The organism is Sinomonas mesophila, from assembly GCF_001999765.1.
Classification (GTDB): Bacteria; Actinomycetota; Actinomycetes; order Actinomycetales; family Micrococcaceae; genus Sinomonas; species Sinomonas mesophila.
This window is the reverse complement of the sequence record NZ_MTIC01000013.1, coordinates 112987-169795: the sequence shown is the minus strand read 5'-3', so window position 1 is coordinate 169795 and position 56809 is coordinate 112987. Positions and strand designations below refer to the sequence as shown.

General features: G+C 71.0%; 53 protein-coding genes, 2 tRNA genes and 1 pseudogene (1 of these 56 cut by a window edge). 22 read left to right on the top strand and 34 right to left on the bottom strand.

Features of this window, described 5'->3' with window-relative positions; all coding sequences use genetic code 11:
- The 3 genes from ygfZ to BV907_RS15350 form a co-directional block, all read right to left on the bottom strand.
- Positions 1-93: the beginning of a CAF17-like 4Fe-4S cluster assembly/insertion protein YgfZ gene (gene ygfZ, locus BV907_RS15360; protein WP_077490608.1), read on the bottom strand. 1059 nt of this gene lie to the left of the window's left edge; the window shows 93 of its 1152 coding nt (coding positions 1-93); the start codon lies at positions 91-93; its stop codon lies off the left edge, out of view.
- A 48-nt stretch (positions 94-141) separates the two neighbouring features.
- Positions 142-786: a nitrobindin family protein gene (locus BV907_RS15355; RefSeq protein ID WP_077490607.1), complete on the bottom strand. Its 645-nt coding sequence runs from the start codon at positions 784-786 to the stop codon at positions 142-144.
- Between the two features lie 246 nt (positions 787-1032).
- Positions 1033-1824, bottom strand: a complete 792-nt coding sequence (locus BV907_RS15350) for a permease (protein WP_245828016.1) — start codon at positions 1822-1824, stop codon at positions 1033-1035.
- A 158-nt stretch (positions 1825-1982) separates the two neighbouring features.
- On the opposite strand from BV907_RS15350, the gene BV907_RS15345 reads away from it, so the two are divergent.
- Entirely contained in the window at positions 1983-2678 is a 696-nt protein-coding gene (locus tag BV907_RS15345; protein ID WP_077490606.1) for a winged helix-turn-helix transcriptional regulator, read from the top strand.
- A 5-nt stretch (positions 2679-2683) separates the two neighbouring features.
- Here BV907_RS15345 and BV907_RS15340 read toward each other — a convergent pair whose 3' ends face one another.
- Positions 2684-3445 (bottom strand): GntR family transcriptional regulator, encoded by a 762-nt coding sequence (locus BV907_RS15340; RefSeq protein WP_077490605.1) that lies wholly within the window; start codon positions 3443-3445, stop codon positions 2684-2686.
- 389 nt (positions 3446-3834) lie between these two features.
- Here BV907_RS15340 and mshD point away from each other — a divergent pair, with 389 nt between their 5' ends.
- From mshD to asd, 9 genes are all read left to right on the top strand, one after another.
- Positions 3835-4815, top strand: coding sequence for a mycothiol synthase (gene mshD, locus BV907_RS15335; RefSeq protein ID WP_077490604.1), 981 nt, complete (start codon positions 3835-3837; stop codon positions 4813-4815).
- Positions 4816-4854: 39 nt separating this feature from the next.
- Positions 4855-7251 carry an RNA degradosome polyphosphate kinase gene (locus BV907_RS15330; protein ID WP_245828015.1) on the top strand — a complete coding sequence of 799 codons (2397 nt, stop codon included), beginning with the start codon at positions 4855-4857 and terminating at the stop codon, positions 7249-7251.
- Entirely contained in the window at positions 7248-8225 is a 978-nt protein-coding gene (locus BV907_RS15325; protein WP_077490662.1) for an NUDIX hydrolase, read from the top strand. Before BV907_RS15330 ends, BV907_RS15325 begins: the two co-directional genes overlap by 4 nt.
- Before the next feature lie 13 nt (positions 8226-8238).
- Complete coding sequence (locus BV907_RS15320; RefSeq protein ID WP_077490603.1) at positions 8239-9057, top strand: thymidylate synthase; 819 nt, start codon at positions 8239-8241, stop codon at positions 9055-9057.
- Positions 9058-9065: 8 nt separating this feature from the next.
- Positions 9066-9611 (top strand): dihydrofolate reductase, encoded by a 546-nt coding sequence (locus tag BV907_RS15315; protein ID WP_175637487.1) that lies wholly within the window; start codon positions 9066-9068, stop codon positions 9609-9611.
- Positions 9612-9797: 186 nt separating this feature from the next.
- Positions 9798-10799, top strand: coding sequence for a WXG100 family type VII secretion target (locus BV907_RS15310; protein ID WP_077490601.1), 1002 nt, complete (start codon positions 9798-9800; stop codon positions 10797-10799).
- Positions 10800-10817: 18 nt separating this feature from the next.
- Positions 10818-11468, top strand: coding sequence for a hypothetical protein (locus tag BV907_RS15305; RefSeq protein ID WP_077490600.1), 651 nt, complete (start codon positions 10818-10820; stop codon positions 11466-11468).
- Between the two features lie 2 nt (positions 11469-11470).
- A complete protein-coding gene (locus tag BV907_RS15300) occupies positions 11471-11872 on the top strand; it encodes a hypothetical protein (protein ID WP_077490599.1) in 402 nt (133 codons plus the stop codon).
- A gap of 92 nt (positions 11873-11964) precedes the next feature.
- Positions 11965-13092, top strand: a complete 1128-nt coding sequence (asd, locus tag BV907_RS15295; RefSeq protein ID WP_077490598.1) for an aspartate-semialdehyde dehydrogenase — start codon at positions 11965-11967, stop codon at positions 13090-13092.
- A 196-nt stretch (positions 13093-13288) separates the two neighbouring features.
- Here asd and BV907_RS19390 read toward each other — a convergent pair whose 3' ends face one another.
- From BV907_RS19390 to BV907_RS15270, 6 genes and pseudogenes are all read right to left on the bottom strand, one after another.
- A complete protein-coding gene (locus tag BV907_RS19390; RefSeq protein WP_245828014.1) occupies positions 13289-13750 on the bottom strand; it encodes a hypothetical protein in 462 nt (153 codons plus the stop codon).
- A gap of 360 nt (positions 13751-14110) precedes the next feature.
- Positions 14111-14263, bottom strand: a pseudogene (locus BV907_RS19825) (type IV toxin-antitoxin system AbiEi family antitoxin domain-containing protein); the annotation flags it as partial.
- Between the two features lie 289 nt (positions 14264-14552).
- Positions 14553-15680, bottom strand: a complete 1128-nt coding sequence (locus tag BV907_RS15285) for a winged helix DNA-binding domain-containing protein (RefSeq protein WP_077490596.1) — start codon at positions 15678-15680, stop codon at positions 14553-14555.
- A gap of 46 nt (positions 15681-15726) precedes the next feature.
- A complete protein-coding gene (locus tag BV907_RS15280) occupies positions 15727-16791 on the bottom strand; it encodes a UDP-N-acetylmuramate dehydrogenase (RefSeq protein WP_077490595.1) in 1065 nt (354 codons plus the stop codon).
- A complete protein-coding gene (locus BV907_RS15275) occupies positions 16788-17234 on the bottom strand; it encodes a MaoC/PaaZ C-terminal domain-containing protein (protein WP_425441649.1) in 447 nt (148 codons plus the stop codon). The genes BV907_RS15280 and BV907_RS15275 overlap by 4 nt, the downstream gene beginning before the upstream one ends.
- A gap of 5 nt (positions 17235-17239) precedes the next feature.
- Positions 17240-17689, bottom strand: a complete 450-nt coding sequence (locus BV907_RS15270) for an FAS1-like dehydratase domain-containing protein (RefSeq protein ID WP_077490593.1) — start codon at positions 17687-17689, stop codon at positions 17240-17242.
- Between the two features lie 72 nt (positions 17690-17761).
- Here BV907_RS15270 and BV907_RS15265 point away from each other — a divergent pair, with 72 nt between their 5' ends.
- The gene (locus BV907_RS15265; RefSeq protein ID WP_077490592.1) at positions 17762-18175 is read left to right on the top strand and encodes an ArsR/SmtB family transcription factor; all 414 of its coding nucleotides are present in this window, start codon (positions 17762-17764) and stop codon (positions 18173-18175) included.
- On the top strand, positions 18172-19875 hold the full coding sequence (locus tag BV907_RS15260) for a SulP family inorganic anion transporter (protein ID WP_139346812.1): 1704 nt from the start codon (positions 18172-18174) through the stop codon (positions 19873-19875). The genes BV907_RS15265 and BV907_RS15260 overlap by 4 nt, the downstream gene beginning before the upstream one ends.
- Positions 19876-19968: 93 nt before the next feature.
- Here the strand turns inward: BV907_RS15260 and BV907_RS15255 are convergent, their stop codons facing one another.
- From BV907_RS15255 to BV907_RS15235, 5 genes are all read right to left on the bottom strand, one after another.
- Positions 19969-20193 (bottom strand): hypothetical protein, encoded by a 225-nt coding sequence (locus BV907_RS15255; protein WP_077490591.1) that lies wholly within the window; start codon positions 20191-20193, stop codon positions 19969-19971.
- A 10-nt stretch (positions 20194-20203) separates the two neighbouring features.
- Positions 20204-21085: an HpcH/HpaI aldolase/citrate lyase family protein gene (locus BV907_RS15250; protein ID WP_077490590.1), complete on the bottom strand. Its 882-nt coding sequence runs from the start codon at positions 21083-21085 to the stop codon at positions 20204-20206.
- An 80-nt stretch (positions 21086-21165) separates the two neighbouring features.
- Positions 21166-21381, bottom strand: coding sequence for a hypothetical protein (locus BV907_RS15245; RefSeq protein ID WP_139346811.1), 216 nt, complete (start codon positions 21379-21381; stop codon positions 21166-21168).
- A gap of 103 nt (positions 21382-21484) precedes the next feature.
- Positions 21485-21925 carry a pyridoxamine 5'-phosphate oxidase family protein gene (locus tag BV907_RS15240; RefSeq protein WP_077490588.1) on the bottom strand — a complete coding sequence of 147 codons (441 nt, stop codon included), beginning with the start codon at positions 21923-21925 and terminating at the stop codon, positions 21485-21487.
- A 124-nt stretch (positions 21926-22049) separates the two neighbouring features.
- Positions 22050-23732, bottom strand: a complete 1683-nt coding sequence (locus tag BV907_RS15235) for a glycoside hydrolase family 13 protein (RefSeq protein ID WP_077490587.1) — start codon at positions 23730-23732, stop codon at positions 22050-22052.
- 124 nt (positions 23733-23856) lie between these two features.
- On the opposite strand from BV907_RS15235, the gene BV907_RS15230 reads away from it, so the two are divergent.
- The gene (locus BV907_RS15230) at positions 23857-25035 is read left to right on the top strand and encodes an ROK family protein (RefSeq protein ID WP_077490586.1); all 1179 of its coding nucleotides are present in this window, start codon (positions 23857-23859) and stop codon (positions 25033-25035) included.
- A gap of 280 nt (positions 25036-25315) precedes the next feature.
- Here the strand turns inward: BV907_RS15230 and BV907_RS15225 are convergent, their stop codons facing one another.
- From BV907_RS15225 to BV907_RS15215, 3 genes are all read right to left on the bottom strand, one after another.
- Entirely contained in the window at positions 25316-26671 is a 1356-nt protein-coding gene (locus BV907_RS15225; protein ID WP_245828013.1) for an aspartate aminotransferase family protein, read from the bottom strand.
- Positions 26616-27749, bottom strand: coding sequence for a phosphotransferase (locus tag BV907_RS15220; RefSeq protein ID WP_077490584.1), 1134 nt, complete (start codon positions 27747-27749; stop codon positions 26616-26618). The genes BV907_RS15225 and BV907_RS15220 overlap by 56 nt, the downstream gene beginning before the upstream one ends.
- A 115-nt stretch (positions 27750-27864) precedes the next feature.
- On the bottom strand, positions 27865-28536 hold the full coding sequence (locus BV907_RS15215) for a haloacid dehalogenase type II (RefSeq protein WP_077490583.1): 672 nt from the start codon (positions 28534-28536) through the stop codon (positions 27865-27867).
- Positions 28537-28833: 297 nt separating this feature from the next.
- Between BV907_RS15215 and BV907_RS15210 the strand changes: the two genes are divergently transcribed.
- On the top strand, positions 28834-29760 hold the full coding sequence (locus tag BV907_RS15210) for an ABC transporter substrate-binding protein (protein ID WP_077490582.1): 927 nt from the start codon (positions 28834-28836) through the stop codon (positions 29758-29760).
- Positions 29761-29877: 117 nt separating this feature from the next.
- Positions 29878-31017: an ROK family protein gene (locus BV907_RS15205; RefSeq protein WP_077490581.1), complete on the top strand. Its 1140-nt coding sequence runs from the start codon at positions 29878-29880 to the stop codon at positions 31015-31017.
- 129 nt (positions 31018-31146) lie between these two features.
- Here the strand turns inward: BV907_RS15205 and BV907_RS15200 are convergent, their stop codons facing one another.
- The 8 genes from BV907_RS15200 to BV907_RS15165 form a co-directional block, all read right to left on the bottom strand.
- The gene (locus BV907_RS15200) at positions 31147-31659 is read right to left on the bottom strand and encodes a hypothetical protein (protein WP_139346810.1); all 513 of its coding nucleotides are present in this window, start codon (positions 31657-31659) and stop codon (positions 31147-31149) included.
- Between the two features lie 161 nt (positions 31660-31820).
- On the bottom strand, positions 31821-32828 hold the full coding sequence (locus BV907_RS15195; RefSeq protein ID WP_245828012.1) for an aldo/keto reductase: 1008 nt from the start codon (positions 32826-32828) through the stop codon (positions 31821-31823).
- Positions 32829-32891: 63 nt separating this feature from the next.
- Positions 32892-32965: transfer RNA gene (locus BV907_RS15190), tRNA-Met, on the bottom strand.
- 64 nt (positions 32966-33029) lie between these two features.
- Positions 33030-33101 (bottom strand) — tRNA-Thr (locus BV907_RS15185).
- Positions 33102-33254: 153 nt separating this feature from the next.
- A complete protein-coding gene (locus tag BV907_RS15180) occupies positions 33255-35414 on the bottom strand; it encodes a DEAD/DEAH box helicase (RefSeq protein ID WP_077490579.1) in 2160 nt (719 codons plus the stop codon).
- A 317-nt stretch (positions 35415-35731) separates the two neighbouring features.
- On the bottom strand, positions 35732-36379 hold the full coding sequence (locus tag BV907_RS15175) for an MOSC domain-containing protein (RefSeq protein WP_077490578.1): 648 nt from the start codon (positions 36377-36379) through the stop codon (positions 35732-35734).
- A 44-nt stretch (positions 36380-36423) separates the two neighbouring features.
- Positions 36424-37125, bottom strand: coding sequence for a response regulator (locus BV907_RS15170; RefSeq protein ID WP_077490577.1), 702 nt, complete (start codon positions 37123-37125; stop codon positions 36424-36426).
- The gene (locus BV907_RS15165; RefSeq protein ID WP_077490576.1) at positions 37109-38668 is read right to left on the bottom strand and encodes a sensor histidine kinase; all 1560 of its coding nucleotides are present in this window, start codon (positions 38666-38668) and stop codon (positions 37109-37111) included. The genes BV907_RS15170 and BV907_RS15165 overlap by 17 nt, the downstream gene beginning before the upstream one ends.
- Positions 38669-38747: 79 nt before the next feature.
- Here BV907_RS15165 and BV907_RS15160 point away from each other — a divergent pair, with 79 nt between their 5' ends.
- On the top strand, positions 38748-39143 hold the full coding sequence (locus BV907_RS15160; RefSeq protein WP_077490575.1) for a YybH family protein: 396 nt from the start codon (positions 38748-38750) through the stop codon (positions 39141-39143).
- Between the two features lie 36 nt (positions 39144-39179).
- Here BV907_RS15160 and BV907_RS15155 read toward each other — a convergent pair whose 3' ends face one another.
- Genes BV907_RS15155 through BV907_RS15135 form a run of 5 tightly spaced genes read right to left on the bottom strand, consistent with a single transcriptional unit; the run spans position 39180 to position 44408 of the window.
- Positions 39180-40115, bottom strand: a complete 936-nt coding sequence (locus BV907_RS15155; RefSeq protein ID WP_077490574.1) for a cytochrome b/b6 domain-containing protein — start codon at positions 40113-40115, stop codon at positions 39180-39182.
- A 26-nt stretch (positions 40116-40141) separates the two neighbouring features.
- Positions 40142-41314, bottom strand: a complete 1173-nt coding sequence (locus tag BV907_RS15150; protein ID WP_077490573.1) for a cystathionine gamma-synthase — start codon at positions 41312-41314, stop codon at positions 40142-40144.
- A 29-nt stretch (positions 41315-41343) separates the two neighbouring features.
- Positions 41344-42729 carry a cystathionine beta-synthase gene (locus tag BV907_RS15145; protein WP_077490572.1) on the bottom strand — a complete coding sequence of 462 codons (1386 nt, stop codon included), beginning with the start codon at positions 42727-42729 and terminating at the stop codon, positions 41344-41346.
- Positions 42726-43946 (bottom strand): phage tail sheath family protein, encoded by a 1221-nt coding sequence (locus BV907_RS15140; protein ID WP_077490571.1) that lies wholly within the window; start codon positions 43944-43946, stop codon positions 42726-42728. Before BV907_RS15140 ends, BV907_RS15145 begins: the two co-directional genes overlap by 4 nt.
- Positions 43947-43985: 39 nt before the next feature.
- A complete protein-coding gene (locus tag BV907_RS15135; RefSeq protein ID WP_077490570.1) occupies positions 43986-44408 on the bottom strand; it encodes a VOC family protein in 423 nt (140 codons plus the stop codon).
- Positions 44409-44621: 213 nt separating this feature from the next.
- Here BV907_RS15135 and BV907_RS15130 point away from each other — a divergent pair, with 213 nt between their 5' ends.
- Positions 44622-45587, top strand: a complete 966-nt coding sequence (locus BV907_RS15130; RefSeq protein WP_425441647.1) for a DNA-3-methyladenine glycosylase family protein — start codon at positions 44622-44624, stop codon at positions 45585-45587.
- On the opposite strand, the gene BV907_RS15125 is transcribed toward BV907_RS15130, so the two are convergent.
- Positions 45588-49010, bottom strand: coding sequence for a hybrid sensor histidine kinase/response regulator (locus tag BV907_RS15125; RefSeq protein ID WP_077490569.1), 3423 nt, complete (start codon positions 49008-49010; stop codon positions 45588-45590).
- Between the two features lie 167 nt (positions 49011-49177).
- Here BV907_RS15125 and BV907_RS15120 point away from each other — a divergent pair, with 167 nt between their 5' ends.
- Positions 49178-49456 carry a putative quinol monooxygenase gene (locus BV907_RS15120; RefSeq protein ID WP_077490568.1) on the top strand — a complete coding sequence of 93 codons (279 nt, stop codon included), beginning with the start codon at positions 49178-49180 and terminating at the stop codon, positions 49454-49456.
- Between the two features lie 394 nt (positions 49457-49850).
- Here the strand turns inward: BV907_RS15120 and trxA are convergent, their stop codons facing one another.
- Positions 49851-50228: a thioredoxin gene (gene trxA, locus BV907_RS15115; protein ID WP_077490567.1), complete on the bottom strand. Its 378-nt coding sequence runs from the start codon at positions 50226-50228 to the stop codon at positions 49851-49853.
- Between the two features lie 120 nt (positions 50229-50348).
- Between trxA and BV907_RS15110 the strand changes: the two genes are divergently transcribed.
- The 4 genes from BV907_RS15110 to BV907_RS15095 all read left to right on the top strand — a co-directional run bounded on the left by BV907_RS15110 (position 50349) and on the right by BV907_RS15095 (position 56349).
- The gene (locus BV907_RS15110) at positions 50349-50960 is read left to right on the top strand and encodes a histidine phosphatase family protein (protein WP_077490566.1); all 612 of its coding nucleotides are present in this window, start codon (positions 50349-50351) and stop codon (positions 50958-50960) included.
- Between the two features lie 249 nt (positions 50961-51209).
- Complete coding sequence (locus BV907_RS15105) at positions 51210-51548, top strand: hypothetical protein (RefSeq protein ID WP_077490565.1); 339 nt, start codon at positions 51210-51212, stop codon at positions 51546-51548.
- Between the two features lie 22 nt (positions 51549-51570).
- Positions 51571-56007, top strand: a complete 4437-nt coding sequence (locus tag BV907_RS15100) for a cation-translocating P-type ATPase (protein WP_077490564.1) — start codon at positions 51571-51573, stop codon at positions 56005-56007.
- Positions 56008-56109: 102 nt separating this feature from the next.
- Positions 56110-56349, top strand: a complete 240-nt coding sequence (locus BV907_RS15095) for a hypothetical protein (RefSeq protein ID WP_077490563.1) — start codon at positions 56110-56112, stop codon at positions 56347-56349.
- 134 nt (positions 56350-56483) lie between these two features.
- On the opposite strand, the gene BV907_RS15090 is transcribed toward BV907_RS15095, so the two are convergent.
- Complete coding sequence (locus BV907_RS15090) at positions 56484-56777, bottom strand: hypothetical protein (RefSeq protein WP_077490562.1); 294 nt, start codon at positions 56775-56777, stop codon at positions 56484-56486.
- Positions 56778-56809 lie beyond the last annotated feature (32 nt).

The following is a 56809-nucleotide window of genomic DNA, read 5'->3' as shown; positions in this document are numbered from 1 at the left end:
CACGGGATCGCCGTAGTGCGCGGCGACGCCCGCGTCGGGCCCGCCGTCCGCGACGGCGCCGAGGCGGCTGAGCAGTGGGGATGCGTAGGTCATATCTGTGTCAACGCGCGCGGGCGTCGGTTCACTCCCTCGGTGATTCCCTCAGTGGGAGTCCCCGCCCTCGGCGGGCGGCTGGTCCGCGGCCGGGGCTGAGACACGGCGCAGGATCGCCGAGGCGTGCGGGGCGAGGGCGTTGCCGCCGAGGGCCGCGTCCCAGCGCCAGAAGAGGTCGCCGTTGACGAGGCCGAAGATCCGGGTCGCCGCCTTGTAGTCGCGCGAGTGGGCGCCGCGGAGCACGGCGTCGGTCGAGAGCTCGATCTGCGGGCCCTTGATCTGGCCGTAGTAGAGCTCGGCGATGCTGCCCGGGTGCAGGATCGTGACGGCGAGGTCGAAGGCGTCCTGGACGTTGCGCAGGGACTCGACCTGCTCGGCCGACGTGTACGCCGGGACGATATCCGCGGGGACGAGGCCCGGGCCGCCGTCAGCGTCGGTGAGCGGGCGGTCGAGCTGCCAGAAGCCGGTCTCGGTCGAGAGCGGGCGGATCCTGTTGCCCTGCTCGTCGGCGAGCCAGCTCTCCGCGGTGTAGGTCAGGTAGGGGAAGCCGCTGTGGGCGAACACGGCCCGCTGGACGAAATGCTCGTCGCCGGCCTCGCCGGCGCCGAGGCGGCCCCGCCCTTCCCACTCCCCGATCAGCCACGACAGCGGGACGAGCTCGGGGGTCAGACCGGACGGGATCTCAATCGGCACAGTGCTTCCTTCAGGCCTCGCTCACGTGGTGGGTGGGAACCAGCCTCAGCGCTGGCCCTTGAACAGCTTCCAGACGACGAGGCCGGCGAACCACGCCATGGAGATGCCGGCGACGGCGAGGAGGACAAGGAAGAAGATCTCGAAGGCAACAACGCTCATAGCGTCATCGTAGCGCCTCGCCCCCCGCGCCTGTCCGTGACGGCTGCCACAGGGACGCCTATGAGGCCCGGGTCGGCAGGCCCGGCCTCAGGGGACGAGCATCCGGTCCAGGAAGTAGGCGAGCGCGCCCACGGCGAACGCCGGCGCGAGGCCCAGGGCCACGAGGCCCGGCGGCGCGAGCCGCGAGGGGCGCATGCTGTTGAGCCGGCGGAAGGCGGCGAGCACCGCGCCGATGGCCAGTCCCGCGACGGCGGCGGGGACGACGGCGACGTCCCCGAGGACGAGCCCCGCGAGGGGCGCCGCGAGGCCCGCGAACGCGATCGCGAGCGGCGCGACGAGCGTGTCCGGCCAGCGGATCATGCCCACGAGGAGGGCGACCACGGTGCTGATGCCCGCCACGAGGAGCATGGACCCCGCGCCGGTGAGCCGGGCCGTCGCGATCCAGCCGGCGCCGAGGCTGCACAGGAACACGCCCGCGCCCGCCCCGAAGACCGACTCGAGCCGGTGGCTCTGGCCCGTCCCGCGAATCAGCTGCACGACCGTGACCGCCATGACGCCCACCCCGACCGCGAGGGGCGTCCACACGAGATACTCGGGCCCGGGGACGAGCGCCGCGGCGGCGGCCGAGGCGATGCCGGCGCCGGCGATCACCGCGCTGTTCGTCTTCTTTGCGGGGATGCCGAGGAAGTGCGGCCAGCCGAAGCCGACGGCGACGGCCACGACGGCGACGGCCACGAGCTGGACGAGCGGGCCGCCCCAGCTCGCCGCGACGACGGCGGACGTGCCGGCGACGGCGATGGCCCCCGATGAGACCGACCCGACCCAGGGCTTCACCCGGTGGCCGCCCCCGTCGTGGTCGGCGTTGCGTCCCCCAGTCACCGTGCCGTCTCCATCACAGTGCCATCCTGCCTCATGGGAGCTGGGGCTGCGACTCGATGGGCGTGACACATCCGACGGCTTCGGGCTGGCGCCGCCTATAATCGGCTTTCAAAGGTACCTCTGCCCGACGTCGTGCAGCCAGATCCTCGGGAGGAACCGTGTCGCACATCCTGCTGCTGACGAACGCCCAGGGCTCGTCGGTCGACGTCCTCCCTGCGCTCGAGCTGCTCAATCACCGTGTCCACATCCTGCCGGCGGAGCCGACGGCCCTGCTCGACGCCGAGCCGTGCGACGTCATCTTCCTCGACGCGCGCAAGGACCTCGTCGGCTCCCGGTCCCTCACGCAGCTCCTGAGGGCCACCGGCCTGGGCGCGCCGCTCATCCTCATCCTGACCGAGGGCGGCATGGCCGCCGTCTCGTCCGCGTGGAGCGTGGACGACATCATCCTCGACTCGGCGGGGCCTGCCGAAGTCGAGGCGCGCGTCCGGCTCGCGATCTCCCGGACCGCGGCGGCGGAGGAGCCCGAGACGGAGATCCGGGCGGCCGGCGTCGTGATCGACGAGGCGAGCTACACGGCCAAGGTCAACGGCGAGGCCCTGAACCTGACGTTCAAGGAGTTCGAGCTGCTCAAGTACCTCGCTCAGCACCCCGGCCGGGTGTTCACCCGCCAGCAGCTGCTCACGGAGGTGTGGGGCTACGACTACTACGGCGGCACGCGGACCGTCGACGTGCACGTCCGCCGCCTCCGGGCCAAGCTCGGCCCGGACCACGAGGGACTCATCGGCACGGTGCGGAACGTCGGCTACCGGCTCACGCTGACACGGCTGAGCGAGGATGAGCTCAGCGACGTCTGACGAGCTCAGCTCGGCCTGTGCCGCACGAGCGGCGCGGCCCGGCCGACGCGGTTCTCGATGCTGAAGTTGGTCAGCGTCGGAAGGTAGCGGTCATCGGAGTACTCGACGGGGCGCCCGCTCGTGTCGTACGTCGTCCTCCGCTCGCGCAGGAGCGGCGAGCCGCCCTGGATCCCGAGCAGCTGCGCGTCCGCGGTCGAGGCCGCCACTGCGTCGATCGTGTGATGGGCCCTGTCGAGGGCCACGCCGCGACGGCCGAGGAACTCGAAGATGGACCCGGACTCCGCGTCGAAGTCGAAGATGAGCCTCCCGACGTCGAGCACGAACGAGCTGCGCTCGAGCATGGCCGGCTCGCCGTCGAGCAGGCGCAGCCGGAGGATGTCCACGACCTGCGTTCCGTCGGAGAGCCCGAGGGCGCAGCACGCCTCCGCGCCCGCCTCCCGGCGCGCGACCTCGAGGGTGCGCTGTCCGGGGTTGAGCCCCTGGCTGCGGGCCCATTCGGTGAAGGACAGGAAGGTCGAGAACGGCTGGCTCTTGGCCCCCGAGCGCACGATCGGGCGCCGGCCCCGCCCGCCGAAGAGGAGCCCCTCGTCGCGCAGGCCCGTGAGCGCCTGCCGCACGGTGCCGCGGGACACGCCGAACTCCGTGCTCAGCGACGCCTCGCTCGGAAGGCTCGTCCCGGGGCGCCACCGACCCGAGGCGATCCGGGCGCGGATCTCCGCCTCGAGCTGGCGGTGCAGGGGAGGCGGCGCACCGGTCTCAGAGGTCATGGCCCTGAGCGTACAAGTGCGGATCCGCCCTATTGCTGGCCTCGGGGCCGATCGCGGGTGAACTTACGGGAAACACTTGGCAACAGATGGCGTCCGGGGCTCGTCCTGTCTGTACAGGCGGCGCGGGATGCCCGGTGGGGCGCCGTCGAGAGGGGCGCGGACGACGGCGAGGGCCCCGCACGCGCTGTACTGGTCGCCGTGCGGGGCCCTCGCAAAGGGTGGAGGACATACGGGTCGAACGTATCGAAGCCACCCCACTGGTGGATCCCCCTCGTGCCGCGCTGCCGCGGCAGGACCATGACATTACAGGAGGTCGCCGCGGGGGTCAAAAACGACATCTCGGCACCGCGCCCGCTCCAATCCCACCGTCATTCGCTAGCCTTGCGTTCATGACGAGCGCATACCCGCAGGACTGGCCCGCCACCGTCGTCGAGGGCCGCGTCCCGCAGGCCCTCTGGTCCGAGATCCGCGACCTCCTCGCGGCCGCCGAGGACTCTGACGGCAACCCCTCCCTCTCGGAGCAGACCACTGTCCTCATGCGCTCGCCGCAGACCCGCTCCGAGGAGCTGCTCACGGTCGCCGTCCACGCGCTCGACGACACCGCGGGGTCCTCCGCACCGGAGGACCTCGCGGGGCTCGCCGCGATCGCCTTCGCCCCCGACGGCTCCGGGGTGGCCGAGCTGGCCGTGCACCCGAACTACCGCAACCAGGGCGTGGGCATGCGGCTCGTCGAGGCGGTCCGCGAGCTGCGCGGCGCGGCGGGCTTCACGGGCCTCAAGGCCTGGTCCCACGGCAACCATGAGGCGGCCGCCGAGCTGGCCGCCACCTACGGCTTCGTCGCGGAGCGCCAGCTGTGGAAGATGGTGCTCGTCCGCCACCCGCACGAGGCCGAGGGGCCGCTGCCCGACGGCGTGACGATCCGCCCCTTCCGGCCCGGCCAGGACGAGGATGCGTGGCTCGAGGCCAACCGGGCCGCCTTCGCGAACCACCCCGAGCAGGGGGCGCTGCGCCGCAGCGACCTCGAGGCCCGCATGGCGGAGGACTGGTTCGACCCCGCGGGGTTCTTCCTCGCCGTCGACCCCGAGGACAGGATCCTCGGCTTCCACTGGACCAAGGTCCACCCGGCCCACGGCGAGCACCGGGCCATCGGCGAGGTCTACGCCGTCGGCGTCGTGCCCGAGGCGCAGGGCCGCGGCCTCGGGCGCGCCCTGACCCTCCACGGCATCGACCACCTGCACGGGCAGGGCCTCGCGACGGTCATGCTCTACACGGATGCGGACAACCGGGCCGCGGTGGCCCTGTACCGCCGCCTCGGCTTCACGCTGTGGGACCAGGACATCCTGTATGCCCCCGCGGGCGCCGCGCGCTAGTAGGGTTGTCTGCAAGAGACCAGCTCCTGCGGAGGAACCATGACTGAAGCCGCCCAGAACGAGAGCAGTGCAGCAACGGCGCCGCAGACTGACACGACCCTCACCGCCTTCGGCGGCAGCCTCGCCGCGACCGACGGCGCCTCCGCCCAGGCGGCCGAAGAGCTCACCACAGCGCTCGGCGACGCCCCGGCGGTGGGCGTCGAGGCGGCGTCGTCCGCGGCGGCCGCACCGCGCACCCAGCCCGTCTTCGGCTCGTCGGAGGTCCCGCCCTCCCGCGCGACCCAGGACCGGATCGACATCCCGGAGTTCGCCCCGCGGCTCGAGCCCGAGGGCGAGGTCGTCGGGCCGGACCGCTTCCTCGACCGCGAGCTGAGCTGGCTCGCGTTCAACGCGCGCGTGCTCGAGCTCGCCGAGGACCCCTCGCTGTACCTCCTCGAGCGGGTCAACTTCCTCTCGATCTTCGCCTCGAACCTCGACGAGTTCTTCATGGTCCGCGTCGCGGGGCTCAAGCGCCGCATCGCGACCGGCCTCGCCGTCCCCTCCCCCGCGGGCCTGAGCCCCATCGAGGTGCTCGACCAGATCTCGGAGGCGGCCCACGAGCTCCAGGAGCGGCACGCCCGCGTCTTCGCCGAGCAGATCCGCCCCGCGCTCGAGCAGGAACGCATCCACCTCGTGCACTGGTCCGAGCTGGACGACGAGGCCAGGGGCCGCCTGAGCCAGATGTTCGCGGAGCAGGTCTTCCCGATCCTGACCCCGCTCGCCGTGGACCCCGCCCACCCGTTCCCGTACATCTCGGGGCTCTCGCTCAACCTCGCCGTCGTGGTCCGCAACCCGATCAGCGACAAGGAGCTCTTCGCGCGCCTCAAGGTCCCGGACCAGCTTCCCCGCCTCATCTCGATCGACGGCCCCCGCGCCGGGACCGTCTCGGGCCGGAGGGCGCGCTTCATCGCACTCGAGGAGCTCATCGCCGTCCACCTCGACCAGCTCTTCCCGGGCATGGAAGTGCTCGAGCACCACACGTTCCGCGTGACGCGCAACGAGGACCTCGAGGTCGAGGAGGACGACGCCGAGAACCTCCTCCAGGCCCTCGAGAAGGAGCTCCTGCGCCGGCGCTTCGGGCCCCCGGTGCGGCTCGAGGTCACGGACGACATCAACCCGAACATCCTCGCCCTGCTCGTGCGCGAGCTCGGGGTCGAGGAGAGCGAGGTGTACCAGCTGCCGACCCCGCTGGACCTGCGCGGGCTCAGCGTCATCGCCGGGATCGACCGCGCCGACCTGCACTACCCCAAGCACCTCGCGCACACGTCGCGGTTCCTCAACGAGTCCGAGACGTCCAAGGCGGCCAATGTGTTCGCCGCGATGCGCCGCCGCGACATCCTCCTCCAGCACCCCTACGACTCGTTCTCGACGTCCGTGCAGGCGTTCCTCGAGCAGGCCGCGGCGGACCCGAAGGTCCAGGCGATCAAGCAGACCCTGTACCGCACGTCCGGCGACTCGCCGATCGTGGACGCGCTCATCGACGCCGCCGAGGCCGGGAAGCAGGTCCTCGCGCTCGTCGAGATCAAGGCCCGCTTCGACGAGCAGGCCAACATCTCGTGGGCGCGCAAGCTTGAGCAGGCGGGCGTGCACGTCGTGTACGGCATCGTGGGGCTCAAGACGCACTGCAAGCTCTCCCTCGTCGTGCGCCAGGAGAACGACGGGCTGCGACGGTACTGCCACATCGGCACGGGCAACTACCACCCGCGCACGGCCCGCTACTACGAGGACCTCGGCCTGTTGACCTGCGACGAGCAGGTGGGCGAGGACCTCTCGAAGCTCTTCAACCAGCTCTCCGGGTACGCGCCGAAGTCCACGTTCAAGCGCCTGCTCGTGGCGCCGCGCTCCGTCCGCTCGGGCCTCATCGACCGCATCGAGGCCGAGATCCGCAACGCCCGCGCAGGGCTGCGCGCCCGGGTCATCATCAAGGTCAACTCGATGGTGGACGAGGCCGTCATCGACGCGCTCTACCGGGCCTCGCAGGCCGGGGTGAAGGTCGATGTGATCGTCCGCGGGATCTGCGCGCTGCGCCCCGGCGTGCCCGGCCTGAGCGAGAACATCACCGTCCGCTCCGTCCTGGGGCGCTTCCTCGAGCACTCGCGGGTCTTCGCGTTCGCCAACGGGGGCAACCCGGTCGTGTACATCGGCTCGGCGGACATGATGCACCGCAACCTCGACCGCCGCGTCGAGGCCCTCGTCCAGCTGCGCAGCCGCGAGGACATCGCCGAGCTCATCGGGCTCCTGGACCGGTACCTCGCCGACAGCACGTCGTCGTGGCACCTCGACCGCGAGGGCGAGTGGACGCGCCACCACCTCGACGGGAACGGGCATCACCACGAGGACATCCAGTCCTGGCTGCTCGCCTCCAGGGCGCGGCAGCGCGCTGCGAGCCGCCGCTGATGTCGGACACGCCGGTCGAGGGCCGCCCCGCCGCCGGGGAGAACCCCGTCGTGGTACGCGCCGCCGGGGCGATTCCCTGGCGGCACAACGCCGGGGGACTCGAGGTGCTCCTCATCCACCGGCCCCGCTACGACGACTGGTCCTGGCCCAAGGGCAAGCTCGACAACGGCGAGACGCTCCACGAGTGCGCCTCGCGGGAGATCCGCGAGGAGATCGGGCTCGACGTCCCCCTCGGGATCCCGCTGCCCACGACGCACTACGAGGTCGTCGCGGGGCTCAAGTCCGTCCACTACTGGGCGATGCACGTGGGCCCCGGGGACAGGATCATGCCCGACGGCGACGAGGTCGACGCGGTGCACTGGTGCAGCGCCGAGGAGGCCCGGCTCCTCCTGAGCAACCGCTCGGACGTCGAGCCGCTCGACGCCCTCGAGGAGGAGGACGTCCGGGGCGCGCTCGACACCCGGCCGCTCATCCTCCTTCGCCACGCCAAGGCGAAGCCGCGCGGCTCGTGGACCAAGGCCGAGGGCGACCGCACGCTCGCCGCGACCGGCGTCCGGCAGGCCCAGGCCGTCGGCAGGCTCCTGAGCGTGTGGAGGCCGACCCGGGTCGTGACGAGCCCGTGGCGGCGCTGCGTCGACACGGTGCTGCCCTACGTGCGCGCCTCGAGGGTGAAGATCAAGCTCAAGCTCTCCGAGGACCTGACCGAGCACCGCCACGATCGCCGGCCGCACAAGGCCGCCGCCGACGTCGTGCGCCTGTTTGACAAGGGGAAGCCCTCGGTGATCTGCTCGCACCGGCCCGTCCTGCCGACCCTGCTGAAGCAGTTCTCGGTCTATCTCGAGGAGGGACTCGAGGCCAGGCTCCCGTCCTCGGACCCGTACCTCGCGCCCGGCGAGCTCCTCGTGTTCCACGTGCCCGTGGCCGGCCCCCCACGTGTCGTCGCGCTGGAGCAGGTCCGGCCGTTCGACGACTGACTAGACTGGCCGAGTGAGCATCCCGACCCCTTATGAGGACCTCCTGCGCGACGTCCTCGAGCACGGAGTCCACAAGGCCGACCGCACCGGCACGGGGACGCGCAGCGTCTTCGGCCGCCAGATCCGCTTCGACTTCTCCGCGGGCTTCCCGCTCGTGACGACGAAGCGCGTGCACTTCAAGTCGGTGGCGCTCGAGCTGCTGTGGTTCCTGCGGGGCGAGTCGAACGTGCGCTGGCTCCAGGAGCAGGGCGTCACGATCTGGGACGAGTGGGCGGACGACGACGGCGAGCTGGGACCCGTCTACGGCGTCCAGTGGCGCTCGTGGCCCACGCCGGACGGGCGGCACATCGACCAGATCGCGGGGCTCATGGAGTCCCTGCGCACGAACCCCGACTCGCGCCGCCACATCGTCTCGGCGTGGAACGTGGCCGAGATCGACAACATGGCCCTGCCCCCGTGCCACGCGTTCTTCCAGTTCTACGTCGCGCCCTCCGAGGAGGGGCCGGCGAAGCTCTCGTGCCAGCTGTACCAGCGCAGCGCGGACATGTTCCTCGGCGTCCCCTTCAACATCGCCTCCTACGCGCTCCTGACCCACATGGTCGCGCAGCAGCTCGACCTCGGTGTGGGCGAGCTCGTCTGGACCGGCGGTGACTGCCACATCTACGACAACCACCTCGAGCAGGTCCGCGAGCAGCTCTCGCGCGAGCCCTTCGAGCCGCCGCGCCTGGCCTTCACGCGCCGCCCCGAGAGCATCTTCGACTACCGGTTCGAGGATTTCGAGGTGCTGGGCTACCGGCACCACCCCGCGATCAAGGCATCAGTGGCCGTATGAACGGCAGCATGGCCAGCGGTGTGACGGGCTCCGAAGGCGCGCGCCCCACGATCGGGCTCATCTGGGCCCAGACCCAGGAGGGCGTGATCGGCCGCGACGGCGGCATGCCGTGGCACGTGCCGGAGGACATGAAGCACTTCGCCGCGACGACGGCGGGCCATCCCGTCGTGATGGGCCGGCGGACGTGGGACTCGATCCCCGAGAAGTACCGGCCCTTCGCCGGCCGGACGAACATCGTCATCACGCGCCAGCCCCGCTGGGAGGCGAGCGGAACCGTCGTCGTGCACTCCCTCGACGAGGCGCTCGCAACGGCGGCCGAGGCCGAGGGCGGCGACCTCGTGTGGGTGATCGGCGGAGGGGAGATCTTCGCCGAGGCCATGCCGCTCGCGGACCTCGCGATGGTGACGATCCTGGACAGCGACGCCGACGGGGACACCTTCGCGCCCCCGCTCGGGACCCAGTGGCGGCTCGAGGCCGTGACCCCGGACGACGGCGGATGGCTCACCTCGGTCTCGGGCGTGCGGTACCGCATCGCGGAATTCCGCAGGGCATAGGTTTCGGCGAAGCTAGATTCCGCAGGGCATAGGTTTCGGCGAAGCTAGATTCCTGAGCCCCTGGAGAACGCGGACCCCCGGGAGACGGCTGGTGCGTGCCGCCTCGCCGTGGGGAGACGTCCCCATCGCGAAGCCGATGAGAACACCGGTACGTTGGCTGCAGACATTGCACGAAGGGGGGGAACGTTGACGATCAAGCAAGGGGCGAACCCTGAGCAGCTCAGGGCGCTCGGCAAGCAGTTCACGATGAAGTCGACGTCGATCAAGAATGTCCAGAGGTCGATCGACCAGCTCACGTCGCGCCTGCCGCAGGTGTGGGGTGGCAAGGACGCCGAGGAGTTCACCCGCCAGTGGGCCCAGCTGCACCGCCCCGCGTTTGCGAAGCTCGCCGCCACGCTGAGCGAGAACGCCCGCACTCTTGCGGCCAACGCCGAGGCGCAGGAGACGGCGAGCGCCGAGCTCGGGGCGCGCACCGCGAGCGCGCCGGGGCCAGGCGCCCCGGGCGGACCCGGCGGTGCGGGAACCACGGACAACAAGGACAACCCCTGGATCCCGAACTGGCTCGAGGACAAGAACTCGCCCTTCCGCAAGGGCTGGTCCACCTGGTCGATGATCAAGGCCTTCCCGAAGATCCGGGCCGGGGTCTTCGACCTCTCGGTCATGGCGAAGACCTTCGGGGCCGGAGTCGTCAACCCGTTCTCGTCCTACGCGCGGCTGGCGTGGGATGTGGCGAAGCCGCAGAACTGGCCCGACGAGGCGCTGGCGGCAGGCCTGAGCCGTGCCTTCAACGCGTCGAGCGACGCCGTGAGCGGCAACTGGCACAAACTCGTCGGCCTCGCCGAGGACTCGCGGGCCTTCAAGGCCTTCAACGTCGCCACCAAGGGCCTCGGCGTGCTCGGGGCCGGCATCGACGGGATCTCGGCCATCGACAAGTTCAGCGAGGGCAACGTTGCGGGCGGCATCGCCTCGTCCGCCAAGGCCGCGCTGGGAGTCGCGTCGGTCTTCGCTCCGCCACCCGCCAACGTCATCGCCGGCGTCATCACGGCAGGATGGACGCTCTACGACAACGTGCCGGCCGTCAGGAACGCCGTGGACGGTGCTGCCAGCGCCGTGGCTGACGGAGCCAAGGCCGTCGGCGGAGCCATTTCCGACGGCGCCAAGGCCGTCGGCGACTTCTTCGGATTCTGACCCCAACAGGAGGCTTCCATGACGAGTACCGCAGAGCAGACCCCGACGCCGTCGACAGACTCCCCGGACCAGATCGGCCTCGGCTTCGCCGAGCTCGCAGCCCTGTTCGCCTTCCAGCCCGGGCCGTCGACGGAATCGACGGCGGTGGCCCTTGGCCTGGCAGACCAGCTCGGCAACGAGCTGGTGGTGTCCGCGGGGGCCTCGTCCCTCGTGGCCCGGGGCCTGGCCACGGCCACGCCCGACGAGGAGCTCGAGGTCTCCGGCCCGATCGCCGCCCTGGCCCACGCGCTGGGCCACGCCGAGCGCGTCGTGAACCTGTCCCTCCTGACAGCCGACTCGATCGACCGCCTTGCCCTCGTCGAGGCGGAGGGAATCGGCATCCTCCTCCAGCCCCGCGCGTTCAACACGTGGTGGGCGATGGCGCAGCGCCCAGACCTTTCGGCCGCCGAGACGATGCTGTTCATCCTGCGCAAGCACCTCGAGCAGAACCCCGACGGCGGCGCAGCCCTGGGGCGCCCCGACAATGCGCAGGGCCGCCGACTCCTCGTCAAGCGCGGTGGCTCCGCATGGACGGTTGGCACCTACGTCCCGGAGACCGACTCCGTGGACGAGCTCCCCGCCGACGACGCCGCTCTGCTCGCCGCGATCGACGACATCCGTCGCGGCTGACCATGGCGAAGGATCCCCTGAGGGCCCTCCGTGACGAGCAGGCCCGCGCGCTCCACCGGGAGCTCGCCACTCAGGGCGGGCATCGCATCCTCGCCCGCGGCAAGGACGGCGAACTCCACAGCTACACCCTCGACGAGTACGGCAACTCCACCCACGGCCTCGAGTCCCAGGTCCGCAGCGTGTGGGGCATGACGATCCTGTCGGTCGTGATGGTGGGGCTAACCCTCGTGTGCGCCGTGGCTTTCGTCGTCTCGTTCTGGACCCCAGAGGGCCCCGTGTGGCTGGGCCTTCTCGCTGCCGCCGTGTCGGCCGCCTTCACGTGGATCGGCGGGCAGGCCACCCTCCGGGAGGCCCGGGCCAAGGCCCTGCGCCGCAAGCGCGGTCTCCCTGATCCGATCAAGTGACTCTCCCCGGGGGCGGGTCCGAGCGGGGCCCCACCCCCGGGTGAGATGCACACCACAGGCGAGCACTCGCCGTCGTCCGTAGAATAGAACCCATGACTTCTTCGGTAGGCTTCGTCGGCTGGCGTGGCATGGTCGGCTCCGTGCTCATGGAGCGCATGCAGGATGAGGGCGATTTCGCCTCGATCAACCCCGTGTTCTTCTCGACGTCCAACGCGGGCGGCGCTGCCCCGTCGTTCGCTGACGGCGCGGGACCCCTCCAGGACGCGTTCGACGTCGACGCGCTCGCCAAGCTCCCGATCATCGTCACCGCGCAGGGAGGCGACTACACCAAGAGGGTGCAGCCCGAGCTGCGCGCCCGCGGCTGGGACGGCCTCTGGATCGACGCCGCCTCGACGCTGCGCATGAACGAGGACTCGATCATCGTCCTCGACCCGGTCAACCGGACGGTCATCGACGAGGGCCTCGCCTCCGGCGTGAAGGACTTCGTCGGCGGCAACTGCACCGTCTCGTGCATGCTCATGGGCCTCGGCGGGCTGTTCCGGAACAACCTCGTCGAGTGGGGCACGTCCATGACGTACCAGGCCGCCTCCGGCGGCGGGGCGCGCCACATGCGCGAGCTCCTCACCCAGTTCGGCACGCTCAACGGCGAGGTCGCCGCGGAGCTGTCCGACCCGGCGTCGGCCATCCTCGAGATCGACCGCAAGGTCCTCGCGGCCCAGCGCGGCGGCGTGGACGCGACCCAGTTCGGGGTCCCGCTCGCGGGCTCGCTCATCCCCTGGATCGACGCGGACCTCGGCAACGGCCAGTCCAAGGAGGAGTGGAAGGCCGGCGTCGAGACGAACAAGATCCTCGGCACCGCCGCGGGCTCCGCGCTCGAGCCCGTGGTCATGGACGGCCTGTGCGTGCGCATCGGCGCCATGCGCTCGCACTCGCAGGCGCTCACGCTCAAGCTGCGCGAGGACCTCTCCGTGGCGGAGATCGAGAAGCTCCTCGCCGAGGACAACGAGTGGGCCACCGTGGTCCCGAACGAGAAGCAGGCCTCGATGGAGCAGCTGACCCCTGTGGCCGCCTCGGGCACCCTCGACATCCCGGTGGGCCGCATCCGCAAGCTCGAGATGGGGCCTGAGTACATCTCGGCCTTCACCGTCGGCGACCAACTCCTGTGGGGCGCCGCCGAGCCGCTGCGCCGCATGCTCAAGATCGCCACCGGCACGCTCTGACGTCCGAGCGACCTCGAGGGGGCCGGATCCGCTGGGATCCGGCCCCCTTCGGCATTGTGCTGCAGCCCTCGGCGTTGCCCTCCGGCCTCGGCCGCACGGGCTGCCCTCAGCCGCATCAGCTGCCGGGATCCGGGCCGCACATGCGGCTGGGGGCAGCTGTTCCGGGTCCTCTGCCGGCCGCAGGCGCGCTGTCCCCTCACGCCGAACGCCGCTGCGCGCGGGCGATGGCGGCATCGAGCCTGCGTCGCACGTCGTCGGGGCGCTCCAGGTCGGCCCACCGGAGCCTCACGAAGATCCAGCCCTGTTCCATGAGGAGGCTCTCCCGGCGCCGCTCGGCTAGCAGCACCGCCGGTGCCGGCTGGTAGTCCAAGTACTTGCCCTCGCCGTCGAACTCGATGATGATCTTGAGCTCGACCCACGCGAAGTCCGCCCGGTAGGTCCCGTCCGGGGTGTGCAGCCCGAGCTGGACCACGGGCTTGTCGAAGCCCAGTTGTTCGAGGAGCATCCGCGTACGGGACTCACCGACAGACTCCGTCGCAGGCTCAAGGAAGCTCAGAACCTTGATCGCCCTCCTGCGACCACGCGTTGATCCTGCCGCGAGTGCCTGCACGATGTCGTCCATCGGGACGCCCTGATGGAGGGCGCTGTCGCCGATCACCACGGCCTCCTCGAACGGCAGGAACCGGGCGCAATCCGCTACAGTCCGGGCCAATGACGTTGCCCTCAGGCGCCTCGTGCCCCGCACCACGACGACAACGTCCTCCTGCCGGAGGCCGAGCTGATGGGACAAAGCGTCCGGGCCACGGCTCGTCCTTGAGCCGGCATAGTCTGTCGCCACATGAACCGGCGCTGCCGCGTGCCTCGCAAGCGTCGGGCTCCACACCGCAAGCCCGTGGAGCCTCGCGGCGCTGGAGAGGCAGTAGACGGCCGCGGCCCCGGTGGCCTCGCAATGTGCCTCAACGCGGGCCAGGTCCTTCTCCCATGGAGCGAGGGCCTGCCAGCGACGGGCCAGGATGTAGGCCCCGCGACGCAGACGCACGACGGCGCCCGCGCGGACCGCGCTGGTCACGAGCCGGTCATCGATGCCGGCGGCGCGAAGACCAGCCGTGGAAACAACATCCGAAGCCGGCCATCTGGCTCCGATGAGGGCCTCCGCAATCCGTCTGTCCATGCGGCGATCCTCGCGTGCGCTCGAGCCCCGGGCAACGAGCCAACGCCCGCCTGTGGACAACTGCGCCGTGGATTTGGCCGCGTGGGTCCCGATCAGCTCCGCCCCACCGAGCCCGGCGGAACCGCATCACCTGCCCTCCGCCGCAAGGGCGGCCCTGCTCCGGGCCGCAGATGCGGCGAAGGGCAGCCCATGCGGGCTTCGGCAGCAGATGCGGGCCGGCTATACAGCCAATCCGGCCGGAGGCGTGGCCGCCCCACGCTCGGGTGGGGCCCCGACCAGCGCGGGTCCCCTACCCCGCCCAGTAGGCCTCGATGCGGGCGAGGGCCTTCGCGACCCCCGCGGATGCGGCCGGGGAGAGGTCCTCGTACAGGGCCGGCTCGGGACGCGGCGCCGAGGCCTTCCCTCCCTTGGTCCACGTCCCGACGGCCCGGCCGCCCACCACGACCATCGCCTTGAAGACCCCGTTGACTCCCGGGATCACGCGGTCGAGGTACTCCGGCGGGATCGCCACAGACCGGTCCGGGTAGCCGATGGCAAGCTCGTCGTAGCCCGGCACCGCCACGGCGGCCCGCTCCCCCACGCGCGTCCCGGCGAGCGCGGCGACGTCCGGCAGGCAGTACAGCTCCCGGCCATCGAAGGAGACGACGTCGGCATCCGCAGCGGCGGCGCGGAACGGCCCGCGGACGACCCCGAGCGGCTGGGCGAGCCACCAGGCGAAGTCACGCTCGCCGACGGGCCCGTGGGAGGCGATGTACCTGCGGGCGATGGCCTCGAGCGCGTCATCGCCGCGCGGCCCGTCGTCGGCGGGAAGCCACTCGTCCGCGAGCCGGAACTCCTGCTGCCGCCCGCGCAGGGGTCCCTGCACGAGCACGAGCCGGTGGCTCAGGATCGAGAGCAGGTGGATCCCCCGCTGGCCCTTCGTGGCCTGGCCGGCCGCCTCGAACGCCTCGAACAGCTCGGGCCGGGTCAGCCCCTTGCCGCCCTCGAGCGCGGACTCGGCGACGCGGCGGACGGCGTCGACGTCCTCGCTCCCAATCCCCAGCTCGCGGTGCCGCGGCGAGGCCACATGCATGATGCGCTCCGCGGCGAGCCGGACGAACGCCCTCGCGTCCTCGGCCGCGACGAGGAAGAGCGTGCCGCGCATGGTCCAGGTGCGGACGACGGCGCCGCTCGCCAGGGCGTCCGCCACACCCGACGCCGTGGCGCGGCCCGACGCTGCCCGCGTCCGCACGCCCGCGGCGAGCAGCCCCGACTGCAGGTCTTGGCTCTGAAGGGCGCCCATGCGGCGGACGGCCTCGACCGGGTCGGCTGCCTGCCCGAGCGCCTCCCCCACGGAGGCGGCCGGGAGCAGCCCCTGCGCGGCGAGCCTGAGTCGGGCGAGCGTCGTCGTGCCCAGTGACCGGGCTGACTGTCCCATGCCCCCATCATGCCTGAGAGGCGCAGCCGTCACACGGGCGGGCGGCTCAGAGCTCCAGGCCGATGAGCAGAGGCTCGTTGTGCAGCTCGATCCCGAACTCGCGCCGGACGCCGTCCCGCACGTCGCGCGCGAGGGCCAGGAGGTCCTTCGCGCTCGCGTCGCCGCGGTTGGTCAGGGCCAGGGTGTGCTTCGTCGAGAGGGACGCGCGCCCGCCGGTCACGCTGTCCGGCGCGAGCCCATAGCCCTTGGGGAAGCCCGCGCGCTCGATGAGCCAGGCTGCGGAGGTCTTCACGAGCCCTTCCCCCGCGGGGTACCGGGGCGCGCCCTCGGGCAGGGCGGCGGCGTCGGCCTCGCTCAGCACGGGGTTCGTGAAGAACGAGCCGGTCGAGAACGTGTCCCGGTCGGCAGGGTCAAGGACCATGCCCTTGGACGCACGCAGGCGCAGGACCTCGCGCCGCACCTCGAGGGCCGAGGCCCGCTCCCCCTGCTCGATGCCGAGCGCCCGCGCGAGCTCCGCGTAGCGCACGGGGGCGCTCGTGCGGCCGAGCGGGAGCTGGAAGGACACGCTCAGCACGACGTACCGCGGCGAGCCCTCAACCGTGGTCTGCTTGAGCAGCGAGTCGCGGTAGCTGAACCGCAGCTCGCCCGGGACGAACGTCTTGACCGCCCCGGCCTGACGGTCCCACGTGCGCACCTGCCAGATGGTCTGCGAGACGTCGGCGCCGTACGCGCCCACGTTCTGCACGGGAGTCGCCCCGGTCGAGCCGGGGATGCCGGAGAGGGCCTCGAGCCCGCTGAAGGCGTGGCGCACGGCGTAGTCGACGACGTCGTCCCACACGTGCCCGGCCTGGACTGTCAGGCACGCGCCGCCGCACGTGTCCGCCGTCTCGACGGCGAGCCCCTCCGACGCGATCTTCAGGACGGTCCCGGGGTAGCCGTCGTCGGACACGACGAGGTTCGAGCCGCCGGCGATGATGAGCAGCGGCTCGCCCGCGGCGTCGGCGGTGCGCACGGCGTCGATGATCTCCGCCTCGGTGCGCGCCTCTTCGTACCGCGCCGCGGGGCCGCCGACCTCGGAGGTGGTCAGGGACGACAGGAGCGTCTGGGTCACGGGAGCTTCACGACCGCCTGCGCCTTGGTCAGCACGCGCTGGCCGGCGCAGGTCACGGCAAGGTCGATGCGCGCGGTGCGGGCCTCGGCGTCGAGCGCCCCGACGGTGCCCACGATCTCGACGACGGCGCCCGGGGCGTCGGTGCCGGTCGTGTCCGCGACGGGGACGGGCTTCGTGAACCGGGTCTGGTAGTCGATGACGGCGGCCGGGTCGCCGGCCCAGTCGACGACGAGCTGGACGGCCGCGCCCATCGTGAACATGCCGTGGGCGATGACCCCGGGCAGTTCGACCGAGACGGCGAAGTCGTTGTTCCAGTGGATCGGGTTGAAGTCCCCGGACGCCCCGGCGTACGTGACGAGGTCGGAGCGCGTCACGGAGATCTCGCGGCGGCCGATCTCGGCGCCCTTCTCCAGGGTCTCGAACCGGGGCCTGCTGACGGACACGGCGCTCACTGGCCCTCCCCCCTCACGAGGATCGACGACGTCGTGGTGGCGACCTTGCCGCCGTCCTCGCCTGAAATCTCGGCGCGGGTCGTGATCATCGCCCCGCCGCCCATCGCGCGGACCTGGTCCACGTGCAGCTCCGCGACGAGCCGGTCGCCGGCGACGATCGGCCGGTGGTGGATGAAGCGCTGCTCGGCGTGGACGACGCGGGAGAAGTCGATGCCGGACTCCGGGTCCTCGATGAGCCGGGCATCCGCGCGCTGGGCGACGATGATCGCGAACGACGGCGGCGCGACGAGGTCCGCGTGCCCGAGGGCCCGGGCGGCGTCGAGGTCGAAATGGGCTGGGTGCTGCGCCTTGACGGCGCGCGCGAACTCGCGGATCTTCTCGCGGCCGACGTCGTAAGCCTCGGCGGCCGGGTAGACGCGGCCCTGCAGGTCGGGGTTGATGGCCATGGGGAAAGCCTATCCGGTGCCCCTCGCCAGCATCGATATGATGAATTCATCAAGTCATCATCTGGAGGCATCATGTTCAGCGACCGCGAGGCGCCCCTCTACGAGATCAAGGCGAACCTCTTCAAGGGGCTTGCGCACCCGGCCCGCATCCGCGTCCTCGAGATCCTCACCGCCTCCGCAGGGCAGTCGTGCCCCGTGAGCCATCTGCTCGCCGAGACGGGCCTCGAGGCGTCCCACCTCTCCCAGCACCTCGCCACACTGCGCCGGCACGGCGTCGTCACGAGCGTCCGCACCGCGAACACCGTCGTCTACTCGCTCGCCCACCCCGCGGTCGCCGAGCTCCTCGCGATCGCCCGGACGTTCCTCCTGGACACGCTCGCCGGCTCGCACGAGCGCCTCGCGGCCGCAGCGGCGCTCCCCGACGTGTCCGCCGTGGGCGCCCCCGCCTCGGCCGGCACCGGAGCGCACGACGGCGGCGCGCGGTGACCGCCGTCGGCTCGCCCTCGCCCCGGGTCGCCCCCGCCACCCAGACGCTCCACGCGACGGCGGCGCTCCTCCCCCGCCGCTCCGACTACGCCCAGCTGGGCCGGACCTGGCGTCAGGACCTCGTCGCCGGCGTCACCGTCGGGATCGTGGCGCTGCCGCTCGCTCTCGCGTTCGGCGTGAGCTCGGGCGTGGGCGCGGAGGCGGGCCTCATCACCGCGATCGTCGCGGGCTTCGTCGCGGCCGTGTTCGGCGGCTCCCACGTGCAGGTCTCCGGCCCGACCGGCGCCATGGTCGTCGTCCTCGCACCCATCGTGGCGACCCACGGCGTCGGCGCGGTCGCGCTGCTGAGTCTCGGCGCCGGCGTCGTGCTCGTGGCGCTCGGGGCGTCCAGGCTCGGCAGGGCCGTCGCGTACATCCCGTGGCCGGTCGTGGAGGGCTTCACCCTCGGGATCGGCGTCATCATCTTCCTCCAGCAGGTCCCGCTCGCGGTGTCGGCCGATGTCGCGCCCGGGCACAACACGGCCGCTGCCGCGGCTGAGGCGCTCGCCTCGTCGCCGTGGCCGCGCGCCGGGGCGAGCGTCGCCGTCGTCGTGCTCGTCGCGGCGGTCATGCTCCTCGTCCCGCGCCTCCACCGGGCCCTGCCGGCGAGCCTCATCGCCATTCTCGTCGCCTCCGCGGCGGTCGCGGTGTTGGGGCTCGACGTCGAACGGATCGGCGAGCTGCCGACGTCGCTCCCGGCACCCGCGCTTCCCGCGCTGGACCTCGCCACGGCGCCGGACCTGGCCGGGCCCGCGCTCGCGATCGCGGCCCTCGCGGCCATCGAGTCCCTGCTCTCGGCGCGCGTCGCGTCCGGGCTGACCGGACCGGAGGGCCGCACGACCGGCACGTACAACCCGGACCGCGAGCTCGTGGGCCAAGGACTCGCCTCGATCGCTGCGGGCCTGTTCGGCGGCATGCCGGCCACGGGCGCGATCGCCCGGACCGCCGTCAACGTCCGCTCGGGCGCCCGCACACGGCTTGCGGCGGTCGTCCACGCCCTCGTGCTGCTCGGCGTCGTGTACCTCGCGGCGCAGCTCGTGGGACAGATCCCGCTGGCGGCCCTCGCGGGGGTGCTCATGGTGACGGCGGCGCGGATGGTGTCGCTGCGGACGGCCCGGAGCATCCTGGGCTCGACCCGGCACGACGCGCTCGCGTTCGTGCTGACGGCGATCATCACGGTCTCGTTCGACCTCATCGTCGCCATCCAGATCGGCCTCGTCGCTGCGGCGCTGCTCACGCTTCGCCAGTTCGCGAAGCTCGGCACGGTGCGCCGTGAGCCCATCGCAGGCCCGGCGCACGACGGCGACGAGCACATCGCCGTCTTCCGCCTCGACGGTCTGATGTTCTTCGGCGCCGCCGAGCGGATCCTCCATGAGCTCGCCTCCGTGGAGGGCGTCGAGGTCGTGGTGCTGCGCTTGTCCCAGCTGCGCTACCTCGATGCCACCGGCGCGCAGGCGCTCGTGGAGGTCATCCGCACGCTTGAGGCCCGCGGCATCACGGTCCTGCTCAAGGGGGTCCAGGAGCAGCACCTCGAGCTCGTGCGGAGGGTGGGGGTCATCGCCGAGCTGCGCCACCACAAGCACCTCTTCGACTCCCTCGAGGACGCCGTGGAGCACGCCCGGAGCCACGTGAGGCGGGCGCGCGAGGCGACGGGAGCGTAGCGCCCGGGGAGGTGACCCCGCATCGCAGGAAGGTGACCCCGCATCGCAGGAAGGTGACCCCGGAACGTTGGGAGGTGACCCCGGGTGGTGGGCTTAGCGCCCCGCGCGCCGGCGCGCGTCACGCACCCGGATGCCGATCCCGACCAGGTGCGTGACGAGGCCGATGCCGATGATCGCCATCGACGCATAGAGAAGCCACGTGACGCGGCCGAGGTTCGCGGCGATGGTGAGCGCGATCCCCACCCCCAGGAAGGCCATGCCCGAGAGCACGACCTTCCTGTACAGCGGGGACGCGGTCTCCCAGAAGTCGTTGAGCATGCGCCGGCCGTCAGAGCGCCGGCTGGACGCCGAAGGCCATGGCGAGCTTCATGATCTTCTCGGCGCGGCCGAGGCGCGGCAGGTCGGAGCCGTCGCGGATGACGCGGCCGTTGGCCTCGAAGTCGCGCATGAAGTCGGAGGCCCACGCGACGTCGGACGGCGTCGGGCTGATGACCTCGTTGATCACGGTCGTCTGGTCGATCGCGAGGCACAGCTTGCCGGTCATGCCCATCATGACGGTGATGGCGCTCTGCTCGCGCAGGATCGGGTGGTTGGTGCCGACGGTCGGGCCGTCGATCGGGCCCGGCAGGTTTCCCACGCGGGACGCGACGACGAGCTTCGCGCGTGGGTAGGCCATGGCCTCCTGGGTCGCAGCCATGCCCGTGTCGCGGCGGAAGTCGCCGGAGCCGAAGGCGAGCCGGAACGCGCCCTGGGCCTTGGCGATGTGGTTGGCCTCCTCGATGCCCACGGCGGACTCGACGAGCGGGATCACCGGCGTCTTGCCGTCCATGCGGTGGAAGCTCTCGGTGACCTGGTCCGCGGACTCGGTCTTGGCGAGCATGACGCCGAGCAGGCCGGGGTTGCCGCGCAGGCCCGCGAGGTCGTCGGCCCAGAACGGGCTCGTGGCGTCGTTGATGCGCACCCATGCGCGGCCGCCGCCGCCGAGCCAGCCGGCGACGTTCGCGCGCGCGTGGTCCTTCTGCGAGGGGTCCACGGCGTCCTCGATGTCGAGGATGATCGCGTCGGCGCGGGAGGCCGCGGACTCGTCGAAGAGCTCCGTCTTCATCGCGTTGACGAGCAGCCACGAGCGGGCGATCTCGGGGCTGATCGATCGGGACGGGCGGCCCTCGCTGGCCGGGCGTGCCGAGTCGGCGGCAGTCGTTGAGGTCATGGTTCAACGGTAGCCCCCGACGCCCCCGGCTGGCACATTATGCCGCGTCGGTCACAGGGATGAGGGATGCCGCGCAGTCCTCAGAACGTGCCCATGGCGTAGCGGACGCTCCAGCCGCCGCACGCCTCCCACCACTGGATGTCGGAGCGCTCATCCGGCCTGGGGCCGCTGCGCGCCTCCGGTTCACGGGCCTCTGGTTCACGCGCGTGCGCCGCGTGCTCCCCCGCCTCGGTATGTCGCACGGGGGCGCTCGCGCCCCCGTGGTCCTGCTCGGCCATGTGACTCCCCTGACTCACGGTGCTCGGTCGAAGAATCGGGCCCCCATCCCGGTGATGATTCCAGTTCACGCCGCAACGCGTGATATGTCAATACGCTGGATTTATTGAGCCCGTCGGTGCATCAGTGCGCGAGGTAGACCTGCCGCCCGCTCACGCTCTCGGGCACAATGCGCACGAAGAGGTCCCGGATCCCCCCGGCCCAGGGCTCGTCGGTCATGTGGCCGAACAGCACGGTGAGCTCCTCGCGGTCCTCGACGGCCTCAGCGGCGCCCGAGACGAGGACCGACCAGCCGGACTGGAGGGCCGGGCTCGCGGAGTCCGTCTGGAGCGCGGCGCCCTGCTGCGGGAGGCTCGAGGCAACCACACCGTCCCGCGAGGTGCGAAAGTAGAGGGCCCCGTGGAGCACGATGTAGTTGACCGGAAACACCCTCACCCGCCCCTCGGACACAAAGCCGACACGCCCCAGTCCCGAGGCACCCAGGAGAGCCCAGCATCGCTCCTCGGCCAGATCATGGCTCTCGTGGCGAGCCCCCGGGCCGTAGTCGAGATTGAGTTCGGACATGGCTTCCTCCTCGGCAGCGTCTCGGAATGCGTCAAAGGATTTCATGCCGGAGGCCTGCGGCGGAAGGGCCAGAAGCCCCCTTCCGCCGCAGGCCTCCGGCGCTGTCAGCCCCCCCGGCGAGAGATCAGCCCTGGGAACGGATCCAGGCGGTCGCGCCGGCCGGAAGCTTGCCCTCCTCGGCCTCCGCGCTCACGAGCAGGAGGTCGCCCTCGGGCAGGTTCACCGGCGCGTCGCCGAAGTTGGCCACGACGTGCCAGCCGCCGGGCCGCTCGAAGTGCAGCACGTCGTCGTCGGCGCTCTCGTGCCACGTGAGCCGCTCCGCACCCTGGAGCTCGTGCCGCAGGGCGAGGGCGCGGCGGTAGAACGCGAGGGTCGAGCCGGCGTCCGCCTCCTGGACGCTCGCGGCGTACCGGCCGAACCACGCCGGCTGCGGCAGGTGGGACCCGCCGGAGCCGAAGCCGAACGAGGTGCCCTCCTGCTCCCACGGGAGCGGCACGCGGCAGCCGTCCCGGCCCACCTCGATGCCGGGGTTGCGGAAGAACGTGGGGTCCTGACGCTCGGAGTCCGGGATCTCGCCGACCTCCTGCAGGCCAAGCTCCTCGCCCTGGTACAGGTAGGCCGATCCCGGGAGCGCGAGCATGAGCGCCGTCGCGGCCTTGGCCCGGCGGAGGCCGAGCTCGACGTCGACCTCCGCCGGGTCGCCTCCGCGCAGGAGCCAGTCCCTGCCGTCCTGGCCCACTCCGATGTGGCCGCCGCCCTTCGGGAGGCCGTAGCGGGTCGCGTGGCGGACGACGTCGTGGTTGGAGAAGACCCACGTCGAGGACGCGCCGGTGGCGGCCGCCTCCGCGAGGTTCGTGGCGATGATCTCGCGGTACTGCCCGGCGTCGAAGTCGGCCTGGAGGAGGTCGAAGTTGAACGCCTGGCCGAGGCCCTCCGGGGAGGCGTACTTGGCGCGGCGGTCCGCGTGGACCCACGCCTCGGCGACGGCCGTGCGCGGCGGGGTGTACTCGTTGAAGATCTCGCGCCACCCGGCGTAGATGGAGTGGACCTCGTCGCGGTCCCAGAGCGGGTGCTCGCCGAGCGAGAAGAGGTCGGCGCGGTGGATCGTCTCGAGGTCGTCGTGGGCCGCGTCCATGTCCTTCTTGAGGCCGTGGGCCACGTCCACGCGGAAGCCGTCGACGCCGCGGTCGGACCAGAAGCGCAGGGTCTTCTTGAAGTCCTCGTGCACCTCGGGGTTGTCCCAGTTGAGGTCGGGCTGCTCCATGGCGAAGAGGTGGAAGTACCACTGCCCGGGCGTCCCATCCGGCTCGGTGACGCGCTCCCAGGCACCGCCCCCGAAGATCGAGGTCCAGTCATTGGGCGGCAGCTCGCCGTCGGCGCCCTGGCCGTCGCGGAAGATGTAGCGCTCGCGCGCCGCCGAGCCCTTCGGCGAGGCGAGGGCCTCCTTGAACCACTCGTGCCGGTCGGAGGTGTGGTTCGGGACGATGTCCACGATCACCCGGATGCCGGCCTCGTGGAGGGCCGCGGACATCTCGTCGAAGTCCTCGAGGGTGCCGAGCTTCGGGTCGACGTCCCGGTAATCGTCCACGTCGTACCCGCCGTCGGCGAGGGCCGAGGGGTAGAAGGGGCTCAGCCACACGGCGTCGATCCCGAGCTGCTTGAGGTAGGGAACGCGCGAGGTGATGCCCTTGAGGTCTCCGATGCCGTCGCCGTTGGCGTCGGCGAAGCTCCGCGGGTAGATCTGGTAGACGGCGGCCTGGCGCCACCAGTCGGCGTCGGGGGCGGGGGTCGCGGGGGTGGTGGACACCGATGCTCCTTGAGGATTGTCGTTGCGGTTCGAGGCATCTGGCCCGCAGGCGAGCCTCTAATTTAGACTCTAAATTTAGTCGCATGAATATTATGTGAAGCGTCCGCGAGGGAGGTCAAGGCCAATGCAGGACGTCACCGCGCCGGGGCCGCACCTGGTCCGCTGGGTCAACGCGCGCGCCGTGCTCGAGGTGCTGAGAAGGGCCTCCGGCGTGCTGAGCGTGAGCGAGCTCATGGACCACACCCGGCTCACGCGCGCCACGGTCATCGCCGTGTGCGAGGACCTCGTGCAGCGCGGCTGGGCCGAGGAACCGGACGTCCCCCGCGGCCCGGGGCCGCAGAAGGGCCGCCCCGCGCGCCGCTTCGCGTTCCGGGCCGACGCCGGGGCCGTGCTCGGGATCGACCTCGGCGTCGCCAAGGCCACGGTGCTCGTTGCCGACCTGCGCGGCGAGACCCTCGCCCAGGCCACGAGCGGCATGCCCGCGGAGGCCGAGGCCCAGCGCATCGACACCATCGCGGCGACGGCCCTGCGGGCGCTCGAGGCCTGCGGCCGGAGCCCGCGGGACGTCCTCGCCGTCGGCGCCGGCATGGCCGCGCCCGTGGACCGCGAGGGGCGCGTCGTGGGCGGGCAGGCCTTCTGGGGCCAGTTCGACTTCGGGCTCGCCGAGGCCCTGGACGAGCGCTTCGGCTGGCGGGTCCTGCTCGAGAACGATGCCAACCTCGCGGCCCTCGCCGAGCAGTGGCGGGGGGCCGCCCGGGGCGTCGAGGACGTCGCCGTCATGCTCGCGGGCGAACGCGTCGGCGCGGGCGTCCTGGAGTCCGGGCGGCTCCTGCGCGGGCACGGCGGCGGCTTCGGCGAGCTCGCGTTCCTGAGCATGGTCGACGGCGTCGGCGCGCCGGCAGGCATCGCCCAGCTCGCGCGCGAGTGGGGCGCCGAAGCAGCCACCGAGGGCGGCCTCGGCGGCATGCCGCCCGAAGAGGTGAGCGCCGAGGCGGTCTTCGCCGCGGCGACGGACGGCGATGAGGCGGCGAGGGCGGTGCTCGACCGGATCGCGCTCGTGATGGCCCGCGTCGTGGCGATCCTCTCCACCGTGTTCAACCCCGAGCTCGTCGTGATCGGCGGGGCCGTCGCGGACGCGGCGTCGCGGCTCCTCCCCCGGATCCGCGCCCAGCTCCCGGCGCTCACGGCGACGCCGGCCCGAGTCGAGGTCTCACCGCTCGGCGGTCGGGCCGTGACCCTCGGGGCCGTGCGCCGTGCCCTCGACGACGTAGCCGCCCGCTCGCTCGAGATCGACCTGCCCTAGGCCTCGGGAATCACCCGAGCGACGTGGCCACTCGTGCCACGTCCGGCATGGACATTCGGCTGCGCGAAGAACGGGTGCAGCTCGAGCTTGACGGGCATCTCGGGAGCGTTCCTGTCTGTGAAGTGTTGAAGCGTAGAGGGGTGCGGACGCTGACGCCATCGAAGGCTCAGCGCGGGCTGACGAGGTCAGCGCCCGCCACCTCACGGCCCGCATCCCGGCCGAGTCCGCCGCGATCGGCTTTCCGGATTGGTCGGGATGGGGGTGTCGATGATGAGTGAGATCAGTGCAGGTCTCGGAAGATGCGGCCCATCGCTTCGAGCAGGCGGTCTGCGTCGTTCGTGGAGAATGGCATCGGGGGGCGGAGCTTCAGGACGTTGCCCTGGGCTCCACATGCGGAGATGAGGATTCGTTCCTCGCGGAGCCTGTTCACGATGTAGGCGGCGGTTTCGCCGTCGGGAGTCAGGGTGGACCGGTCGGTCACGAGGTCGACGCCGATGAACAGGCCGCTCCCGCGGACCTCGGCGACCTGCTCCAGGCCCTGGCCGAGTTCCCGCAGCCCGGTTTGGATCTGTTCGCCGACCTTGAGGGCGTTCTCCATAAGGGACTCCTCGCGGATCACGTCCAGGACTGCCTGGGCCGCTGCGATCGCGACGGTGTTCCCGCCGAAGGTGTTGAAGTAGCGGATGTTCTTCCCGAACTCGACGAGCAGCTCGGGCTTGAAGACTGCCGCGGAGATGGGGATGCCGTTGCCCATGGGCTTGCCCATGGTGACGATGTCCGGGACGATGCCGTGGCGCTGGAAGCCCCACCATTGCTCGCCCGTGCGCCCGAAGCCCGGCTGGACCTCATCCGCGACGTACAGGCCGCCGGCGGCCTGGACTTCTTCGATGATCGGCCGGAGGAAGCCCGCCGGGCCGGCGAAGACGCCGTCAGAGGAGAAGATGCTGTCGGCGATGAAGGCTGCCAGTCCGACGCCGTGGCGCTGCAGGTCAGCAATGGCGGCACGCACCTGGTTCCGCAGGTGGTCCTCGAGGGATCCCTGGCGCGCATAGCGGAGGGTGTCGGGCGCGTCGATGACCCTGACATTGGCACCGAGGGGGACGCCCACGCCGAGCGACGGCGAGAACGCGGCTACCTCAGTCGTCAGGCCGTGGTAGGCGCCGGCGGTGACGATGATGCCCTGGTTGCCCGTGACGTACTTCGCCACGCGCATGGCGAGGTCATTGGCTTCCGAGCCGGTGCAGGTGTACATGACGTGCCCGAGCTCGGCGGGGAACGTCGAGAGGAGCTGCTCCGAGTAGTCGAGGATGGACTCCTGGACGTAGCGGGTGTTCGTATTCAGCTTCTGCATCTGCTCGTGGACGGCAGCCACGACGCGCGGGTGGGCGTGGCCCACGCTGGGGACGTTGTTGTAGGCGTCCAGGTACTCGTTCCCCTCGCTGTCGTACAGCTTGGTCCCCTGGCCGCGGACGGCTTCCACCGGGGTGTTGTAGAAGAGCCGGTAGCTCGGGCCCAGGCTCTGTTCCCGGCGTCGGATGTTCTCCTGGATGTGGTCGGGGAGCTCGCTGAGGCGTGCCGGGTCAAAGCCGTTGATCATGGCCTTGGATGGCTTGCGGACTGAGGCAGTAGTGCTCAAGGTCTCTCCTGTGGCTTGGTTCGTCGGGGTCAGGATGTGAAGCGAACTGTGGGTGCCGGGGCCGCGAGGTGAAGGCGAGCCGGTCCCAGTCGGGCTTGGAGTGGGAAAGGAGGTAATCACGTCGTTCGGGCAACTGGGTTGCCCGCCATTGCGTGATGAGGGCCCGCAGGAGAAGGCGGGCCGGAGCCGCGGCGACCAGCGCTTCCAGCTCGTGGACGGGCAGCGGGCGGAGGCTCTGATAGCCCTCGAGGACCCGGAGCGCGCGCTCCCACGGCCTGTCCGGGTCCGCTCCCAGGAGGTTGGCCATGGTGACGCTGATATCGAAGATCACGGGGGTGCGCACAGCATCCCCGAAATCGATGATCCCCGTCACGTAGTCCGGACTGCCCGGGTTGACGATGACGTTGAAGGGGCTGAAGTCTCCATGGATCACCTGGGAGGTGAGAGTGCCGAGAAGCGGCACCACCGCTCGATCGAACTGGTCGAAGATGCCCTCGGCCAAGGATCGCCTTGCTCCGTCATCGACATAGTCAAGAAGCGGCCGCATGCGGTGGAAATGCTTGAGGTCCCACAGGAGCCTCCGGTTGGCACGAGGATGATCGAAGTCCTGCAGCGCACGGTTCAGACGGGCAAGGCTTGCGCCCACGGAGCGGAGCTGGGCGGCGGACGGCGTGTCGTTGGCCAGCAACTGTCCCGGCATGAACTGCATCACCCGGAGCACTCGGTCAAACGGCCCCCGAGACGCGGGGACGAGGACTTCCGAGCCCCCGTCGAGATTTCTGACAACGCGCTGGACCGGAAGCTCAGGCGCGGCCCGCTCGAGGTGCTCCATGCACGCCGTCTGGAGCTGGACGATCATGGGGTCCTCATCCGAGGGCGACAGCTTCACCAGATAGTTTCCGTCGTCGTTCTGGAGGCGGAAGGTCTCGTCCTTCTCGGTGGGGATCCGGATGAGCTCGCCCTCCAGCCCGTAGAACTGATCCAGGAGCCGCAAGACAGCCGAGTCCTCAAGCTGGGACTGCTCCGCAAGGAGGCCGCTCTCGGATGCGACGGCGTCGATGAAGGCAGTGTCGCTCATGATGTCACGCTCTCAATGGTCGAAGGAAAAGGTCAGGAGCCGATGTCCCCCGGGGAGGCAGAAGGCGCCCCTACGAGGAATCCAGAATGATGGACGCCTTCTGCCTCGGGAAGCGTCAGAGGCCCAGGTTCTTGTTGAGCTCCTCCAGGGAGTAGACGGTCGTGTAGTTGTAGCCGGGGCTGTGCGGGTCGTAGCCGCGGTCGAGGTAGATGGTGTTGGGGAAGCCGAGGTCATGCATGGGCATGAGGTCGTACCGCGTGTGCGAGGAGACGTGGAGGAAGTCCTCGGGCGAGGCGTTCAGGGTGTCGAGCATGTGCTCGAAGGCCTGGTAGCGCGGCTTGTAGGCCTGCGCCTGCTCAGCGGTGAGGACAGCATGGAACTCGGCGCCGAGCCTCGGGACAGTGATGTCCAGGTAGCTGTCCTCGGCGTTGGACAGGATCACGAGCTGGTAGTTCTCGCCCATCGTCTTCAGCGGGGCGGGGACGTCCTCGTGGGGAACCCAGCCGCGGACTGCCTCGGCGAACTCCGCGCCGGCGCCCTCGGTCGGGGCCAGGCCCCAGCGCTTGCAGACGCGGTCGAAGGAGTCCTGGAAGATCTGGTCGTAGGGCTTGTAGTCGCCGCACACCGCGTCGTAGCGGAAGCCCCGGAACATGGCCTTGAAGGCAGGCCACTGCTCCTCGGGCAGCCGGCCATCCAGCAGGCGCCGCGTGGTGGGGTCGATGTTGAAGTTGATGAGCGTTCCGTAGCAGTCGAAGGAGATGTACTTCGGCCGGAAGTTGGTGGGCATGAGGGTCCCTTCGGAAGAGCGTAGGTGAGGCCGGCGCTCGTCCCCTGGAGTCCGTCCCGCACCTGCCGCGGCTTTTTTATGCACTCTGAATCTATAGTGGCGGATGTAGATCGTCAACAGTTCTTCCGAGATCGGTTCTCAATTGGATTGGACTGAAAGCTCCTGGAGGATGTTGACAATCGACGTATGGATGAGTTCTATTCATGGTGGATGTTGAACGAGATCCACCTCACACTCCCCCGAATCACTCTTCGCTCAGCGGTTCTCGCCGCCTGAGACCAGTCGAACGGAAGCACCATGAAGACCAGAAGCACGATTCACCTCGCAGCAGCAGGGCTCGCTGCCCTGCTGGCGCTCACCGCGTGCGGCGCCAACGCCAGCAGCAGCCAGACGACGGAACTCCCCAAGACGCAGAACACCCGAGACATCTCCGAGGGCGTCCAGCCTGACCCCGCGGCCGTGGCACTGCTGCCGCAGTCCTCCAAGGACAAGGGCGAACTCATCGTCGCCATGGACCTGAGCTCCCCGCCCATGACGTTCCTCGCGGAGGACAATGTCACGCCGATCGGCGTGAACCCGGATCTCGCCCGCATTGTGGCCAAGAAGCTGGGACTGAAGCTCAAGTTCGAGAACACGGCGTTCGACACGATCGTCCCCGGCATCGACGGCGGCCGCTACGACTTCACCGCCACCACCATGTCCGCCACGGAAGAGCGGCTCAAGGTCATGGACATGATCAACTACCTCAAGGGCGGCTCGGCCGTAGCAGTACCCGACGGCAACCCGCAGAATCTGACCAACGAGGCACTGTGCGGCAAGAACGTTGCCGTAACCAAGGGCTCCACCCAGCAGCTGAAGCACCTGCCGAACGTCTCGGAGTGGACCTGCACCTCCCAGGGCAAGCCGGCGATCAACGCCGTGACGCTGCCCAACATCCAGGAGGCCCTGACGCAGCTGGACTCCAAGCGCGTTGACGGTGTCTTCTACGACGCCAGCGGCCTGGCCTGGGCGCAGGCCCAGCAGCCCGGCCACTTCACCGTCCTGGAGCCGAGGATGGACACCCGCACGAACACCCACGTCGCCATGGGACTGAAGAAGGGATCACCCTTGACACCGGCCCTGCAGAAGGCGATCCAGTCCATGCTTGAGAGCCCGCAGTACAAGGAGTCCCTGGGGTACTGGGGCCTCAATGAATCAGCCATCACCGAAGCGACGATCCGCTAGGACGAGCCCCCTAGCCCGTCCCGGCAGTGTGCTGCCGGGGCGGGCTGCCCCGCTGGCGGGGTCGCCGCCGATTCCATGGGTGAGGCAGTGACCGATCTACCCATTTAAGGTTGGCCTATGAGCGGCAACCCTGCAGCACGCGGCTACAACAAGGCGTCGGTCCTCGACGCGGTCCTTTCCGAGGCGCCTCTGACGCGCAGCAGGGTGATCGAACTGACGCGCCTGAGCCAGGCCACGGTCTCCCGGAAGGTGGAAGAGCTCCGTCTCGATGGATTCGTGGTCGAGCAGGGAGTCGACGAGATGGTCGGTCGGGGCCGGCGTTCCACGTATCTGGATGTGCCCGGCACGGCGGGGCACATCGTCGGCATCGCCTTCGGGGCGCAGACCACGTGCGTCCTGGTCACCGATCTGAGAGGCCGCGAGATCACCCATGCCATCGTCCCCAGCATCGAGGGCGGTGACATCGAGACCACTGCCGAGTGGCTCGCGGACCTGGTCGCGGAGACGAGTGAGTCGGCCGAAGGACCACTGCGCCAGGTCGTCGCGGCGATGCCCGGCCGCCTTCGCAACGGCTCTGCCATTCATGAGACGCCCGAATCACGGAAAATCTTTCTGGGTTCCCGTTTCCAGAAGGTCCTTGAGGACCGAGTGAAGGCTCCCGTCGTGCTGGACAGCGACGCCAGCGCCTCCTTGCGGGGCATCCTCAAGGAGGATGCCCACATCGGCAATGCTGCCTTGTTCATGCTCAGTTCGGCGCTGAACTTCGCGAGCTGCACCGATCACGAGATCACCCAGGGGCGCACGGCGGCCTTCGGAGATCTCGGCGTCCTCTACTCAGGCGTCGGCAGCGAGACCCTCGACGGGCTGCTGAGCGGCAAGGGCCTGTTGCGGTTCGCCCGGGCCCGCGGACTGGAGCTGGAGCGCGTCGAGGCCCTCTGGTCCGAGCCGCAGGAGGCGCCGTCCCTTCCGGAGGTGGTGGAGGCGTTCACGACCGCGATCGTGACGGCCGTGACTGCCGTTGCGGTCACGCTGGACCCGGAATCCGTCTACTTCGTGGGCCGCCTGAGTCCGCTCGCCGAGGAGGTCCTCCCCGAGGCACGCAGGCGACTGGCGCAGAACCTGCCCAGCGCCCCCGAGATCAGAGTGGTGCCGCAGGTCATCGGCCTCTCGGTGGCCCGAGGAGCCGCCTACGCCGGACAGGCGCTGGCCCAAGCCCGGCTCCGGGAATCCGTCCTCAGTGCCCCATTCGCCAACTAGAGACCCCCCTGTCGGATTCGAGCCGGCGATCTACCAGCAGGGCCAAGTGCCGGCCGCCTCCGTGCCGAGGTGAACGAGCAGGGGCCTGCCTCGGCAGGTTCTCGCCGAAGCAGGCCCCGGTCGCGGAAGCTAGTGGCGGATCTCCAGCCTGCTGCCCTTCGACTGCGAGATGTGCGCCTCGTCGAAGAGCGGTGCGCCGCTCAGGGATGCCTCGGAGAACGATCCCGAGCTCGTGGAGACGTAGTGGTAGACGCCCGGCTCGACGAACCTCACGCTGAATCCCTGCTGGGTCGGCGCGCCCACGGCGTTCCAGTGCAGATCGACGTCGAGCGTGGTCCCATCCGTGAGCGGCACGGCTGCCTTCGCGTGGACCGCGTTGCGGTTGAAGTCGAAGACCTCTGCAGGGGCCATCCCCTCCACGTACTGCAGAAGCACATGGGTGCACTCATTCGCCATGAAGTCGTAGTACCCCACCATGGGGCCGAACCCCTTGTCGAAGGCCAGCAGATCCTTCCGGGACACGATGCACCCGTCGGGGCTCCTCGTCTCAGAGCTCGCGAAGGCGAATTCCCCGCTGTACTTGTCACTGACCACCTGGGTTGCTGCGGAAGCGGACGGCGCCATGAGGAGAGTGACCCCCATGGCCGCGACCAGTGCCGAAGCGAAGGAACGGACCGAAGCGCGCATTTTTGCACCTGACTTTCGAGAGTTAACTGCCGGTGCAAATGATGGTCGCATCGCAGTTATGGCCAGCACAAGGGATTAATCCAATCGTTAGCGTTTTGAGCCAACCGGCCCCCGCGTCAGGGCACGCGCCGGCCCCTCGCTGCCGTGTAGAGCGCGTACCACTCAGGCCGGGTCATGGCCGCCGCGACGCCCTCGGCACCCGCGCACGCGGCGATCCGCGCGGGGTTCGCCGAGCCGATGACGGGGGCGATGCGCGCCGGGTGGCGCATGAGCCAGCCCAGGACGATCGCCTCGCGCGTGACGCCCTTCGCCTGCGCCATCTCCCCGACAAGCCGCCCCGTGCCGACCTCCGCCTCGGCGTGCGGCCCCGCCTGGTCGTGGCGCGCCGTCGGCCGCCCGGTGTACCGACCGCCGGCGAGCGGCGACCACGCCTGCACCTCGGCGCCCGTGCGCGCGCAGTGCTCGAGCGTCCCGTGCGGGAACGCGACGCCGGTGCCCTCGGCGTGGTTGACGAGGATGCCGCTGTCCACGAAGTCGTGCCGGCCGAGGCTCAGCTCGAGCTGGTTCGCCGCGAGCGGGCCGGGCAGGTGGTCCTCGAGGGCGGCCATCTGAGCGGCGGAGAAGTTCGAGACGCCGACGGCGCGGACCGCGCCGGAGTCGAGCAGGCGGACGACGGCGGCACCCACCTCCGCGGGGTCGAGCAGCGGGTCGGGACGGTGCAGGAGCAGGCAGTCGAGGTAGTCTGTGCGCAGTCGCCCGAGCGTGCTGCGGACGCGGTCCTCGATGGCCTCGGCGCTCAGGTCGTAGTAGGCGTCGAGGCCGTCCTCGCCGAGGCGGATGCCGACCTTGCCCTGGATCCAGACCCGCTCGCGGAGCCCCGCGCTGCGGGCGAGCACCTCCCCGAAGACCGACTCCGATGTGCCGCCGCGGTAGATGTCCGCGTGGTCGAAGCGGTCGATGCCGATGCCCTGCGCGGCCTCGATGGCCTCGGCGGCGTGGTCGACCTCGGCGGCGCCGTAGTGCGGGGACCCCCAGGCCCCGCCAAGGCCCATGCAGCCGTAGATGAGGCGGGACCGCGAAGCGGTCGGGTGCGCAGCGGTGGGGGGCATGGCGGGTTCGGACATGGCACCTTCTTCGGGGCGCGGGGACGACAAAGGGGCCCGTCCTCGGGACGGACCCCTTGATCGTAGCGGTGCCGGGACTCGATCCCGGGACCTCACGATTATGAGTCGTGCGCTCTAACCAGCTGAGCTACACCGCCACACACAAGGAAAAAGGCCGTGCCATCCGGTCAACGACCGGTTGACACGGACCCTCCTTGCGAGAGCCCCCCACGGGAATCGATCCCGTGACCTCCATCTTACCAAGATGGCGCTCTACCACTGAGCTAGGGGGGCAACAGACAGATACTTTACCGCACCGCTGGACGTGGCGACAAATCGGCGGAACGCCACGGCGGACGGGCTGTCACGGGCCCCGGAGGACGCCGCAGGGCGCCTCCCTGAGGGGAGGCGCCCTGCTGGATCATCGCGGGATGGGCCCGGTCCGAGTCACCACTTGCGGCCGCGGCCGCCGTCCTTGCCGTAGCGGGGCTTGCGGTCGCCGCCGAAGCCACCACGGTCGCCGCCGAAGCCACGATCGCGGTCGCCGCCGAAGCCGCCGCGGCCGCCCCGGTCACCGCGATCGCCACGCTCACCGCCGAAGCCGCCGCGTGCGCCACGGTCGCCGAAGCCCCGGTCCCCGCGGTCGCCGTAGTCGCTGCGGTTGCTGTAGTCGCTGCGGTTTCCGCGGAAGCCGCCCCGGCCACCGCCGCGCCCGCCACGGTCCTCGTAGCCGCCCTCGCGCTCGCGGCTGGGGCGGCGGCCCGTGTCGAGCTCGAGCTTGATGAGCTCCCCGCCGATCCGGGTCTTGGAGAGGGCCTGCCACTGCTCGGCGGAGAGCTCGGCGGGGAGCTCGACGAGCGAGTGGTCGGCGCGGATGTCGATCCCGCCGATCTGACTCGAGTGGAAGCCGCCCTCGTTGGCGAGGGCGCCCACGATCGAGCCCGGCAGCACGCGCTGGCGGCGGCCGACGGCGATCCGGTAGGTCGCGTTCCCCTCGGTCACGCCGCGGGACGGGCCGCGGGAGCCGAAGCCGTCCTTGCCGCGCTCGCGCTTCTGGAAGTCCGGCGTGGCCGGGAGCTCCTGGACGAAGAACGGCTGGTCGCCCTGGACCATGACGGCAAGCGCCGCCGCGATCTCGGCCGCGGGGACCTTGTGCTCCTCCTCGTAGGAGGCGATGAGGTCGCGGAACATCGCGACGTCCTCGGACTCGAGGGTCTCCGTGATCTGGTCCGCGAACTTGCTCATGCGCAGCGAGTTCACCGTCTCGGCGGTCGGCAGGTGCATCTGCTCGACGGCCTGGCGCGTGGCCTTCTCGATCGCGCGCAGGAGGTACTTCTCGCGCGGGGTCATGAACAGGATCGCGTCGCCGCTGCGGCCGGCGCGGCCCGTGCGGCCGATCCGGTGCACGTAGCTCTCGGTGTCCGTGGGGATGTCGTAGTTGACGACGTGGCTGATGCGCTCGACGTCGAGGCCGCGCGCCGCGACGTCGGTCGCCACGAGGATGTCGACCTTGCCGGCCCGCAGGGCCTCGACCGTGCGCTCGCGCTGGGCCTGGGCGATGTCGCCGTTGATCGCGGCGGCCTGGAAGCCACGCGCCTTGAGCTTCTCGGCGAGGTCCTCGGTGGCCATCTTGGTGCGCACGAAGGCGATCACGCCGTCGAACTCCTCGACCTCGAGGATCCGGGTCAGGGCATCCAGCTTGTGCGGGCCCATGACCTGCACGTAGCGCTGGCGGATGTTCGCGGAGGTCGTGGTCTTGGACTTGACCGTGACCTCCTCCGGGTTGTTGAGGTACTGCTTCGACATCCGGCGGATCTGCGAGGGCATCGTCGCGGAGAAGAGGGCCACCTGGCGGCCCTCGGAGGTCTCCTGGAAGATGCGCTCGACGTCCTCGGCGAAGCCCATGCGGAGCATCTCGTCGGCCTCGTCGAGGACGAGGTACTGGAGTTCCGAGAGGTCCAGCGAGCCCTTCTCGATGTGGTCGATGACGCGGCCGGGCGTGCCGACGACGACCTGGGCGCCGCGGCGCAGGCCGGCCAGCTGGGGGCCGTAGGCGGAGCCGCCGTAGACCGGGAGGACCGTGAAGTCCTCGAGGTGCTTGGCGTACGACGTGAAGGCCTCCGCCACCTGCAGCGCCAGTTCGCGAGTCGGTGCGAGCACCAGCGCCTGGGTCGAGCGGGAGGGGCCGTTCAGGTCGTGCAGCTCGGCGAGGCGGGACAGAGCGGGGACGGCGAAGGCGGCCGTCTTGCCGGTGCCGGTCTGCGCGAGGCCGACGACGTCGCGGCCCTCGAGCAGGAGCGGGATCGTCGCGGCCTGGATGGGCGAGGGCTTCTCGTAGCCGACGTCGTCCAGGGCGGCGAGGATGCGCGCGTCGATGCCGAGGTCGGAGAATCGAACGCCGTCGCCGTCTTCCTGGGGCTCGGCGGGGGCTTCGGGCGCAGCGGCAGCAGTCGCGGGAGCCGCAGTGGCCTCGGGCGCCGCGGTGCTCTCGGGGGCGGCCGTGATCTCGGGCGCCGCGGTGCTCTCGGGGGCGGCCGTGATCTCGGGGGCCGCGTCGGCCGTCAGCTCGGCGGTCTCGGGCGTGACGTCCTGGGTGGATTCAGACATGCAGGTGTCCTGTCGGGTTCTTGGGAGCCGGGGGCTCGTCGGTCGGTACCGAAGCCCAGCGCTCTCTCAATCCCGTGCCAGGGCTTCCTTCGCTGCGTCCGGCGCCACATGCACCCGTACAGCGTTTCCTTCAGCCGGACTCCCCTATGAAATTGCCCGCTCCGCGGGCCCCAACACGCAACCAGTCCTGCCTCAAGAATTGGGCAGGAGAAGGGAATTCCGGATAGTGGGGGATGCATCCACTATACGGCATGCACGACGGCGCCCTCCCACCGGCCGCTCGTCGGCGGCGGTGAGCTTGGGCACAGGACCCGCGGCTACGCGCCTGCCGCGGCCTGCTCGACGTAGCGGCGCAGGGCCGGCGCCATGCGGAACTCGCCCTCGGCATCGGCGTCCAGGAGCGCCTCGGCCCGCGCCCGGGTCGGTTCCCGGAACCACTCCCCGACCGTCACGCCGTGCGGCGGGGTGTGGACGACGGCGAGCGTGTCCCCCGCGGCAACCTCGCCGAGGTCCACGACCCGCAGGTACGCCCCGGGGCGGCCCTCCTCGGTGAAGCGCCGCGCCCAGCGCTCGACGCCGATGCGGCGGCCGAAGGTCGCGCACGGGATGCGCGGCATCGTCACCTCGAGGACGACGCCGCCGCTCGTGCGCCAGCGCTCGCCGATGACCGCTTCGGACGCCTCGAGGCCCTCGATGCGCAGGTTCTCGCCGAAGTACCCCGGCGGGACGTCGCGGCCGAGCGCCTCGGCCCACCACGCGGCGTCGGACGCCGAGTACGCGTAGAGCGCCTTGTCCTCGCCGCCGTGGTTCGCGCGGTCGGCCTGGACGTCGCCGTGCAGGCCGAGCCGGCGCACGCGCACCGAGCCCTCGACCGGGCGCTTGTCGATCGCGGTCACGCCCACCGTCCCCTCGTCCGACAGGAGCTGGTGGACGCGGCACACGGCCTGGATCACGGCTGACTTCATGCCCTCAGGGTACGCGCCACCCGCGGGCCGCGCGCTGAGGCTGGCTAGGGGTCGAAGCGGTAGCCCATCCCGGCCTCGGTGTGAAGGTGGCGCGGGTGGGCGGGATCGTCCTCAAGCTTGCGCCGCAGCTGGGCGAGGTAGACGCGCAGGTACTGCGTCTCCTTCGCGTACGCCGGTCCCCACACCTGCATCAGAATCTCGCGCTGGGTCACGAGCGCCCCCGGGCGCCGGACGAGGAGGGCCAGGATGCTCCACTCGGTCGGCGTCAGGCGCACCTGGCGGCCGTTGCGTGTCACGCGCCGCGCCGCGAGGTCGACGCTCAGGTCCCCCATCTGCACCCGGGCGGCCTCCTCGGGCGGGCGCTGCCCCCGGCGGGCCGCGGCGCGCAGCCGGGCGAGGAGCTCCTCGAGGCCGAACGGCTTGGTCACGTAGTCGTCGGCGCCAGCGTCGAGTGCCTCGACCTTGTCCTCGGAGCCGTGCCTCGCCGAGAGCACGATGATCGGCACCGAGGTCCACTCGCGCAGGCGCCGGATCACCTCGACCCCGTCCATCCCGGGCAGCCCCAGATCGAGGACCACGATGTCGAGGTGCCGCTCGGCCGCGAGGGCGAGGGCCGCCTCGCCGCTCGGCACGGTCAGGGCCTCGTAGCCGTGGACGCGCAGGTTGATCTGCAGGGCGCGGGCGATCTGGGCCTCGTCCTCGACGACGAGCACAGTGGTGGGCGTGAGGTCAGGGGAGGCGGCCATCGGCGTCCTCCCGGCGCTGGCCTTCCCCTCCGGGGGCGGCGCCCTGGGACAGCGGGAGCGACACGACCATGGTGAGCCCGCCGCCCGGGGTCTCCTCGGCCTCGATCCGGCCGCCCATCGCCTCGACGAAGCCCTTCGCGACGGCGAGGCCCAGTCCCACGCCGCCGCGCGCGGGCGCGTCGCCGAGCCGCTGGAAGGGGCGGAAGATCGTCAGCAGGTCCTGCGGCGGAACCCCGATGCCGTGGTCGATGATGCGCAGCTCGCCGCACGGCCGGCCGTCGGGACCCGGGGACCCCGCCCGTGCCGTGAACTCGACGACCTGCCCGGGCGCGTAGCGCAGGGCGTTCTCGAGCAGGTTGGCCACGACCCGGTCGAGGAGCACGGGGTCGGCGTCGACCGGCGGCGAATGCGGGGGGATGACGTCGACGACGCGGCCACCCTCGGGCAGCACGCGGGGGAGGACCTCGCGCCAGTGCACGGGCTGCAGGAGGGGGCGGACCGTGTCCGCCGTGATCCGGGACATGTCCAAGAGGTTGTCCACGAGGAGGGCGAGCCGGTCCGTGCAGTCCTCGATCGTCGCGAGGAGCTCGGCCTCCTCGTCGGGGGCGAACTCGACGGCGGGCTGGCGCAGGCTGCTCACGCTCAGCTTGATCCCGGCCAGGGGCGTGCGGAGGTCGTGCGAGACCGCCCGCAGGATGGCGGTGCGGATCGTGTTGCCCTCCACGAGGCGGCGATTGTCCTCGCGGCTGCGCACGAGCTGGGCGCGCTGGCGCATGGCCACGAAGTAGGCACCGAAGGCCTGCATCATGCGCCGCTCCCCCGGATCGAGCCGGCGCCCGGCGGCCAGGAGGGTGTACCAGCCATCGGGGGCGACCGCGTCGTCCGCGGCCGCGTGGGTCACCGGCGGTGCCTCGCCGACGCTCGCGAGGACATCCCACCCTCCGCGCCGGAGGGCCCCGGGGGGCGCGGCGGCGCCGCCGAGCCGCCCCTCGTCGTCGTCCGTGTGGCGGGCCAGGAGCGTGACGGCGCGGAGGCCGAGGGTCGCGCGCACTCGCTCCAGGAATTCCTCGGTGTCCGCGGTCGAGCCGAGGATGCCGAGCGCGAGCTCGCTCATCGCGTCCGACTCGGCGGCGGCGCGGGTCGCCTGCTCGTAGCGCCGCACCGACGCGCCGACGGCGAGGGCCACGGAGCACGCGACGGCGAGGAAGACCGCGAGCTCGACGACGGCCTCCGGCTCGGCGACGACGAAACTGCCCACGGGATCGGTCGAGAACCAGTTGAGCACGAGCGCGGCCACGACCGCGGCGGTCACCGCGGGCCACAGCCCGCCCACCACGGCCACGAGGACGGCCGCGACGAGCTGCAGTAGCATGATGATCGGGAAGTTATTGTATCCAGTCGCGACGACCGCCAGTTCGACGATGGCTGGAAGGGCGAGCGCCAGCACGAGCCCCACAAGGGTCCGACGCCGGTCCAGGACGCCCAGCTCCGCGAGCCGCAGGCGGCGTTCGCGGGCGGGGAAGAACGGAGTTCGCTCGCTCATGCGGCCCATTCTGGCAGGTCGGCGGGGAAGTCCCGTCCGGACGGACGGCCGAGGTGCGGCCCGGCGGGAAGGAACGGTCATGGCGGACCGCCCGGGGGACGAGCAGGAGCGTTCGCTCGCGCAACTGTGCCGCGCCTTCGTCAAGGGCTTCGCGGACCGCGACGCCGACGCCCTCGGGGACCTGTACCTGCCCAGCGCGACCGTCAGGCTCGGCGACGCCGAAGACTCCAAGGGCGCAGTGACCGTGGCACCCGCCGTCGCCATCGAGGACCGCATGCGCCTCGGACTCCCCCTCACGGTCACAGTCACCGGCGTCGTCGAGGACGGGTGGCAGGCCGAGGTCCTCGTCGAGTGGACCGTCTCCGGGACCTCGGCCGACGGCACCGAGATCGACCTCGCCGGCTCCGCCGTCCTCGCCTGCGAGGAGCGCCACGGCCGCTGGTACATCGCCTCCGAGCGGCTCCGCTACTCCTGACGGCCGACCGCGGGGACGCCCGGCGTGGTCCCCGCGCTAGTTCCTCGTCACCGTGCCCATGAGGGAGGCCACGGGCCGGAGGAAGAGCGGCCGGGCGAGGAACCACAGGCCCACGATGACGAGCACCGCGACGGCGAAGAAGACGAACCCGAGCCAGTCGCCGCCGTCGTGCGCAGCGAACATGTGGTTGAGGTTCCGCAGCGCGCCCGTCGTGAGCACGAGCGTGACGTGGACGACGACGAACACGACGAAGAACGCCATGACCGGGAAGTGCACGGCCCGGGCCCACTCCATCGGGAAGGCCTTGTTCAGGCGCGGCGCCTTGGCCGGCCACGCGCCGGACATGCGCAGGCCCGTGATGATCGCCAGCGGGGCCGCGATGAACACGACGGCGAAGTAGGTCAGCTGCTGGAGCGCGTTGTAGTTGATCCAGCCGTTCTCGAGCGGCCAGTCCAGCGACGCGTACTGGACCGCCGTCGACAGGGCGTGCGGGAAGACCTCCCACGTCGTGGGCACGAGCCGCACCCAGTGGCCGGTAGCGAAGATCAGCACGATGAACACGAGCCCGTTGAGCACCCACAGCACGTCGAGGCACAGGTGGAACCACAGATCGAGGCTGATCTTCTTGGGCTGGCCCTTGGTCTTGACGAGCCCCTTGTTGTTGCGCTTCCAGTAGCCCTGCGGCCGCGTCGTGTAGCGGACCTGCAAGCCCGAGCGCACGATCAGGACGATGAAGAGCAGGTTGAGGAAGTGCTGCCAGTTCAGCCACGCGGGCAGCCCGGCCTCGGTGCCTACCGGCAGTGGGGCGTGCCCCGGGTAGGTCTGGATGAACGAGGCCACGCCCTCCGTGCTGCGCAGCCACTTGGCCGCGAGCACGAGGACCGCGAGGGCCACGACGGCCCCGACGGCGATCGCGGCCGGGCGGAACCAGGGGGCCTTGGTGAGGGAGGGCGCGGAGGAGGGCTGCGGCATGTCAGGGAATCCTTGGGGGTGGGTCGCTAGAGGCGGGAGATGGCCTGGTCGAGGTCGGCGATGAGGTCGTCGGCATCCTCGATGCCGACGGAAAGGCGCACGAGGTTCACCGGAACGGCCAGCTCGGTGCCCTTGACGGAGGCGTGCGTCATCTCCGACGGGTAGTTCATGAGCGACTCGATGCCGCCGAGGGACTCGGCGAGCGTGAACAGCTCAGTGGACTCGGCGACTTTCCGGGCCGAGGACTCCCCGCCGGTGAACTGGACGGAGACCATCCCGCCGAAGCGACGCATCTGGCGCGCCGCGAGCTCGTGGCCCGGGTGGTCCGGCAGGCCCGGGTAGAGCACGCTCTCGACGCCGGGCCGGCCCACGAGCCACTCGGCGATCTGCTGGGCGTTGTCCGAGTGGCGCTCCATGCGCACCCCGAGGGTCTTGAGCCCGCGCGTCGTGAGGAACGCGTCCATCGGCCCCGAGACGGCGCCGACGGCGTACTGGACGAAGCCGATCTTCCCGGCCATCTCATCGTCGTCGAGCACGAGGGCGCCGCCCACGACGTCGGAGTGCCCGCCGATGTACTTCGTGGTCGAGTGCACGACGACGTCCGCGCCGAGCGCGAGCGGGGTCTGCAGGTAGGGGGACGCGAAGGTGTTGTCGACGACGAAGACCGCCCCGGCGTCGTGGGCGATCTGCGCGACCGCGGCGATGTCGGTGATCTTCATGAGCGGGTTGGACGGCGTCTCGAGCCACACGATCCGGGCGCTGTCGGCGCCGCCGGTCCCCACCGCCGCGCGCACCGCCTCGAGGTCCGACATGTCCACGGGCTGGTTCTCGATGCCCCACGGGCCCAGGACGCGCGAGATGAGCCGGTACGTGCCCCCGTAGGCGTCGTTGCCGAGCACGATCCGGTCCCCCGGCCGGCACAGGGCGCGGATGAGCGCGTCCTCGGCGGCGAGGCCCGAGCTGAAGGAGAATGCGTGGCGCCCGCCCTCGAGCGCCGCGAGCTGCTCCTGGAGCGAGTCCCGGGTCGGGTTGGTCCCGCGGCCGTACTCGTAGCCCTCGCGCAGCCCGCCGATCCCGTCCTGGGCGTAGGTCGACGAGAAGTGCAGCGGGGGCACGACGGCGCCCGTGCGCGGCTCGAAGGCCTGGCCCGCGTGGATCGCGCGGGTGTTGAAGCCGGTGGTCGGCTGCTGCTCGGTCATCGGTAGGTCCCCTCGTTCGTCACTCGTGCTTACTTGTTCAGGTTGGCCAGGAGGTCGTGGCGGGTCAGGATCCCGATCGGGGCGCCGACGAAGGTGACCATGACGGCGTCCTCCTCGCTGAGCATCTTCAACAGGGAGGCCTGCCCCTCGAGCGAGCCGATCACGGGCAGGCGCTCGCCCATGTGCTCGCCGATCTTGTCCGTGAGCTTGACTTCCCCGCGGAACAGCTTCGCCGAGAGCGTGCGCTCGTCGACGGCGCCGAGCACCTCGCCCATGACAACGGGCGGCTCGGCGGAGAGCACGGGGATGTGGCTCACCCCGTACTCCGTCATGATGTCGATGACCTCGCGCACGGACTCGTTCGGGTGCGTGTGGACGAGGTCCGGCATGCGGCCGTCCTTGCCCTGGAGCAGTTCCCCGACGGTCCTCTCGGACCCGCTCGGCAGGAAGCCGTAGGAGCGCATCCAGTCGTCGTTGAAGATCTTGGCGAGGTAGCCGCGCCCGGAGTCCGGGAGGATGACGACGACGACCGCGTCCTCGGGCAGGTCCCTCGCCGCGCGCAGGGCCGCCACGACCGCCATGCCGGAGGAGCCGCCGACGAGGAGGCCCTCCTCCCGCGCGAGCCGGCGGGTCATCGCGAACGAGTCGGCGTCGCTCACGGCGAGCACCTCGTCCGGGACGCTCTTGTCGTAGTTCGCCGGCCACATGTCCTCGCCGACGCCCTCGACGAAGTAGGGCCGGCCCGTGCCGCCCGAGTACACCGAGCCCTCGGGATCGGCGCCGATCACCCTCACGCGCCCGCCCTCGGACGCGGGCCTGTCCTTCGAGGCCTCCTTGAGGAAGCGGCCCGTGCCCGTGATGGTCCCGCCGGTCCCGGCGCCGATGACGACGTGCGTCACCTTGCCGTCCGTGTCCTCCCAGATCTCGGGGCCGGTCGTCTCGTAGTGGCTCGCGGGGGCGCCCGGGTTGGAGAACTGGTCGGGCTTGAAGGCGCCGGGGATCTCCTTCACAAGGCGGTCCGAGACGCCGTAGTAGGACTGCGGCGAGTCCGGGGCCACGGCCGAGGGGGTCACGACGACCTCCGCGCCGTAGGCCGCGAGGACGGCGCGCTTCTCCTCGCCCACCTTGTCCGGGACCACGAAGATGCAGTTGTAGCCCTTCTGCTGCCCGACGAGGGCCAGCCCGACGCCGGTGTTGCCGCTCGTGGGCTCGACGATCGTGCCGCCGGGCGCCAGCCGGCCGTCCGCCTCCGCCTGCTCGATCATCCGCAGCGCGATGCGGTCCTTGATGGACCCGCCGGGGTTGAGGTACTCGAGCTTGACGAGCACCGTTGCCTTGATCCCCTCGGTGACCTTGTTCAGCCTGACGAGGGGAGTTCGGCCGATGAGCTCGACGACGGAGTTGGCATACTTCACGCCCCAACTCTAGCCGCTGGCGGCGTGGTAGCGGCTGCATCCGCGGTCGCGACGGGCACCCTCAGGAGGGAGAATTCCCCCGCCCGCTGGACCGCGAGGCCGATCAGCACGACGGCCGTCCCTGCGGCGTGTTCCTCCCGCGAAGCCGTGTCCTCGCCGCAGCGCACGAAGTAGCTCACGTCGGGGGTCCAGCCGGGGAACGCCCCGTCCCGCCATAGGGCCTGCACGTACTCCTCGACCGTCGCCCGGAGGGCCTCCCAGAGCCGGCGACCGTTCGGCTCGGAAGCGGCCCAGGCCGTCCCGCGGCCCACGTCCTGGAGCACCGCGAGCGCCGTGCGGCGGACGGCGATGTACCGCCACTCCGCCGAGCCGGCCGCCGTCGTGCGTGCCCCCCAGACGACCGGGCCCGAGCCCGTGAAGGTGCGCAGGGGGCAGATCCCGTAGCCGTTGAGCATGGTCGAGGCGTCGGCTCCGACGGCCACCTCGGGCTCGCAGCCGGCGAGCCGCGCGTCGAGCCCCGCCGGCGACTTCCACGGCCCGCGCGCCGCGTCCGTCCGGGCGATGACCCCCGCGACGGCGCCCGACGGCGGGACTCCCCGCACGCCGTCGGCCCGCCGGACGCGCGGGAAGTACAGCGCCGCGTCCGGGGAGGCGTGCGCGAGCGCCGGGTGCGCGGGGTCGACCTCGGCGACCGAACCCCACCCGGCGGGCGGGTCGAGCACCATGAGCGCGCGCCGGGCCGCGCACCACGCGAGGGCCTCGGGGAGGAGGCCCTGGTAGTCCACGTCCCCGAAGGACTCCCCCGGAGGGGCCGGGAGGTAGGGCGGGATCACGAGGAGGTCGACGTCGTCGACGCCGGCCGGCCCCGTGTCGAGCGCATACAGGCCCGTCCCGGTGGCACGCCGCTCGCCGCCGACGAAGTCCGCGGTCGCCGCGGCCTCGCCGTGGGCTCCGGCGGCGGGACCTTGCCCGGTCTGACCGCGGCGCGGGACGCGGACGACCATCGCCTCTGACCCTCCGTTGGCGAAGAAGCCGCGCACGGCGGCGGCCAGCGCCGCCTCTGGGGCGTCCAGCGCCTCGGAGCCGTCCGCCGCGCCGAAGACCTCCTCGAACCGGTCCCACGAGCCGACGTGCACGGGCTCGTCCGCGGGCCCGTGCGGTGCGCGCCCCACGAACGCCGTCGAGGACGGCGCCGAGCGCGCGATCTCGGGGGCCATGCCCGTTCCGCCGTCCGCCGTTCCGCCAGAGCCCCTGCCTCAGCCCTGGGCTGGGGGCTGGGAGGACTGCCCTGGGTTGGGTCCGGCGTTCTGCCAGAGCCCCATGACATTGCCCTCGGTGTCCTTGAAGTACGCCGCGAAGCCCATGTCCCCGACGGGGATCTTGGGCGTGACGGTGCTCCCGCCGAGCTGCTCGACGCGGGCCAGTGCCGCGTCGATGTCCGCGACGTCGACCGTGATGACGGGCGTCGTCGGGAAGTCCGCGCCGCGCGTGAACATCCCGCCGTTGATGGCACCCGGCTCGGTGGGCGCGCCCGTCTCGTCGCTGGGCGTCGTGCCGACCATCGTGTAGTCCATCTCGGGCACCGGGATGAGGTTCCAGCCGAAGGCCTCGGTGTAGAAGGTGCGCGCGCGTTCCTTGTCGTCCGCGGGGATCTCGAAGTGCACGACTTTTCCGGACATGGCCATCCTTCCGCGGAGGGAACGGGCGCGTGACGCGCGCCACAGTGGGATTGTTTCGGCGCGCGTCGCCCGCGTCAAGGGAACCCGGGGCGAAGGAGCGATCGCTCCGCGAGTCCTGTCGGCAGTCCGTGGCACGATGATGCCGTGACCATCGCTCCCGTCTCCTCCCCTGGCTGGCACCGCGGCCGGCCCCTCCAGGGCCAGCGGGCTCACGTGCGCGGGCGCGACCATGGGCACGGGCAGCACGGGCCCGACGCTGGGCAATCCTGGGACGCCCCAGACCACTACTCGCTGGCCGCGACCTGGTTCCCCCTCCAGCGCGGCGACGGCGACCCGTGCTTCGCCCGCGCCGCCGGGGGCCTGTGGGCCGCCTTCCGCACGCCGGAGGGCACGGCGTCGCTCCTCGTGACGCACGACGGCGCGCGGCTGAGGGCGCGCGCGTGGGGCGAGGGCGCGGCGTCGGCCGTCGAGGGGGCGCCGCGCATGCTGGGCCTCACCGACGACTGGTCCGCGTTCGACGACGAGGCCTACCTCGCGACGCTCCCCCCGCTCGTGCGCGAGGCGAGGCGGCGGCACCCGGCCCTGAGGCTCCCCGCGACGGGGCGGATCGTGGAGGCGCTCGTGCCCACGGTCCTCGAGCAGAAGGTCACGACGCTGGAGGCACGGCGCGCGTACCGCTGCCTCGTCCGCCGGCACGGGACACCGGCCCCGGGAGCGGGGACGGTGGCACCGGCCGGGCTCATGGTCGCCCCGGACGCCGCCGGCTGGCTGGGGATCCCGTCCTGGGAGTGGCACCGCGCGGGCGTCGGGCCGCAGCGCTCGGCGACGGTCATGCGGGCGCTGCGCTCGGCGTCGGCCCTCGAGCGGCTCGCGGCGCGCCCGGCGGAGGAGGCCTCCACCGCGCTCCAGACGATTCCCGGCATCGGCGTGTGGACCGCAGCCGAGGTCACCCAGCGCACGCACGCGGACCCCGACTCGATCTCGGTCGGCGACTACCACCTCGCGAAGTTCGTCGGCTACGCGCTCACCGGCGAGCGGACGGATGACGCCGGCATGCTGCGCCTGCTCGAGCCGTGGCGGGGCCACCGGCAGCGAGTCGTGCGGCTGCTCGGCGCCTCCGGCGTCCGGGCGCCGAGGTTCGGGCCCCGCATAACGGTCCAGGACCACCGCTGGCACTAGCTAGTGCTCGGAGGAGAGGGTCCGGCGGAGGGATTCGTTCACGCGGTCGAGTTCGGCCTCGAGCTCGTCGAGCAGGAGAGGTTCGACCCCGATGCCCTGGCGCCCTCTCTGCTCGAGCTTGCGGCAGAGCTCGGCGGCTCGAGTGGCTCCGATGTTCCCGGCGGAGCCTTTGAGCTTGTGGACGGCCCTCTGAAGCTGGTCGCTGCCGTCGCCCGGCGGGATCCGGCGCAGCTCCTCAAGGCTTGCGGCGGCCTCGCGCTGGAAGGCTTCCGACGTCGCCTCCAGGACGCCGGGTCCGAGTGATCGCAGGAGGTCGAGCCTGTCCTTGTCGAGGGCCTCTCTGGGGCCCCCTGCGTTCGCGAGCAGTGGCTCCGCCTCGGGCGCCGAGGCGGGAGGGCGGGAGTTCGTCCAGCGGCTCAGGACGGCCCCGAGCCGGGCGATGTCCACCGGCTTGGCCAGGTAGTCGTCCATTCCGGCGGCCAGGCAGCGTTCCCTGTCCTCGTCCAGGGCTCCGGCCGTCATGGCGATGATCGGCAGGGTTGCGTCCCTTCCGCCGCGGGCGCGGATAGTCCGGGTGGCGGTGAAGCCGTCCATGACGGGCATGTGGCAGTCCATGAGCACCGCCGCATAGTCGCCCCGTTGGGTGGCGTCCACCGCGGCTGCTCCGTCGTCGACCATGTCGACCTCGTAGCCGAGCCGTTCAGCAATGCCCCTGGCGACCAGCTGGTTGACCTGGTTGTCCTCCACCACGAGGACCCTGCCGAGGCGGGGCGGATGCGGCGGTGCCGGTTCCGGCGTGGGCGGCCGTTCGGCGCCGGCGTGGTCGGCCGCTCCGGAGCCAGGTGCCGGAAATCCGGGCCCGGGCGCGGGGTGGAGGAGGCGCGTGAGGCGGTCGTAGAGCTCTGCGCTGCGCACGGGCTTGGCCAGCCATTCGCGCACTCCTGCCGCCATGAGTTCGTTCCCGGCCGGTGGGGTCCCTGAGGTGAGGAGGATGACGGGGGCGGAGGCCAGGTCCGGGTCCTCGGCGATGGCGCGGGCGAGTTGGAGCCCGTTCGTTCCGGGCATGAGGAAGTCCAGGACGGCCAGATGGAAGGGCCTGCCCTGGGCCGCGGCCGCGCGGAGACGGTCCAGTGCGGCGGCCGCATTGGGCGCCGTCTCCGGTTCCGCGTGCCATGCTACGAGCTGGTGTTCGAGGACGAGCCGGTTCGTGGTGTTGTCGTCCACCACGAGGATGCGCGCCCCCGCAGGGGGCTGCCCGCCGGGCTCGGCCGCGGGTTCCTCGGCCTCGACGGTCGGCGTCGGAGCGGTGCACCAGAACACGGATCCTTCTCCGGGCTGGCTGGTCACCCCGACCTGCCCTCCCATGGCCTCGGTGAGGCGCCGGCAGATGGCCAGGCCGAGGCCGGTGCCGCCGTACCGGCGTGTGGTGGAGGCGTCGGCCTGGGCGAAGGCGTCGAAGATCACCTCCTGCTGCTCAGGCGCGATGCCGATCCCGGTGTCGCGCACCTCAAAGCGCAGCATCTGGTCCCCGTCGCGGCCCTGAACCGTGGCCAGGACCTCCACTTCCCCCTCTTGGGTGAACTTGACCGCGTTCGAGACGAGATTGAGCAGGACCTGGCGCAGGGACCTGGCGTCGCCGAGCAGCTGGGCGGGCACCTCCGGGGCGCAGTGGGCGATCAGCTCGAGGCCCTTGCCCTGGGCCTCCTCGGCGAGCAGGCCAGCGACCTCGTCGAGGAGGCCGCGAGGGTCGAACGCGGCGAATTCGAGCTCGACCTTGCCCGCTTCGAGCTTGGAGAAGTCCAGGATGTCGTTGATCAGCGCCAGCAGGGCCTCCCCCGCCGCGCTGACGCCTTCGGCGTATTGCCGCTGGACGTCGTCCAGGGGTGTGCGCAGCAGCAGGGAGGTCAGGCCGATGACGCCGTTCATGGGGGTGCGGATCTCGTGGCTCATGGTGGCCATGAACTCCGATTTGACCCGGCTGGACTCCAGCGCGGCCTCACGGGCGGCGAGCAGCTCGGCCTGGGCGCGGCGCCGTTCAGTGATGTCCTGAGCGATGGTGGCCATTCCGTGGATGTCGTTGTCGCCACGGACCGGGAAGGCCGTGACCGCGACCGGCACGAGCTGCCGGTCGCGGCGACGATGCTCCGTCTCGTACGTGCGGGTCTGCCCGTCCCGGACCGCGTCGGTGTTCGCCTCCTCGACCGCGCGCAGATGGGGTGGCACGAGGAAGGAGCTGTGCCTGCCGAGGGCCTCCTCCGCGGAGTAGCCGTACACCCGCTCCGCGCCGGGATTCCAGCTGGTGATGATCCCGTTGGCGGTCTTCCCCACGATGGCCTCGGCCGAGGAGTTCACGATCGCGGCCAGGCCCTCCAGCTCCGCGGTGCGCTGCGCCACCTTGGCCTCGAGGCCCCGGGTGAGAGTGACGTTCTCGAAGACGATCAGGATCTGGCGGGCTATCACCAGGAGCAGGAGGATCACGCCTATGGCCACCAGGAAACTCCTGTCCCCGGTCAGGGGGGTCGAGGAGTTGAATGCCGTCGCACGGACGAGCACAACGCCCAGCACCGGCACATAGGGCAGCAGCTCCAAGGCCAGGGCGTAGGCCACGTGGTCCTCCTTCGGCGCTGCCCTTCCGGTGACCGCGGCGCTGAGGGCGATCAGCAGGTAGGCGGCCATCCAGCCTCCTACCACCGGGCTCCCCATGAGCCCGGTGACGCCGTCGAAGGTGAGCCTGACGTAGATGCTGTCCGTCACCGTGAGGACGAGGAGCCCCGCGCCGAGGAAGATCCAGGGAAGGCGGCGCCCGGGTGGCTGGCGCATGGACAGGACGAGCACGAAGGAGGCGACGATGATGTCGACCACCGGGAACGCCAGTCCGGTGAGGCGGCTGAGCAGGTCTTCGTTCTCCGCGTTGTAGAGAGGTCCGAGGACGGTGAACCAGCTGATGTAGAGCACGCCGGACGCGATCACCGCCGCGTCCAGCAGGGTCCGTGCCAGCCCCGTGCGGGAGCCCCGTGAGCGGGGGAAGGACAGCAGGCCGATGACCGCCGGGATCGAATAGCCGGCATAGCAGGCATCCGCCACTGTGGGAAACGGGTAATTGTGGTCTAGGGTGAGCCCGTAGCCGGTCCAGATGGCCTGCCCCGCAGACCACACCAGCACCGCCACGGTCATCCAGCCCCACCCCCGGGCCTGGGCGTCACGTCTCGCCGCGGCGCGGGCACAGCAGCCCGCGGCGGCCAGCGAGGCCACGAGCGGCCCGATGTCGCCTATCGTCTGGCTCGAGTCCGAGCCGGGATCCATGATCACGACAGCCATCACTGCCAGGAGCGCCAGGACGCCGGCCGCGATCCCCCAGGCCAGCCTCTTCCCCTGTGTCTGCGTCCCGTGGTCCCCAGCCATCACCCCGTGGTCCCCAGCCATCACCGCCGCCCTCCCGGACTGCCCCAAACGGTCCTTCCCGCCGTGATCTTACGAGCCCGACGGCCCGAGGGGACCGGGGTGGTGCGGTTTCTCCCAGAAAGCTGCGCCATTCCTGAGAGAAGGGCATCACGCCACGGAGAGGGATGGCCTTCGCTAGGCTGATGCCCATGACCGAACCCGTGCGTCTGACGACGACCTTCATCCCCAACGAGGGCGAGTTCTTCCGCGTGAAGCTGGCCCTGGACATCGCGATAGAGGAGGTCCAGCGCGAACCGGGCTGCCTCCAGTACGAGATCACCGAGGAATCCGAGGAGCGGATCGTGCTGTCGGAGCAGTGGGCGAGCGAGGAGGACCTCGACCGGCACACGAAGGGCATCGCGCTGCAGGACCTCAACGAATCGCTCAGCGCGCTGCTTGCCGAGCCGGCCACGTGGGACCGCGTCTAATACGGGAGTAGAAGCCGACCTCATGCGGATTTCGGGTACAGCGACGGCCGACGCCTGTGCACCCGAAATCCGATTTCCGCGTCCAGATCTGTACCAGAAATGCCTCCCGTCGGGAGAGACGGAGGCCTCCTGCGAGACAGGTGCGAACAGGACCGGCCTCGCGGCCTAGGAACGTGAGACCCGGCGACTCCTCGCGATACCGGTCCCGACAGCACCGGTATCGCGGCCAAAGGCCGGTCTCGCGGACAAGGGTCGTGCAAGCCTCCCAGCTCCGGTCCGGGCCGGCGTGCCTCACGCACGACGGGCCCCCACGCACGACGGCGCCGCTCCCCTGCGCGGGGAGCGGCGCCGTCGTCTGGCGGACCGTGCGGCGTGGGCGCGGCCCGCAGGGACGTCAGTTCTGCGGGCCCTTGGCCTGGGCCTCGGCGACCTTCCGGTGCACGTCCTCCATGTCGAGGTCCTTCACCGCCGTGATGACCTGCTCGAGGGCCGCCGCCGGGAGGGCGCCGGGCTGCGAGAAGACCAGGACCTTCTCGCGGAACGCCATGAGGGTCGGGATCGACGTGATGTTGGCCTGGGCGGCGAGGAACTGCTCGGCCTCCGTGTCGACCTTGGCGAAGACAACATCCGGGTGCTTCTCGGACGCAGCCTCGTACGTCGGCGCGAACTGGCGGCACGGGCCGCACCACTCCGCCCAGAAGTCGACAAGGACGATGTCGTTGGTCTCGATGGTCTCGGCGAACTGCTCGCCCGTGATGTTCTGCGTGGCCATGCCCGCTCCTCACTGTTGATTGCGGTTCCTGATTTTCAACGCACTGTGCTGCCGGATCATTCCCCGCACCGGCACGCCTTCACACCGCCGCTCTACCATGGGCCCATCTACCATTGGCCCATGAGGCTCCTGCTCATCCGGCACGGCCAGACGCCGTCGAACCTCGTTCGCGCGCTCGACACGGCCGTGCCCGGGCCCGGGCTCACGGGGCTCGGGGCGCAGCAGGCGCAGGCGCTCGTCGGGGCGCTCGAGGACGAGCCCCTCGGCGCCGTGTTCGCTTCGACCCAGCTGCGCGCGAGGCTCACGGCGGCGCCGCTCGCCGCGGCACGGGGCCTCGAGGTCGCGGTCCGAGACGGCCTGCGCGAGATCGCGGCGGGGCGGCTCGAGATGTGCGCCGACGAGGCCTCGATCCTCGAGTACCACGGCATCTTCGACGGCTGGCTCCGCGGTCGGCTCGACGCGTGCGTCGATGGCGGCGAGGACGGGCACCGCGCCTATGCGCGGTTCAACGCGGTCGTCGAGGAGGCGGAGTACCTCGCCGACGGCATCCCCGCGGTCGCGATGGTGAGCCACGCCGCCATGATCCGAGCGTGGTGCGGGCACCACGCACTCAACGTCGACGCAGACTTCATCGCCGGGCGCATCCTGTCCAACACTGGGATCGTCGCCCTCGAGGGCTCGTCGGCCCGGGGCTGGACAGTCGAGACGTGGGAGGGCGAGCGGATCGAGTGAGACGCGGGACCTTGGACCTATCCCACACTGCGGATTGGGAAGATCTCAGACAAAGCGCAAGGGCCAACGACAGGGCTCGGGCATCTGATAGCGCTCATCGCTGTACACACGGGGGTCGACGCGACAAAGAAGTCCGCCTCCGACTCTAGACCCGCCGGGCTCTGGTCGGGCGCCACCGGCAGTCCTACCATCGAGCCATCCGTTCGCATCGTCTCGGCGCCCAGTCGCGGGCGCCTGGAGGAGGGCACCATGGCAACGACGAGTCAGGGCAAGCAGCCGGCCGAAGAGGCTCCCCAGGAGCCGCCCCAAAAGAGCGGGCAGTTTCCGGAGACGGTGACCATCACCCTGCCATCGCTGGCGGACCTACCGCCGTTGCCCCCGGTCCAGATCGAGGCCAAGCGACTGGCTTGGTGGGGCGGGCTGGCAGTCCTCGGTATGGCCGGGATCGTGGAATGGCCAGTGGTTTTCGCGGTGGGCGCCGGCAGTTACGTGGCGGAGCGTTTCGCCAAGGACTCGATGCGCAAGGCCGCCTCCGCGTCGGCCTCCGGGCAGCGGCCCGCCGCTCCTCCGAATACCGCCCAGAAGTAACCGCTCCTGCTGGAGACCCGTCGTGTCGCTGCTCGGTGCAGCGCTGCAGGCGCTTGTCGAACCCTCGAGGCAGCTGGGACTTCCCTCGCTGCCCCGGCGCCTGCTCGACGTCATCGTCCCCGCGCAGGTCAACGGGAGACCGGCGTGGGCCGCTGACGGGCGGGCGGTGATTTCCGCCCGTGGACTGCACCTGCCAGAGAGCGTCGGGTTCATCCGCGAGCTGGAGGACACGCTCGAGGCGCACGAGGCGGTTGTCTGGGCCCGGGTTAACGCGCCTCTCGGACGGATCATCGTCGGTCTTGACGGCGAGGCGTGCCCGCTGGCGGAGCTCGTCGAGGTCGTCGACGAGATCGAGCGCCGGCACTTCAGCGAGTCCGCGCCGCCGCACGCCGAGGGGGATGCCCCCCTCGACGCGATGCCAGCCGAGCGCGCCGGGCTGGAGCTCGTGGCAGGACTGGCCGGAATCGCCTCCGCCGTAGCCGCCCGCGCGCTCGGTGCCAGGCCCGTGGGACCTGAGCTGGCCGCAGCCATCTCGATGGTGGACAGCACGCCCCGCCTGCGAGGCTTTGCCGAGCGGGCGCTCGGGGCGTCGACGGCGGACGCAGTCCTCGCGATCCTCACTGCGGCCGTTCAGGCTCTTGCCCAGGGATTCCTCGGACTGGCCGTCGACCTTGCCCAGAGGGGACTGATCCTCGCGGAGGCCCGCTCGGAGTCGCTCGCTTGGCAGGCTGCTCGCTCCCGATATCTGTCCACGGCAGCCTCCAGCGCCGCCGGACCGCTGGCAGTAGAGCGTCCTCAGGAGCTCGAGCAGGGTCCCGTGGAGCGCTGGGCAGACACGGCCGGAGTGCTTGGCCTCTCCACCTTCGGTGTGGCCCTGCCTGCAACCGGCAACGGCTGGCATGCGGCAGGCATAGCCCTTTCAGCGGTCCCGAAACCCGGGCGTACCGGGAGGGAGGCGTTCGCCGCCCAGCTGGGACGGATCGTGTCCCGCAGGGGCGGAGTAGTCCTGGATCCCGGCGTGCTGCGACAGCTGGACAGGATCCGCACCGTCGTCGTCGACGGCTCCGTGCTGGCCACGGGACGGTACCTCTTGGGGACAGTGCTGCCACTCGCCAGCGCGGACCGGGAGGACGTCGCCGAACGGATCTACGCCCTGTTCGACGGTGCCGAGCCCGAAGGCATCCGGACCGACGGCGAGTGGTCCCTCGGGCCGGCCCAGGATCTCCAGGTCACCGGGCCGCGGGGCGTGCGCGAAGTGCGTCGCCTGGTCCCCGAGTCCCGGACGCCAGTCCTTGGCCTGGCCAAGCGGTCGCGGCTGATGGCGGTCGCCAGCGTGGTGCCCCAGCCGCATTCCCACCTCCAGGCTATTTCCGAGGCCAGCCGAGCCAGCGGCCGCCGGCTCGTTGTCTTCGGCGGGGCCGAGAACGGATTGACCGGGGAGCAGACGCCCCCGGGCGAGACGCTCTGGGGCGCGGTGCGGCGCCTCCAGGCCGAGGGCGGTGGCGTGCTGCTCCTGTCGCGAGATCGCCAGGCTCTGGCGAATGCCGATGTGGGGCTCGGGGTCGACGACGACGACGAGCCGCCACCGTGGGGCGCCGACATCCTGGTTCCCCCGGATCTGTCGGTGGCGGCCCTGCTCATCGAGTCCTGTGCCGCGGCGGCCAGCGTCAGCACCCAGAGTGTGGCAGTCTCCCGAGCCGGGGCGGTGATCGGCGGCCTGGCGGCGGGCCTCAACCGACAGACGGGGAGCGCCTCGCGCTCGATGCTGGCAGTGAATGTGGCCGCAGCCCTCTCCCTGCTGCTGGGTGTCCGGGCCGCCGTTCGCCTCGACCGCCGCCCCCGGCCTCCGGCAGCCCAGCATGTCCCCTGGCATGCCATGCCGGTCGAGACAGTCTTGGAGCAGCTGGAGACGGCACCGGAGGGGCTCGACCCCGAGGAGGCGAGCCTGCGTCAAGGCCGGACCGACCATGCCGTCCCCCAGCGTGTGTCCTTCACCGGGGCCGTCATCGAGGAGCTCGACAACCCGCTCACGCCCATCCTGGGGTTCGGGACCGCCATCTCTGTGGTCCTCGGCGGCCTGATCGACGCCGCACTGATCGCTGGCGTCACCCTCCTCAGCGCAGTGCTCGGAGGCGGCCAGCGGCAGCACACGGATCAAGCCCTGCGGGAACTGCTCGCCCAGTCCGTCGTCGTCGCCCGCATTCACCGGAACGGCGAGGAGATGGTCGTCCCCTCCCACGACCTCGTCCCAGGCGACATCGTGCATGTGGCGGCTGGGGACGTGGTGCCGGCTGACTGCCGGATCATCGAGGCCTTCGACGTCGAGGTGGACGAATCCTCGCTCACCGGAGAGCCGTTCCCCGTGGCCAAAGGCAGGGGCCCGGTCATCGCCGACACTCCCGCCGAACGCACCTCGATGCTCTACGAGGGGACCACCATCGCTGCGGGCCGCGCGCATGCTGCCGTGGTGGCGACAGGATCCTCCACAGAGGCCGGGCAAGGCGCGGCCGCGGCCGGAGCCCAGCCGCAGACCGGCGGTGTCGAGCGCCGGCTCGCGGCGATCACTGACGTCACGCTCCCGATCACCCTCGCCTCCGCCGGAACCCTCGTCGTGTCCGGCATGGCCCGCGGATTCGGTCTCCGGGAGACGGCCGGGGCGGGCGTCAGCCTTGCCGTGGCCGCCGTGCCCGAGGGCCTTCCCTTCCTCGTGACGGCCGCGCAGCTTGCCTCGGCGCGGCGGCTGTCCGCGCAGGGAACGCTCGTGCGGAACCCCCGCACCATAGAGGCCCTGGGACGAGTGGACGTCCTCTGCTTCGACAAGACGGGGACGCTGACGGAGGGACGCATCCGCCTCGGCGCAGTGTGCGGCGAGGACGGGGGTCCTGTGGACCTCGGCTCGCTCGACCGCTCGCGGCGCGCCGTCCTGGGCGCAGGCCTGCGCGCCACGCCAGAGAAGAGGGGGGACCGGAAGCTGGAGCACTTCACCGATCGGGCCGTTGCCAAAGGCGCTCGCAGAGCCGACGTGGACCGGAAGGAGTCGGCACCGGGATGGGAGGCCTCAGGGGTCCTTCCCTTCGAGCCCGCCCGCGGCTATCACGCGGCCCTCGGTTACAGCCCCGGCGAGAGAATCCTCAGCGTCAAGGGGGCCCCCGAGATCCTCATCCCCCTCTGCTCCCATTCCCTCCGCGGCGCACGGCGCCTTCCCTTAGACGCCCGGGACCGGCACCGGTTGGCCCGGCGCATGGACCGGCTGGCGCATGACGGCTACCGCGTGCTGGCGGTGGCGGAGCGCCGCGACCCACGGCACGAGGGCGCGGAACACGCACCACTGACGGACGAGGACGTCCGGGCGCTGACCTTCCTCGGCTTCCTAGCCCTCACCGATCCCGTCAGGGACGCTGCCGCCCAATCCATCGAGGCCCTGCAGGGGGCAGGGGTCCGCGTGCTCATGATCACCGGAGATCATCCCGGCACAGCCACCGCCGTCGCCCGCCGCCTGAGCCTGCCCAACGGGTCCCAAGTGATCACCGGGGCTGAGCTCGATCGGCTCGACGACCGTGAGCTGGAGGAGAAACTTCCCCACGTGGCGGTCGTGGCCCGTGGCACCCCCGCGCACAAGCTGCGCGTCGTCAAGGCCTTCCAGCGCCTCGGACGCACGGTGGCCATGACGGGCGACGGCGCCAACGACGCCCCCGCTATCCGGCTGGCCGACGTCGGCATCGCCCTCGGGTCGCGCAGCTCTCCCGCGGCTCGGGCCGCAGCCGATCTCGTGGTCACCGACGACCAACTGGAGACCATCACCTCGGCACTCGTCGAAGGCCGCTCGCTGTGGGGCTCCGTCCGGGAGGCCCTCGGCATCATGGTCGGCGGGAACCTGGGCGAGGTCGCCTTCACGGTCGTGGGGTCCTTGCTCAGGGGGCTGTCGCCCCTGGGAACGCGGCAGCTTCTGCTCGTGAACCTGCTGACCGATCTTGCCCCTGCCCTGGCCATTGCCCTGAGGCCGCCCCGCGCCGCCTCGATCGGACAGCTGCTGTCCGAGGGGCCGGAGCGGTCGTTGGGTTCTGCTCTGACCCACGAGATCAGCCGCCGCGCCGTCGTCACTGCGACGGGAGCCGCCGCGGCGTGGGCTGCTGCCGCGGCATGCGGACTCGGGGCGGCGGCCGCGCAGACAGTGGCACTCGCAGGGCTGGTGGGCTCCCAGCTGGCCCAGACCCTCTTTTCGGGGACTCCGAGCCGTGGAGTCGTGGGCGCGGCACTGGGCTCGGCGGCGGCGCTGTTCGCCGTCATCCAACAGCCCGCGCTCAGCGTGTTCTTCGGATCCACGCCGCTGCCGTTGCTGGGCTGGATCATCGCGGGCGCGGCGTGCCTGGGAGCAGTGGTGCTCGCCTGGATCCTGTCGGAGAGCGGGGTGCCGCTGCGCGATGCGCTCCTGCGGAGAACGTCGTTCGGGCGTCGTTAATCTTCCGGCAATCCGGCCTCGTTAATCTCGCGGCGCAAGACACGATCGGGGAGCCGCGCCTGAGGCGCGCCGGAGCTCCCCCGCCAGACGAGGAAAGACATCATGAACGAACTGGCCGAAGCCCTGTCCTCGGGACCACTCCACATCCACTTCGAGGGGTTCGGCACGATCAGCCTGCCATCTCTGGAAACTCTGGCCTTCGTCGGCGGCGCCGCCCTTCTGGCGGCGATGGGTCTCATCGGGTGGCCTCTCGCCGCGATCGTTGTCCTGGCGCGCCTGCTGGCGGCCAGCCGCCATGCAATCCTGCGCGGTCTCGGACAGGCCCTCGCCCTGACGCGGTAGGCCCGCGGGTGTACCCGCGGGCCTAGAGGAACTCTCGCACCAGTGCAGGCACTGGAGTGCCTGGCGTTGTCTAGATCTTGCATGGGGCGTCGGAGCGAATCGTCCGACGGCGAGGGGCCGTCCTTGGGGGGCGGCTACTTCCGGGCTGAACGCGCGAAGCGCTCGGCGACGTAGCTGGAGACCCCGACCGCGGCGACGACCGGCCACTCCAGAATGCCGACGGCGCCTGCCACTGCCAGGCCTCCGAACCACACCAGATGCTTGGGTTCGAACGTCTCGCCCACAGCGGCGGGCATCGAGCGCATGGAGGGAATGGTGATCGTGTAGCCGGTGCGTGCTGGCCGCTCTTCCGTCGTCTCCTTGTCAGCGTCGGCCGTCTTGGCAGCCTGACTTGTCGTTGCTGTTTCCTTGGTTTGTGTGGTGGCCATGTCCTCCTCCTACGTTCTTCGTGCGAGGAATA

Bases quoted from the DNA above. Each gene is read 5' to 3' on its own strand.
- BV907_RS15340 (WP_077490605.1), bottom strand. From the start codon at position 3,445: ATGACCTCTGAGACCGGTGCGCCGCCTCCCCTGCACCGCCAGCTCGAG.
- mshD (WP_077490604.1), top strand. From the start codon at position 3,835: ATGACGAGCGCATACCCGCAGGACTGGCCCGCCACCGTCGTCGAGGGC.
- BV907_RS15330 (WP_245828015.1), top strand. From the start codon at position 4,855: ATGACTGAAGCCGCCCAGAACGAGAGCAGTGCAGCAACGGCGCCGCAG.
- BV907_RS15315 (WP_175637487.1), top strand. From the start codon at position 9,066: ATGGCCAGCGGTGTGACGGGCTCCGAAGGCGCGCGCCCCACGATCGGG.
- BV907_RS15305 (WP_077490600.1), top strand. From the start codon at position 10,818: ATGACGAGTACCGCAGAGCAGACCCCGACGCCGTCGACAGACTCCCCG.
- BV907_RS15300 (WP_077490599.1), top strand. From the start codon at position 11,471: ATGGCGAAGGATCCCCTGAGGGCCCTCCGTGACGAGCAGGCCCGCGCG.
- asd (WP_077490598.1), top strand. From the start codon at position 11,965: ATGACTTCTTCGGTAGGCTTCGTCGGCTGGCGTGGCATGGTCGGCTCC.
- BV907_RS15285 (WP_077490596.1), bottom strand. From the start codon at position 15,680: ATGGGACAGTCAGCCCGGTCACTGGGCACGACGACGCTCGCCCGACTC.
- BV907_RS15270 (WP_077490593.1), bottom strand. From the start codon at position 17,689: ATGGCCATCAACCCCGACCTGCAGGGCCGCGTCTACCCGGCCGCCGAG.
- BV907_RS15265 (WP_077490592.1), top strand. From the start codon at position 17,762: ATGTTCAGCGACCGCGAGGCGCCCCTCTACGAGATCAAGGCGAACCTC.
- BV907_RS15255 (WP_077490591.1), bottom strand. From the start codon at position 20,193: ATGCTCAACGACTTCTGGGAGACCGCGTCCCCGCTGTACAGGAAGGTC.
- BV907_RS15250 (WP_077490590.1), bottom strand. From the start codon at position 21,085: ATGACCTCAACGACTGCCGCCGACTCGGCACGCCCGGCCAGCGAGGGC.
- BV907_RS15240 (WP_077490588.1), bottom strand. From the start codon at position 21,925: ATGTCCGAACTCAATCTCGACTACGGCCCGGGGGCTCGCCACGAGAGC.
- BV907_RS15230 (WP_077490586.1), top strand. From the start codon at position 23,857: ATGCAGGACGTCACCGCGCCGGGGCCGCACCTGGTCCGCTGGGTCAAC.
- BV907_RS15220 (WP_077490584.1), bottom strand. From the start codon at position 27,749: ATGAGCGACACTGCCTTCATCGACGCCGTCGCATCCGAGAGCGGCCTC.
- BV907_RS15215 (WP_077490583.1), bottom strand. From the start codon at position 28,536: ATGCCCACCAACTTCCGGCCGAAGTACATCTCCTTCGACTGCTACGGA.
- BV907_RS15210 (WP_077490582.1), top strand. From the start codon at position 28,834: ATGAAGACCAGAAGCACGATTCACCTCGCAGCAGCAGGGCTCGCTGCC.
- BV907_RS15205 (WP_077490581.1), top strand. From the start codon at position 29,878: ATGAGCGGCAACCCTGCAGCACGCGGCTACAACAAGGCGTCGGTCCTC.
- BV907_RS15200 (WP_139346810.1), bottom strand. From the start codon at position 31,659: ATGGGGGTCACTCTCCTCATGGCGCCGTCCGCTTCCGCAGCAACCCAG.
- BV907_RS15195 (WP_245828012.1), bottom strand. From the start codon at position 32,828: ATGTCCGAACCCGCCATGCCCCCCACCGCTGCGCACCCGACCGCTTCG.
- BV907_RS15180 (WP_077490579.1), bottom strand. From the start codon at position 35,414: ATGTCTGAATCCACCCAGGACGTCACGCCCGAGACCGCCGAGCTGACG.
- BV907_RS15175 (WP_077490578.1), bottom strand. From the start codon at position 36,379: ATGAAGTCAGCCGTGATCCAGGCCGTGTGCCGCGTCCACCAGCTCCTG.
- BV907_RS15170 (WP_077490577.1), bottom strand. From the start codon at position 37,125: ATGGCCGCCTCCCCTGACCTCACGCCCACCACTGTGCTCGTCGTCGAG.
- BV907_RS15165 (WP_077490576.1), bottom strand. From the start codon at position 38,668: ATGAGCGAGCGAACTCCGTTCTTCCCCGCCCGCGAACGCCGCCTGCGG.
- BV907_RS15160 (WP_077490575.1), top strand. From the start codon at position 38,748: ATGGCGGACCGCCCGGGGGACGAGCAGGAGCGTTCGCTCGCGCAACTG.
- BV907_RS15155 (WP_077490574.1), bottom strand. From the start codon at position 40,115: ATGCCGCAGCCCTCCTCCGCGCCCTCCCTCACCAAGGCCCCCTGGTTC.
- BV907_RS15150 (WP_077490573.1), bottom strand. From the start codon at position 41,314: ATGACCGAGCAGCAGCCGACCACCGGCTTCAACACCCGCGCGATCCAC.
- BV907_RS15140 (WP_077490571.1), bottom strand. From the start codon at position 43,946: ATGGCCCCCGAGATCGCGCGCTCGGCGCCGTCCTCGACGGCGTTCGTG.
- BV907_RS15135 (WP_077490570.1), bottom strand. From the start codon at position 44,408: ATGTCCGGAAAAGTCGTGCACTTCGAGATCCCCGCGGACGACAAGGAA.
- BV907_RS15125 (WP_077490569.1), bottom strand. From the start codon at position 49,010: ATGGCTGGGGACCACGGGGTGATGGCTGGGGACCACGGGACGCAGACA.
- BV907_RS15120 (WP_077490568.1), top strand. From the start codon at position 49,178: ATGACCGAACCCGTGCGTCTGACGACGACCTTCATCCCCAACGAGGGC.
- trxA (WP_077490567.1), bottom strand. From the start codon at position 50,228: ATGGCCACGCAGAACATCACGGGCGAGCAGTTCGCCGAGACCATCGAG.
- BV907_RS15110 (WP_077490566.1), top strand. From the start codon at position 50,349: ATGAGGCTCCTGCTCATCCGGCACGGCCAGACGCCGTCGAACCTCGTT.
- BV907_RS15105 (WP_077490565.1), top strand. From the start codon at position 51,210: ATGGCAACGACGAGTCAGGGCAAGCAGCCGGCCGAAGAGGCTCCCCAG.
- BV907_RS15095 (WP_077490563.1), top strand. From the start codon at position 56,110: ATGAACGAACTGGCCGAAGCCCTGTCCTCGGGACCACTCCACATCCAC.
- BV907_RS15090 (WP_077490562.1), bottom strand. From the start codon at position 56,777: ATGGCCACCACACAAACCAAGGAAACAGCAACGACAAGTCAGGCTGCC.